The following is a 55867-nucleotide window of genomic DNA, read 5'->3' as shown; positions in this document are numbered from 1 at the left end:
GACCCGATCCTGCCGTCCATCGCCAAGGGCCTGGCGGCGACGCCGAGCCAGGTGTCGCTGCTCTTCACCTCGTACTTCCTGATCACCGCCGTGGCGATGCTCGTCACCGGCTTCGTGTCCAGCCGGATCGGCGGCCGCAGGACGCTGCTGGCCGGCCTCGCGCTCGTGGTCGTCTTCGCCGCCCTCTCCGGCACCTCGTCCTCCGTCGCCGAACTCGTCGGCTTCCGGGCGGGCTGGGGTCTGGGCAACGCGCTCTTCGTATCGACCGCGCTCGCCGTGATCGTCGGTGCGGCGGCCGGCGGCAGCGCCGCGGCGATCCTGCTGTACGAGTCGGCGCTCGGCCTCGGCATGGCCTGCGGACCGCTGCTCGGCGCCCTGCTCGGCGACGCCAGCTGGCGCTACCCGTTCTTCGGCACGGCCGCGCTGATGGCGATCGGCTTCATCTGCATCACGGCGTTCCTGAAGGAACAGCCGAAGCCGGCCAGGAAGACCTCGCTGCTCGACCCGGTCAAGGCGCTCGGCCACGGCGGCCTGGCCTCCGTCGCCACCTCGGCCTTCTTCTACAACTACGCGTTCTTCACGATCCTGGCGTTCACACCGTTCGTGCTGAACATGACGCCGTACAAGTCGGGCGCGGTCTTCTTCGCCTGGGGCCTGCTGCTCGCGGTCTTCTCGGTGCTCGTCGCCCCGCGGCTGCAGAAGCGCTTCGGGTCGCTGAAGGTGCTCGGCGCCTCGCTGGTGCTGCTCGCCGCCGACCTCGTGATCCTGGGATACGGCAACCACACCACCGCCATCGTCTGCACGATCGTCTCCGGCGCCTTCATCGGCATGAACAACACCGTCTACACGGAACTGGCGCTCGGGGTGTCGGACGCGCCGCGCCCGGTGGCGAGCGCGGGCTACAACTTCGTCCGCTGGTTCGCCGCGGCCGCCGCCCCGTACCTCGCCCCGAAGATCGAGGAGTGGAGCAACATCCACATCCCGTTCGTGGTCGCGGCGATCGCGGCCGTGTTCGGTGCGGTCGTCGTCTGGATCCGGCGTGCGGCGCTGACCCACGAGGCGGAGGAGCTGGAGCCGAAGCACGCCACCGAGGACGGTGTCACGGTCTTCGCCAACTGACCGCTGCGCCGACCCCGTTCCGCCCCGCCCGCGGCTCCCCCTCCTGGCCGCCCGGCGGGGCTTCCCGCATGCCCGGCACGACGTACGCCCCAGCTCGCACGACGTACGCCGCAGTCCGCACGGCGTACGCCCCCGTCCCCATGACGTACGTCTCAGTCCAGGGGTACGGAGCCGCGCAGCGGATCACGCAGATCCGTCCCGTGCGACAGCCACCGCTCCTGGAGCTCCTGCGCGCCGCGGACCCGCTTCCACGCGGCCTCGTTGTGCGTCATCGGCAGCAACGGCAGGAACCGCACCGGGTCCCTGGGCCCGGCCGCCTCCCGGCCGCCGCCCCCCGCGGAGCCGCTGTGCGGCGCGGGTCCGTCCAGCTCCAGGTCCTCCACCAGCCCGCCCGGCTCGGCGACCAGTACGGAGCTGAACGGCGCCCCGGGCCACAGCGGCCCGCCCACGTCCAGCGAGGCGCCGGGAGCCACGACCAGGCCCTCGACCTGCGGCGAGGCCGCCAGCACGGCCAGCGGGCGCAGCACCTTGTCGGTGTCGGCGAGGCCGGCGCGCACGGAGAGGATCAGCTCGGCGCGCGGGCCCTTCACCGGGTCCGCGAGAACCGCGGTCGGGTCGGCCATCGGCTGTGCGGACATGCCGAGTGTGGCGTAGCGCACCACGTCGCCGTCGACGAAGCGAAGCACCTCGATGCGGTCCGTCCCGAGGAACGTCACCGCTGCGCGGGCATCCGGTTCACCGAGGGCCGTAAGCAGCCGGGCCTCGACCAGAGCAAGAATTTCTCCCATCCCGCGAGCATAGGACGCGTATGGAACGGGCAAAGTAAAGGATTGGCCCTCAGTCGGCTGATAGTCTTGGCCGCTGGTCGGGGCAGCACGCAGAAGCGTCGCTCTCAGCCCCGACGACACGTCATCCCCCACGGGGGACCGACCGGAGGAGGTGGGGCTGCCATGGATCGAAGTCGACCGTGCAGTACCAACCGCTCTTCCGCATCTCACCTCTCTCGGTGATCTGAAGCCTTCTCGGTCAAGGCCCAAGGCATTGCGCACGACGGAAGAGCACCCCCCTTTGCCTGTCTGTAGCGAACGCCGTCATCGCGCCGCCGCGGTGCCGCCCGCTTTGCGGACGTGAGCGCACGTCCCCATTCCGGGCTGTTCCACGCGCCCGACGACGGCCCTCCGTGAAGGAGCCAGCCATGTCGATGATCCGTGACCTGCGCGCCGCCGTGCGCCCGTCCCTGCGCAAGAGCAACGCCCTGCACAACACCTACGACACCACCCGTGACCCGTCCGCCTCCAGCGCGGTCGTCGACTGCGCGGTCTACCGCGACGGACGGCGCGTGGAGAGCGGCTCCTGCCGCACGCCGCACGAGGCGATGCTCCAGGTACGGGAGGAGGGCGGCTTCGCCTGGATCGGCCTGCACGAGCCGACCGAGGAGGAATTCGCCGGTATCGCCCGGGAGTTCGGCCTCCACCCGCTCGCCGTCGAGGACGCCGTCCACGCCCACCAGCGACCGAAGCTGGAGCGGTACGACGACACCCTGTTCACCGTCTTCAAGACCATCCACTACGTCGAGCACGCCGAACTCACCGCGACCAGCGAGGTCGTCGAGACCGGCGAGGTGATGTGCTTCACCGGCCGGGACTTCGTCATCACCGTGCGGCACGGCGGGCACGGCTCGCTGCGCGCGCTGCGGCACCGGCTGCAGGACGACCCCGAGCTGCTGGCCAAAGGGCCCTCCGCGGTCCTGCACTCCATCGCCGACCATGTGGTCGACGGCTACATCGCGGTGGCGGGCGCCGTCCAGGAAGACATCGACGAGGTGGAGATCGAGGTCTTCTCCACCCCCGCGAAGGGCAGCCCGCGCGGCTCGGACGCGGGCCGGATCTACCAGCTCAAGCGTGAGGTCCTGGAGTTCAAGCGGGCCGTCTCTCCGCTGCTGCGGCCGATGCAGCTGCTGAGCGAGCGGCCGATGCGGCTGATCGACCCCGACATCCAGAAGTACTTCCGTGACGTCGCCGACCACCTGGCGCGGGTGCACGAAGAGGTCATCGGCTTCGACGAACTGCTGAACTCGATCCTCCAGGCCAACCTGGCGCAGGCGACCGTCGCGCAGAACGAGGACATGCGCAAGATCACGTCCTGGGCGGCCATCGTCGCCGTGCCGACGATGATCTGCGGCGTCTACGGCATGAACTTCAAGCACATGCCCGAGCTGGACTGGAAGTACGGCTACCCGATGGTGCTGGGCGCCATCGGGGTGGTCTGCTTCTCCATCCACCGCACACTCAAGCGCAACGGCTGGCTCTAATAGAGTGCGGGCATGACTGCTGCTGCCGCTGACGTGCCGCCGGGCCGGGCTCTCGTCGAGGAGGCCACCAAGAAGTCGGGCCTCGTCTGGGTGCGGGGCGCCGGGCCCGCGCGGGCGCTGTGGCACGTATGGCACGAGGGTGCGGCGCATCTGGTCGGCGACGGCCCCGGTGAGCAGCCGTTCCCGGCCGGTCTCGCCGACGGCTCCACCGCCGAGGTGACCGTGCGCAGCAAGGACAAGGGCGGCCGGCTGATCGCCTGGACGGCCGCCGTGTCGGAGCTCGCGCCGCACTCCGAGGAGTGGGAGGCCGCGGTCGCCGAACTCAAGGGCAAGCGGCTGAACGCACCGGACGCCGAGCAGCTGACGGAGCGGTGGGCGCGCGAGTGCCGGGTGCTGCGGCTGACCCCCGGTGAATTCCGTACGGAGCTGCCGGACGGCTCGCTGGCGGCGGCGCCCCTGCCGACGACCGCGACCACCCGCCGGCCGGTGCCCGCCGGGCTGCCGCGACTGCTGAAGCGGGGCCGCAAGGGCTGACGGAGGCCGGGCCCGTCCGCCCCGATCCGCCGCGCGGGAGCGGGCCGCCGGGCAGCGTCCGGGGCCGCCTCCGGTCTTCGAGCGGCGTCCGGGCCGCGGCTCGCGCGGGCCGCTCTCAGGAGGACGTCTTGGGCAGCTGCTGTCCGTAGTCGACCGTGTCGCCCTTGGCCGGGGCCTCCAGGGGGAAGTCCTTGCCCCAGTCCGACAGGGTCACGATCCCGCCGCCGCCGCCGCGCGCGAAGCGCAGGGGATACGGCGTGCCCTCCAGCGAGACGTCGAGCGTGCCGCCCTCGCCCTTGCCGCCCGTGATCTGCACGGTCCGGGTCGCTCCGACCTTCTCCCGGCCGCCCTTGTTGAGGGTGCCGTGCAGGCTGAGCAAGCCGTCGAGCAGGGTCTTCTTGTCCGTGAAGCCGCGCAGCTGCTTGTACGTGGGGTCGCCCTCGGGCACCTTCACGTACTTGTCCTGGAGCTTGTCCGCGGCCGCCCCGCCCGCGTCGCTCTGTGCGCCGGACTTCTCGTCGTGGCTCCAGAATCCGGAGTCGGCCTTCAGATAGAGCTCGTCACCGATCCGCAGGAGCTCGAAGGTGCTGTTCTTCGAGACGACGGAGCCGGCGCCGCCCTTCTCCTTGAGCCGCATGTTGAGCTTGTACGTGCCGCCCTTGCTGACCAGTGTCCCGGCCAGGCGCACCGCGTCGGCGGATTCCGCGGCGGCCTGCGCCTTCTTCTCGATCTCCGCGGCGGCGAGCTTGCCGACGCCGTTGGTCCCCTGGTCCGGATCCTCGCCCCCGCACGCCGTGAGAGCGGCGGTCAGCCCCGCGCTGAGCACGACGGCGAGGGCGGTCCGGCGGCGACGGATCCGGACGGGCGGGGCGGAAGAGGTCACGGGCGCACTGCCTCTCATCTGCGGGGCGGGGGGTGGCAGACGGCAGCGTACCCGTGCCGTACACACCTTCCGGCAGGGAGCCGTACGGACGGGTCCACCGGGGCGGCCCGGAGCGGTACGGGCTAGCCTGATCCCGTCATAACGGTTAATTAACTGCCAAACGGACCGGACAGCGAAGTCGTACACGGAAGAAGGAGGCGCACCATGGCGGCAGGCGCCCCCCGGGTCTTCGTCTCCCACCTCGCCGGCGTCCCGGTCTTCGATCCCAACGGCGATCAGGTGGGCCGCCTACGCGACCTGGTCGCGATGCTGCGGGTCGGCGGCCGGCCGCCCCGGCTGCTCGGCCTGGTCGTCGAGGTGCTCAGCCGCCGCCGGATCTTCCTCCCGATGACCCGGGTCACGGGGATCGAGTCCGGCCAGGTCATCACCACCGGCGTGGTCAACATGCGGCGCTTCGAACAGCGGCCCACCGAACGCCTGGTGCTCGGCGAGTTCCTCGACCGGCGCGTCCGCCTCGTGGAGACCGGCGAGGAGGTCACCGTCCTCGATGTCGCCATCCAGCAGCTCCCGGCCCGCCGCGACTGGGAGATCGACAAGTACTTCGTACGCAAGGGCAAGGCCGGGGCGCTCCGGCGCAAGGGCGAGGCCCTGACGGTGGAGTGGTCGGCGGTCAGCGGGTTCTCGCTGGAGGAGGACGGGCAGGGCACCGAGTCCCTGGTCGCCACGTTTGAGCAGCTGCGCCCGACCGACGTGGCCAACGCGCTGCACCATCTGTCGCCGAAGCGGCGGGCCGAGGTCGCCGCCGCGCTCGACGACGACCGGCTCGCCGACGTCCTGGAGGAGCTTCCCGAGGACGACCAGGTGGAGATCATCGGCAAACTGGCGGAGGAGCGCGCCGCCGATGTCCTGGAGGCCATGGACCCGGACGACGCGGCCGACCTGCTGTCCGAGCTCCCCGAGGCGGACAAGGAGCGGCTGCTGACCCTGATGCGGCCGGACGAAGCAGCCGACGTGCGGCGCCTCATGGCGTACGAGGAACGGACCGCGGGCGGCCTGATGACCACCGAGCCGATCATTCTGCGGCCGGACGCGACGGTCGCCGACGCGCTCGCGCGGGTCCGGCAGGCCGACCTGTCCCCGGCGCTTGCCGCTCAGGTGTACGTGTGCCGCTCCCCCGACGAGACACCGACCGGCAAGTACCTGGGCACCGTGCACTTCCAGCGGCTGCTGCGCGATCCGCCGTACGCCCTGGTCAGCTCGATCGTCGACAGCGATCTCATCCCCCTCACACCGGACACTCCGTTGCCAGCCGTGACGAGCTATCTGGCCGCGTACAACCTGGTCTCGGCGCCGGTCGTGGACGAGAGCGGGTCGCTGCTCGGCGCGGTGACCGTCGACGACGTGCTCGACCACCTGCTGCCCGAGGACTGGCGGGAGACGGACTTCCACGGCGGCGGGGAGGAGGTCGCCCGTGGCCGGTGAGGACCGCGCGAAGGGGGCGCCGTCGGGTGCCTCGGGCATCGCGCGCCCGCCCCGTTCCCGGCTGGACCAGCCGAAGGCCCCGCGGCGCCGGCTGCTGCCCGATTACGACCCCGAGTCGTTCGGCCGGCTCTCCGAACGGATCGCCCGATTCCTGGGCACCTGGCGCTTCATCGCCTGGATGACGCTGGTCATCATCGTCTGGGTGGTGTGGAACGCCTTCGCGCCCGTGGAGTGGCGGTTCGACGGGTACCCGTTCATCTTCCTGACGCTGATTCTGTCGCTCCAGGCCTCGTACGCGGCCCCGCTGATCCTGCTGGCGCAGAACCGGCAGGCCGACCGCGACCGGGTCGCCTACGAGCAGGACCGCAAGCAGAGCGAGCGCTCCATCGCGGACACCGAGTACCTCACCCGGGAGATCGCGGCCCTGCGGATGGGCCTCGGCGAGGTCGCCACCCGCGACTGGATCCGCTCCGAACTGGAGGACCTCGTGAGGGACCTGGACGAGCGGCGCCTCCTGCACCCGGCCGAGAGCGACGAAGACCACTGACGGGGCTACTCGCGCGTAGCAACCAGCGCGGCACCCCCTCCCGCCGCCCACCACCACCCTTGCCAGGAGCGCCGCGCGCACCCGTACTATCGACAGTATGGCTACGGAAGACGCGGTGCTTGAGGCACTGGCGACAGTGAACGACCCGGAGATCCACCGTCCGATCACCGAGCTCGGCATGGTGAAGTCGGTCGAGATCGACGCTGACGGTGCAGTCGCTGTCACGGTCTTTCTCACCGTCTCCGGCTGCCCGATGCGCGAGACGATCACCAAGAACGTCACCGACGCGGTGGCAGAGGTCGAGGGCGTCACCCGCGTCGACGTGACGCTCGACGTGATGAGCGACGAACAGCGCAAGGAGCTCGCTTCCTCGCTGCGCGGCGGCACGGCGGAACGCGAGGTCCCGTTCGCAAAGCCGGGCTCGCTGACCCGGGTCTACGCGGTCGCGTCCGGCAAGGGCGGCGTCGGCAAGTCGTCGGTCACGGTGAACCTGGCGGCCGCGATGGCGGCCGACGGCCTCAAGGTCGGCGTCGTGGACGCGGACATCTACGGGCACAGCGTGCCCCGGATGCTCGGCGCCGACGGCAAGCCGACCCAGGTCGAGAACATGATCATGCCGCCGTCGGCGCACGGCGTGAAGGTCATCTCCATCGGCATGTTCACCCCGGGCAACGCCCCGGTGGTGTGGCGCGGGCCGATGCTGCACCGGGCGCTCCAGCAGTTCCTCGCCGATGTGTACTGGGGCGACCTGGACGTCCTGCTGCTCGACCTGCCGCCGGGCACCGGTGACATCGCGATCTCGGTGGCACAGCTCGTGCCGAACGCCGAGATCCTGGTCGTCACGACCCCGCAGCAGGCGGCGGCCGAGGTGGCCGAGCGGGCCGGCTCGATCGCCGTGCAGACCCACCAGAAGATCGTCGGTGTCGTCGAGAACATGTCGGGCCTGCCGTGCCCGCACTGCGACGAGATGGTCGATGTGTTCGGCACCGGGGGTGGCCGGAGGGTCGCCGAGGGCCTGACGAGGACCGTCGGCGCGGAGGTGCCGGTGCTCGGCTCCATCCCGATCGACGTACGGCTGCGCGAGGGCGGCGACGAGGGCAAGCCGGTCGTGCTCTCCGACCCCGACTCCCCGGCCGGCAAGGCGCTGCGCACCATCGCGGACAAGCTGGGGGGCCGTCAGCGCGGCCTGTCGGGCATGTCGCTGGGGATCACCCCGCGCAACAAGTTCTGAGGCGGCGGGGGCCGGCCCCGGTTCTCTCGCGGACGGGCCCCCTCGAACGCCGGACGGGCCTGGCAGACCAGGCCCGTCCGGCGTTCGAGGGGCGGCCGGTCACCCTTGCGCCGCTACGCGTACGTCGTGATGTCGCCGACCACCGAGAACCCCAGCCCGTACGCGCTCATCCCCCGCCCGTACGCCCCGATGTGCACCCCGCCGTGTGCCGAACCCGCCAGCACCCAGCCGAACTCGGACTCGCGGTAGTGGAACGGCACGGGGGCGCCGTCCACCGGAAGTGACAGCACCGACCACGCGGAGCCGTCCAGGTCGTCGGCGAGTTCGAACGCCGTCTCCGTCTGCTGGTCCAGCCAGTCGTCGCGCAGCGAATGGTCCAGCTGCGGAGGCCATGTGCAGGCGAGCAGTCCGGACCCGGCCAGCCAGGCCGCGGAGGAGACCGAGGTCGCGTCCAGCACCCCCGTACCGTCACCGCTGCCCCGCACGGGACTGCTGGCCACCGTCACGACGGCGGCGAATCGTTGTTTCTCGGCACCGGCGTCGGTCCGCATCGACGGTTCGTCACCGTGCCCGAGCGAACCGTGCTGCACCGTGCCGTCCGCGGCGGTGCCCACCTGCATCAGCCAACGGGGCCCGGTGAAGGCCTCGTCCAGCGCGTACCAGGGAAACGGAGCTGCCAGATATCCGTCGACAATACGCCGGGCCGCCGGCACCTCCTCCGTGCCGGCTGTGCCCGGCACGCCTTCCGCGCCCACCCGACTGGTCGTCTCCATCTGCGCGGCCCGCCTCCTCGATCCGTTGGGTCCGGAGCGGCCCGCCCCCCACGGGCGTCCTCACAACCGGACAGATGGAGAATAGCCATACCCTCCGGACGACCCGGGATTGACCACCGTCAGGTGGCGTCGGCGTCGAACGGGGGGTGGTCGTCCTTCGCGGGCTGTGCACGCTTCTTGAGCAGGTCCGGAGTACCGCCGGAACCGTTGGCCGCGGTGATCGCCGAGCCGCTCGACACGCCGCCGCGGGAGTCCGCGGACTCCACGGACTCCACGGCCGCGCTCTCCCGTCCGTTCACCGCGTCGGTGACCTCGGCCAGATCCTTGCGGAGGTCGAAGCTCTCGCGGATCTCCTTCAGCCCCAGATCGTCGTTGCCGTCCATGAGCTGCTTGCGGACGAACGTCTTGGGGTTGAGGTCCTCGAACTCGAAGTCCTTGAACTCCGGGCCGAGCTCCGTGCGGATGTCCTCCTTGGCGCTCTCCGAGAACTCACGGACCTTGCGGATGAAGCGCGAGGCGTCCTGGATGACCTTGGGCAGCTTGTCCGGGCCGAAGATCAGCACGCCCAGGATCGCGAGCGTCGCCAGCTCGAGTACGCCTATGTCATTGAACACCCTGTTGCTCCTCGTGTTCTCCGAGACCGTGTCGGTCGAGGTCCGGACCCGGCCCACGGTACCCGCCGAATCTGTCCGCGCGGTAGCGTCCCGCCGCCGTCACGTGCCGGTTGCCGAACCAAGGGTCAAAGAGATGGACAGGTCTTTACCACCTCGGGTCAGGCCGAGGTCCAAACGGTCGCCGGGCCGGTGCGCGCGGATCTTCACGATCAGCTCCTCGCCGCTGTGCACCCGCCGGCCGTCGACCTCGGTGATGACGTCCCCCGGCTTGATCCCGGCCTTGGCCCCGGGCCCGTCGGGTGTCACCGCGGGCTTGCCGGCCGACCCCTTCGCGCCGACCTTGGCGCCGTCCCCCGTGTACTTCATGTCCAATGTGACGCCGATCACCGGGTGAGTGGCCTTTCCGGTGTTGATCAGCTCCTCGGCGACCCGCTTGCCCTGGTTGATCGGGATGGCGAAGCCGAGTCCGATGGAACCGGACTGCCCTCCCTCGGCGCTCGAATCGCTGTCGGCGGCACGGATGGCGCTGTTGATGCCTATGACATGGGCATCGGTGTCGACGAGCGGACCACCGGAATTGCCCGGGTTGATCGGGGCATCGGTCTGCAGCGCGTCGACGTAGCTGACGTCGCTGCCGTCGCCCTTCTCGCCGCCCGCGGTGATCGGCCGGTCCTTGGCGCTGATGATGCCGGAGGTCACGGTGTTGGACAGGTCGAAGGGGGCCCCGATGGCCACCACGGGGTCGCCGACCTGCACGTTGTCGGAGTTGCCCAGCGGCAGCGGCTTGAGGCCGGAGACGCCTCTGACCTTGACCACGGCCAGGTCGTAGCCGCTGTCCTTGCCGACGACCTCGGCGCGCGCGGTCTCGCCGCCGCTGAACGTCACGGTGATCTCGCCACCGGACCCGGCCGGGGCGACGACATGGTTGTTGGTGAGGATGTGACCGGAGTTGTCGAGCACGAAGCCGGTACCGGTGCCGGATTCGGTCGTGCCGCTGACATGGAGGGTGACCACGCTGGGCAGTGCGCTGGCGGCGATTCCCGCGACGCTGTCGGGGGCGCGGCCGCCGCTGTTGTGGCCGGCCTGCGGAAGCTCGACCTGGGTGAGGCCGCCGTTGCGCTCGACGTAGGCGCCGATGCCGCCGCCGATGCCGCCCGCCACCAGGGCGAGCAGTACCGCGCCCACGAGGAGGGAGCCGCGGCGGTTCTTCTTGCGGCCGCCGTCGGCGCCGAGGGGCGGACCCGGGTTGGTCAGCGGCTGCCGGGGCGCGCCCCAGGGGTCGTACTGGAGCCACTGCGTCGGCTGGGCCTGCGGCTGCTCCGGCAGCGGGGGCGGGGGCGGGGGCGTGAAGCCGGGAGCGGCGGGGTGGGTCGGTGCGGCGGGGACGGGCGGTGCCGTGGGGTGGGTCGGTGCCGCGGGGAGGCCCGCGCCGTTCGTTCCGGCGTACTGCGCGGGGACGGGGGTGCCGTGCGCGGGGGTCGGGACCGGCCGCTGCACGGGGGGTGCGGGCGCCCAGGGGCCGGGGCCGCCGTAGGGCGGGGTGCTGTACTCGTCGGGCTGGTGCAGCGGCGCCATGGGCCGCGCGGCCGGTACGGGCGCCACGGGCTCGGGCGCGGGCGGCGACACCGGCTCGGGCGCCGGTGTCCCGGTCGGAGTGCCGGCCGGGTGTACGCCCGCCTCCGTCGCACCCGTCGCGTCCACCGCATCCGCGGCCGTCGCGTCCCTGGTGCCCATGACGGCCGTCGCATCCGCCGTACCGGCCGTGGGCGCCGTGTCCTCGGCGGGGGACGGCTCGTCCGGCGCTGTGCGGGTGGTGCGTCCCGGCTCGGGCCGGCTCCACCATTTCGCCTTCGGCCCGGTGGGCTTCCCGTCTTCCATGTTCTCCCCGCAACTGCCGCAACTGGCCTCTGCACGCCCCCTTGGGGGCGTCCCTCCCGGAACTGCTCCCGGAATTCAACCAGGTTTGCGAATACCTGCGCAGACCCCGGTCAGCGCCGGGAGGAAAGCGGCAGACCGCGATCGGCGGGGGTGGGGAGGGCCGAGGCCGACGGAGGCGTCCAGGACGGCGACACCGAGGGGGCCGGGGGCTGGGGGGCGAGCCGCCCGAGCACCCGCGCGAAGAGCGGGGTGGTACCGGTCGGGCGTATCAGAGGGGGCGCGGACACATTGGTCAGCCCCTGAACGGCGAAGGTGTTCCCCCCGAGCGTTCCGGACGCCAGGGTCCCGGACGCGAGGTTCCCGGAAGAGAAGTCTCCGGAGGAGAGCAGTGCGGGACCGGTGGAAACCACCGCCGGTGTGAAGTCCGGCCGGGGAAGCGGGGCGGCGTCGGCGGTCGAGCGGTCGCCCGCCTCGGTTCCGGACAGCGCGCCCTGGCCGCCACCACTGCGGCGGCTCACCGAGCTGCCGCCCTCGCTGCGGGAAGCGGCATCCAGCGGAGTCACCGTGTTGCCTGCGCCCGCCGCCCGTGCCGGGGCGTTGGGACCCGCGCCCGTGGGCAGGGCACCGCCCAGGGCGATGGCCGCCAGCGACACGGCGCTGGCCGCCGCGAAGGCGAATCTCCGGCCGCGCCACGGCGACCGGTCCGGCTCACGGCCCACCTCATGGATCCGGAAGCCCGAACGGGAGGACGACCCGCCCGGCAGAATCGCGGTCGAGCCGTGCGGAGCCGGGAAGAAGCCGAAGCCTCCCAGGGGTGAATTCCCCGGCGGATCGGTGCGGCTGCCGGACTGCTGGATCACGGGGAAGAACCCGTCCGCGAAGCGCCCGGAGCCGCCGAATGGTCTTTCCTGGCTGTCGTCGTCACCCCCCGGTCCCCCGGGAAGGCCCTGCAACCGGGCGAGGAACCCCTCGGACGGCGAAGGCGGGGCGGACTGCGCGAAGACGCTCTTCAGGCGTCGCTGGGCCGCGGCCTCGGCCTTGCACTTGGCGCAGGTCGCGAGATGGGCGAGGACCCGTTCGCGAGCGTCGTGTTTCAGCTCGCCGTCGACAAGCGCGGCGAGCCGGTCTCCCAGGTGCTGTTCCGCAGGGGTCGGGCCTGTGCCACTCACGCCGTTCCGCCCTCCCCTGCCAGGATCGCGCCCGCCAGCGAGCGCTGCTCGGCACGGGCCTCGGGCGAACGGTGCTTGAGCGCCTTGCGCAGGTGCGAGCGACCGCGGTGGATACGGCTGCGCACGGTGCCGAGCTTCACGCCCAGCGTCGCGGCGATCTCCTCGTACGAGAGGCCCTCGATGTCACAGAGCACGACGGCGGCGCGGAATTCCGGCGCGAGAGTGTCCAGCGCCTGCTGCACGTCCGCGTCGAAATGCGTGTCGTTGAAGGCCTGCTGCGGGGACGGCTCACGGCTCGGCAGCCGCTCGGCGGCGTCGTCGCCGAGGGAGTCGAAGCGGATCCGCTGCTTACGACGGACCATGTCCAGGAACAGGTTGGTCGTGATGCGGTGCAGCCAGCCCTCGAAGGTGCCCGGCGTATAGGTCGACAGCGACCGGAACACACGCACGAAGACCTCTTGGGTGAGGTCCTCCGCATCGTGCTGGTTGCCCGTCAGCCGGTAGGCGAGGCGGTACACACGGCCGCTGTGCGTGCTGACGATCTCTTCCCATGAGGGCGGCGTCCACGCCTGGGAGTCCGCGTCTGAGGCGAAGGTCGCGGTCGGTGCGGAGACGTTGGAAGAACGGTCAGCGAAGTTGGTCACGGATTTCGGCTCACCCGCCGACCTGAGAAAGCGCCGCAGCACTCCTCTCCGATCCACAGGCGCAGCCGCACCTCCCCTATCGGCTCTGGTGGTGTCCAGTGGAGCCCCTACCATAGCCACCTCGCCCGTTAGCTCCGGATAAGCCTTTTTCCTGCTGGGGCCGGGGATCACCCCGGGAACAGCCGGCCCATGGCTTCCGGACCCGATCCGCGGGCCGATTCCATGCGCTTTCCCCTGCCCTTGGATAACGCCCGGTCCCATCTGCGGGTTCCCGGGTGCAGCGGATACAGTCACCGTTGCGCCAACTACGGGGACAGGAGAGGGTCATTACCGCCAACCGGCAGACGAGCTGGGCGTTCGCCGACGCCTTTGTCGCCGAGGACGAAGCATTGCACTGGGCCCGGGACCGGGCCCGGGAGGCAGGGCTCCGCCCGGTGTCGCCAGGTACTGGCGCCGCGCTGCGCTTGCTCGCTGCCACGACGGACGCCAAAGCGGTGGCCGAAATCGGCACCGGGACCGGCGTGTCCGGGCTCTATCTACTGCACGGCATGCGGCCCGACGGAGTGCTGACCACGGTCGACCCCGAGCCCGAGCGCCAGCAGTTCGCCCGGGAGGCGTTCCGGGCCGCGGGGTACGCCGCCAATCGGGCCCGCTTCATTCCCGGCCGCGCCCTGGACGTGCTGCCGCGGCTCGCCGACGGCGGATACGACCTCGTGTTCTGCGACGGCGACCGGCTGGAGAGCCTGGACTGCCTCGCTGAATCGTTGCGCCTGCTGCGGCCGGGCGGTCTGGTCTGCTTCGAGGGCGTCTTCGCGGACGGCCGGACGATCGACTCCGCGGCGCAGCCCGCGGAGGTGCTGCGGCTGCGGGAGCTGCTGCGGGCGGTACGCGAGAGCCAGGAGCTGATGGCGACGCTGCTGCCGGTGGGCGACGGCTTGCTCTGCGCGGTGCGGAGGGGCTGACACCCCCGGGTGCGGGGACGGGGGCAAGGACCTGCCCCGTCCGGCGGTCGCGGATGCCCTCGGCCGCCGGACGGGGCAGGTCCTGCCGCCGCGGCGTCCGAAACACCCGGCCGACTCGGTCCGCGGGCCCGGTTCCGTCGGCGCACCGGTGGCGGACGCGTCGCTGCCCCGGCACGGGTACCGTGCCGGGGCAGCGAAGAAGTGTGGGCGCCTCTGCTCAGCCGACGACCTTCTTGAGGGCATCGCCGAGGGCATCGGCCTCGTCCGGAGTCAGCTCCACGACAAGCCGACCGCCGCCTTCGAGCGGAACGCGCATGACGATGCCCCGCCCCTCCTTTGTCACCTCGAGCGGGCCGTCGCCCGTCCGCGGCTTCATGGCCGCCATGCTCGTTCCCCTTCCTGAAACCAGCTCATCGCAACCGGCGGCCCCATGACAGGCGCTGTGTCACCGGCATCGAACACATTGCTTCCAGGCCATTATCCCGCATCACAGACCCCGATGACCAACATCGGTCTGCATCGCTTGCGCAACGCGCTCTCTCAAAACCACCCAATTCGGCGATCCAGCTGCGATACTCCGCCCTCTTCCCCCCTCCAACGGAGCGCAATTGTTAGACGCAGGTCACATGTTGTCTCCGCCCCGGGTCGGCCATGCTTGCCTGGACAGGCATTGCCCGAGGTGCAGAGGGGACAGCGAAATGGCCGACCAGTTGGCGGACAGCGTGCTCTACGACGTGAGCGACGGGCTCGCAACGATCACGATCAACCGTCCCGACGCGATGAACGCCCTGAACACCGCGGTCAAGGTGGCGCTCCGGGAGGCGCTGGAGTCCGCGGCGGCCGACACCGCCGTACGGGCCGTCCTGCTCACCGCGACCGGGCGTGCCTTCTGCGTCGGCCAGGATCTGAAGGAGCACGTCGGCAAGCTCGACGAGGCCCGTGAGTCCGGTGGCGGCAATGCGCTGAGCACCGTGAAGGAGCACTACAACCCGATCGTGCGGGCCCTCACCGGGATGCCCAAGCCGGTCGTGGCCGGGGTGAACGGGGTCGCGGCCGGCGCCGGTTTCGGGTTCGCGCTGGCCTGCGACTACCGGGTGGTCGCCGACACCGCCTCGTTCAACACGTCCTTCGCCGGAGTCGCCCTGACGGCCGACTCGGGCGTCTCCTGGACGCTGCCCCGTCTGATCGGCCGGAGCCGCGCCGCCGACCTGCTGCTCTTCCCGCGTTCGGTCTCCGCGCAGGACGCCCACGAGCTGGGCATCGTGAACAAGCTGGTGCCCGCAGCCGACCTGGCCGCCGAGGCCGCCGCCGTGGCCCGCGCCCTGGCGTCCGGTCCCACGGTGGCGTACGCCTCGCTCAAGGAGTCCCTGGCCTACGGCGCCGCCCACACGCTGAGCGAGGCGCTGGAGAAGGAGGACGAACTCCAGACGAAGGCGGGCGCGTCCGAGGACCACACGATCGCGGTGCAGGCGTTCCTGGACAAGGAGAGGCCGAAGTACCTCGGGCGGTAGCCGTCCCCCGGGTCTACGCCCCGGTGCCGCGCGCCACGCAGTCGGCCAGATGGTCGTCGACCAGCCCGCAGGCCTGCATCAGGGCGTAGGCCGTCGTCGGTCCGACGAACCGCAGCCCGCGCTTCTTGAGGTCCTTGGCCAGTGCCGCGGACTCCGGGGTGACCGCGGGCACGTCCGCGACGGTGCACGGGGCCGGGCGGCCGGCCGGGTCGGGGGCGTGGGACCAGATCAGCTCGTCCAGCTCGCCGGGGCTCCAGTCGGCCAGCACCTTGGCGTTGGCGAGGGTCGCCTCGATCTTCGCCCGGTTGCGGATGATGCCGACGTCGGCGAGGAGCCGCTCCTTGTCGGCGTCGGTGAACTCCGCCACGGCGGGGATCTTGAACCCGGCGAAGGCGGAGCGGAAGCCCTCGCGGCGGCGCAGGATCGTCAGCCAGGAGAGGCCCGACTGGAACGCCTCCAGGCAGAGCCGTTCGAACAGGGCGTCGTCGCCGTGGACGGGCCTGCCCCATTCGGTGTCGTGGTACGCGAGGTAGTCCTCGGTGGAGAGCCCCCAGGGACAACGCAGTCCGCCGTCCGGGGCCGTTTCCGCGCCGCCGCTCATCGTCGGGGCTCCTCTCCGGGTCGCTGGGTGGGTCGGGGAGGCTGCCCCGGATCCGGCCGGGGTTCGGTCCGGGTCTCCTGAGAGGACGCCTCCCACGGCGCCCTCGGACGGTCCCCGGGCGGCTCCGGGGGCAGCTGCGGCCGGGCCTCCGGCCGCTTGAGGAGATCGGGGCCGCCGACCGCGGTCGCCTGCGCCCCGGCCAGCGCCGACTCCAGCTCCGCGATCCGCGCGTCCCGCTCGGCCAGCTCGGCACCGAGCCGGTCGAGTACCTCGTCGACATCCGTCATGCGGTAGCCGCGCGCGGCCACCGGCAGCCGCAGCTCCTCGACGTCCGCGCGGCCGACCGGACGCGTCTCGGGCAGCGGGTCGGTCAGTTGCTCGGGCGCCACGTCCTGCAGGACGGCACTCTTCCCCCCGCCGACCACCGCGAGGGTGACCGCGGCCACGACCACCACCATCGCCAGCAGCAAGAACCAGAACACGCGCATCTCCCCGGAAGCGGAAACCTGTCCGGCTCCGATCGTGCCATGCGGCACCGACAGTTAGGGTCGCAGGCGACCCACGGGCGATCTACCAGAGGAGAAACACGGGATGCGAAGCGGTGCGCTCAGGCTGGGGCGGCGCGAATTCGGTGCGCACGAGCCGGTGATCATGGCGATCGTGAACCGTACCCCGGACTCCTTCTACGACCAGGGCGCGACGTTCCGGGACGAACCGGCGCTCGCCCGGGTCGAGCAGGCGGTGGCGGACGGCGCGGCGATCGTCGACATCGGCGGGGTGAAGGCGGGCCCGGGTGCCGAGGTGACCGCCGAGGAGGAGGCCCGTCGCACGGTGGGGTTCGTCGCGGAGGTGCGGCGCCGTCACCCGGACGTGGTGATCAGCGTCGACACCTGGCGCCACGACGTCGGCGAGGCGGTCTGCGAGGCCGGCGCTGACGTGCTGAACGACGCGTGGGGCGGCGTCGACCCGAAGCTCGCGGAGGTCGCCGCGCGGTACGGGGCCGGCCTGGTGTGCACGCACGCGGGCGGCGCCGAACCGCGGACCCGGCCGCACCGGATCGCGTACGACGACGTGATGGCGGACATCCTGCGGGTGACGGCCGGACTGGCCGAGCGGGCGGTCGGGCTCGGGGTGCGGCCGGACGGGATCATGATCGACCCCGGTCACGACTTCGGGAAGAACACCCGGCACTCGCTGGAGGCGACGCGCCGGCTGGAGGAGATGACGGAGACCGGGTGGCCGGTGCTCGTATCACTGTCCAACAAGGACTTCGTCGGGGAGACGCTCGACCGGCCGGTGAAGGAACGGGTGATCGGGACGCTGGCGACGACGGCCGTGTCGGCGTGGCTGGGGGCGCGGGTGTACCGGGTGCACGAGGTGGCGGAGACGCGGCAGGTGCTGGACATGGTGGCGTCCATCGCGGGGCACCGGGAGCCGGCGGTCGCGCGGCGCGGGCTGGCGTGAACGATCGGGGCCGTGCCCCGCTCCCCGGCGGCCGGACGGGCCTGATCCTGCCGCCGTTCGCGGCGGGCCGGCCCGTCCGTGCGGACGCCAGGGATTACGGGACAGCCCTCAGTGGCCGACCCGGCCGACCTCCTTCGTGACGAGGTTGACCGCCTCGTCCACGTCGTCGGTGACGTGGAACAGGAGCAGGTCGCCCTCGGACGCCTTGCCCTGTGCCACCACCGTGTCCCGCAGCCAGTCCACGAGCCCGCTCCAGTACGCGGTGCCGAACAGCACGATCGGGAAGCGGGTGACCTTGCCCGTCTGGACGAGGGTGAGGGCCTCGAAGAGCTCGTCCAGGGTGCCGAGGCCGCCCGGCAGGACGACGAAGCCCTGCGCGTACTTCACGAACATCGTCTTGCGGACGAAGAAATAGCGGAAGTTGACGCCGATGTCGACGTGCGGGTTGAGACCGGACTCGAAGGGCAGCTCGATGCCGAGGCCGACCGAGACGCCCTTCGCCTCCCGCGCCCCCTTGTTCGCCGCCTCCATGGCTCCGGGGCCGCCTCCGGTGATCACCGCGAAGCCGGCCTCGACCAGGGCCTTGCCGATCCGTACGCCCGCCTCGTAGTCCGGCCCGCCGACCGGGGTGCGGGCCGAGCCGAAGACGCTGATGGCGCTCGGCAGCTCGGCGAGGGCGCCGAACCCTTCGACGAACTCCGACTGGATGCGCATCACCCGCCACGGGTCGGTGTGCACCCACTCGGAGTCGCCCTCGGTGTCCAGCAGCCGCTGGTCGGTGGTGCCGGGCTGTACCTGGTCCCTGCGGCGCAGTACCGGCCCCTGCCGCTGCTCCTCGGGGACCTGCGCTCCCTCGGGGTTGCCCATGACCTGCTCCCTCCGACGACGATCGATGACCATCACCGATGACCATCCGTGTCAGGTCAGGGTAGATCCACCGAGGTTACGGCGAGGGGAATGCCGTGGGTCAGCTGGTGAGCCAGGAGCGGAGCCGCTCCTCGCAGTGGGTGATCCGGTCGACCACCACGTGCTCGTCCCGCTTGTGCGCGAAGAGCGGGTCGCCGGGTCCGTAGTTCACCGCGGGAATGCCGAGGGAGCCGAAGCGGGAGACGTCGGTCCAGCCGAACTTGGGCCGGGCGGTGCCTCCGACCGCCGCCATGAACGCCTTGGCCGCCGGGTGGGAGAGGCCGGGCATGGCCGCGCCCGAGTGGTCGTCGACGGTGAATTCGACGACGCCGCAGTCCGCGAAGACCTCGTGGACGTGGGCCAGGGCCTCCTCGGCGGTGCGGTCGGGGGCGTACCGGAAGTTGACGACGACGGTGCAGGCATCGGGGATGACGTTGTTGGCGACGCCGCCCTCGATCCGTACCGCGTTCAGGCCCTCGCGGTATTCGAGGCCGTCGATGACCGGGCGGCGCGGTTCGTACGCGGCGAGGCGGGCCAGGACCGGCGCGGCGGCGTGGATGGCGTTGGACCCCATCCAGCCGCGCGCGGAGTGGGCCCGCTCCCCCTCCGTGCGGAGGAAGACCCGCAGCGTGCCCTGGCAGCCGCCCTCGACCTGCGCGTCGGAGCCCTCCAGGAGGACCGCGAAGTCGCCGGTCAGCCATTCGGGGTGGGCGGCGGCGACGTGGCCGAGCCCGTTGAGATGCGCGGCGACCTCTTCGTTGTCGTAGAAGGCGAAGGTGAGGTCGCGGTTGGGCTCGGGCACGGTCGCGGCGATCCTCAGCTGCACGGCGACACCCGACTTCATGTCGGAGGTGCCGCAGCCCCACAGCACGCCGTCGTCGTCGAGCCGGGACGGCACATTGCCGGCGATCGGCACGGTGTCGATGTGTCCGGCGAGTACGACCCGTTCGGCACGGCCCAGGTCCGTCCGCGCGACGACGTTGTTCCCGTGCCGGTCGACGGTCAGGTGCGGCAGGGTGCGCAGCGCCGACTCGATCGCGTCGGCGAGCTCCTTCTCCTGCCCGCTGACCGACGGGAAGTCGACGAGCCGGGCGGTGAGCGCGGGGCCGTCCAGAGTGAGGTCAAGCGTGCTTTCAGGCATGGAACCGACCCTAAGGGAACGGAACAGGACCTGATGGACTGGGCCCTCGGCCCGGTCCTGTACTCCAGTACGGTGGCCCCGTGCCCCGGACCGTCTCCCCCCGCAGAAACACCGGCCGCAGTCGCCTCCGCCGTGCCACGGCCGCCCTCGGCGTCCTCGCCGTGCTGGGCGGCTATCTGACCGTGCAGTACATATCGGGCAACCAGGGCGCCGAAGGGTGCACCGTGGAGTCCGCCGACGGTTCGGCCGGCAAGAGCCGTACGTACTGGCTGACCGCGGAGCAGGCCTCGAACGCCGCGACGATCTCCGCGGTCGGCTCCTCGCGCGGGATGCCGGAGCGCGCGGTGACGATCGCGCTGGCGACGGCGTTGCAGGAGTCGGGGCTGCGCAACATCGATCACGGCGACCGGGACTCGCTGGGGCTGTTCCAGCAGCGCCCCTCGCAGGGCTGGGGCACCGAGAAGCAGATCCTGGACCCGGTCTACTCCGCCGGGGAGTTCTACCGGCACCTGGCCGAGGTCCCCGGCTATTCGCGGCTGCCGCTGACGGTCGCCGCGCAGCGGGTCCAGCGCAGCGGCTTCCCGCAGGCGTACGCGAAGCACGAGCCGGACGCGGCGTTGCTGGCGGCCGCGCTGACCGGCCGTACGCCCGCCGCGCTGACCTGCACACCGCCGCGGGCCACGGCCGCGCAGGCCGACGCGGCGCGGGTGCGGACGCAGCTGGTGCGCGCCTTCGGCAAGGACGTGCTCCCGCCGGAGCAGCTGTCGGCGCGGGCGGACGGGAAGGGCGCGGCCGGTCCGCCGGCGAGGGTCGGGAGCACCGTCTCGGTGCCGGTGCGGGCGGCCCGCCCCGCCGGGGACGACGACCCGTCGCGGCGCGGCTGGGAGCTCGCACACTGGGCGGTCGCACAGTCCGAGACGCTCCGGCTGGACGAGGTCGCGTATGCGGGCCGGGTGTGGAAGGCGGGGTCGGGATGGCGGACGGAGCACGGGGAATCGGGCACCGCCGAGGTCCGCATGCGGCTCGTTCGGTAGCCGCCCCGCACGAAAGCCGCTCCACACCACCTCATGCGGCAGTCGTTCAGTAGTACGGAAGGCCACCCGGAGGCGTGGTCCGCGCCTCTCGGGACATCCTCTCGCACAGCGGTTCCCGTCGCCTGTCCCCCGATCCCCAATTCCCCTGCGCGCGAAGAGAAGTGACGGTTCATCGGACTGTTCGGGAAGGGGTCGTGCGTCCGGGTTCGTCCATGGCGGATTATGTGACGCATTGCCGACTCTTTACCTCGGTGCACCGCAACCTCCCCCGCCCTTACGACGGTTGTCATTGCGTCCGATCAACGGACAGACCGATTCGTCACTTTCCTCATTCCGTCGAAGGAGCATCATGTCCCTCCCCCTGACCCGCCGGATCGCCCGTGCCGCGCTGCTGATCGCCGCGGGTGCGGCCCCCGTGGTCGGTGCGGCCGGAGCCGCAGGTGCCGCGGGGCTCCCGCAGACCCCGGAGCTCGGCGGTCTGACCACCGTCGACGGCGCCGGCCTCGGCAAGACGGTCGACGGCGCGTCGCAGCAGGGCACCAAGGCGGCGGGCGAGACCGGCGGCAAGATCGTCGGGACGACCCTCCCGGCGGCGGGCAAGACCGTCGGCAAGGCCGGTGCCCAGGCCGCCCCCGCCGTGCAGAACGCCGCCGGCGGTGCCGCGGGCAGCGCGGGCGAGGTCCTCGGCAGCGCCGCCGGTGCCGCGACCCAGGGCGGCCTGCCCACCCAGGGGCTGCCCACGAAGGGGCTGCCGATCGGCTGACCCGCACCGGCCACCGGCCGGCACATCACACGCGAGGGGCCTCGGGAGTGCGCACTCCCGAGGCCCCTCGCGTGTGATGTGCCGTCGGCCGTCAGGCCAGTCGCTTGACCGCGGCGGCCACCCGCTCGTCCGTCGCCGTGAACGCCACGCGCACGAAGCGGTCACCGGCGGGCCCGTAGAAATCGCCCGGCGCCACCAGGATGCCGAGTTCCGCCAGGTACGCCACGGTCTCCCAGCAGGGTTCGTCGCGCGTCGCCCACAGGTAGAGGCTCGCCTCGCTGTGCTCGATCCGGAAGCCGTGGGCCTCCAGCGCCGTGCGCAGGGCCGCGCGCCGCTCCGCGTACCGGGTCCGCTGCTCGGCGACGTGCTCGTCGTCACCGAGCGCCGCGACCGCCGCGGCCTGGACCGGGGCGGACGTCATCATGCCGCCGTGCTTGCGGATCAGCAGCAGCTCACCGAGGACGGACGCGTCGCCCGCGATGAAGGCCGCGCGGTATCCGGCCAGGTTGGAGCGCTTGGAGAGCGAGTGGACGGCGACGACGCCCTCGTACGTGCCACCGCAGACGTCCGGGTGCAGCACGGAGACGGGTTCGGCGTCCCAGCCCAGCTCCAGGTAGCACTCGTCGCTGAAGACCAGCACGTCGTGCTCGCGCGCCCAGGCGACGATCCGGATCAGCTCGTCCTTGGACAGGACGCGGCCGGTCGGGTTGGACGGGGAGTTGAGCCAGAGCAGCTTCAGGCCGGCCGGGTCCAGCTCGGTCGGGTCGTCGTAGACGACGGGCTCGGCGCCGCAGAGCCGGGCACCCACCTCGTACGTCGGGTAGGCGAGGCGCGGGTACGCCACCCGGTCGCCCGAGCCGAGACCGAGCTGGGTCGGCAGCCAGGCCACCAGCTCCTTGGAGCCGACGACCGGCAGGATGTTCTCGTGTGCCACGGAGACCGCGCCGAGCCGCCGCTCCACCCAGCCGGTGATCGCGTCCCGCAGCTCGGTGGTCCCCCACACCGTCGGATAGCCGGGGCTGTCCGCCGCGGCGACGAGCGCCCGCTGGATCAGCTCGGGCACCGGGTCGACGGGGGTGCCGACGGACAGGTCCACGATGCCGTCCGGGTGGGCGGCGGCCGTCGACTTGTAGGGCGCGAGCCTGTCCCAGGGGAAGACCGGGAGACGGGAGGAGACTGCGGACACGGATCTCTGCTTTCTCGTACGGGGATGACGAGGCCCGGTCGGGCCGCGAGGGGCACTCGCCTCGACGAGGTCCTCGGGCTCACGGGCTCTGCTCGGTCACGGGCCGTCCGGCGGCACAAACGCCTCGGTCCCGCACGGGGACGAGCCGTACGGGACCGGGGCGGCGCACGTGCCGGCGCCGACTACTGGTTCTGCGGCGGCAGAGCGGCGATGAACGAGTGGTCGCGTTCGATCAGGCCCAGCTTGGAGGCACCACCGGGCGACCCGAGGTCGTCGAAGAACTCGACGTTCGCCTTGTAGTAGTCCTTCCACTCCTCCGGGGTGTCGTCCTCGTAGAAGATCGCCTCGACCGGGCACACCGGCTCACAGGCTCCGCAGTCGACGCATTCGTCCGGGTGGATGTACAAGGACCGCTGGCCCTCGTAGATGCAGTCGACGGGGCACTCTTCGATGCAGGCCTTGTCCTTCACGTCGACACAAGGCTGCGCGATGACGTAGGTCACGCTGTCGTTCCTCCTCGGTAGGGCGTTGGCTCTCGCGCGGGAGCGCGGCGTCGTCGATGCCCACACCTAGTATCTCCGTTCCCGGGCACGAACCGAACAGGAGGGGCGGAGAGAGCTGTGGAATTCACCGTCGGCGGACAACTCGAAGTCCGAATTACACCGGCTGACGTGGGCAAACGGGTATCAGTCCGGCGCATGTCGGAGCGTGGGTCGCAAGGGGCGAAATTCACCGACACGGTCGGTGTTCTCACATCGTGGGATCACGGTGTGCTGTCGATCACAGCGAAGAGCGGTGATTCCGTCCGCATCACGGAATCGACGCTGGTGGCGGGCAAGGTCGTGCCCGCAGCCCCGGCCCGGCGGCGCGGCCCCTCGGCCTCCTTCGACGAGCTCGCGCCCGTCTGCGCCCGCGCCTGGCCGCCCGAGGAGAGCGAGCCGCTGGGCGACTGGCGGCTGCGCGCCGCCCGGGGCTTCACCCGGCGCGCCAACTCCGTGCTGCCGCTCGGCGATCCGGGCATGCCGCTCGACGAGGCGCTCGGACACGTCGGGCGGTGGTACGCGGAGCGGGACCTGCCCGCGTACGTCCAGACCGCGACCGGCGCCGAGGGCACCCAGGAGCTGCTCTGTGCCGAGCTGGAGGAGCGCGGCTGGCGGCGCGAGGTGACGGCCGAGGTACGGATCGCCGCACTGGCGCCGATCGGGGATCTCGACGCCGAGGTGTCCCGGGTGCGGCTGAGCCGGGACCTCGACGAGGCGTGGCTCTCCCGCTACCAGCGCTTCGGGACTCCGGGGCCGCACGTCCTGAAGGTGCTGCGCGGCGGCCCGTCCGTGTGGTTCGCCACCGTGCCCGGCGAGGCCGGGGGCGCGGCGCCCGCCGCGATCGGGCGGTGTGTGGTGGACGGGCGCTGGGCCGGTTTCATGGCAGTCGAGGTGGACCCCGCGCAGCGGCGCCGGGGTCTCGCCTCCGGCGTGATGGCCGCGCTCGCCCGCAAGGCCCTGGACGAGGGCGCCTCGGCGGCGTGGCTCCAGGTGGAGACGGACAACGCCGGGGCGCGGGCGCTGTACGAGGGCATGGGGTTCACGGTCCATCACCGGTACCACCACTTCCGGTCGGCGTGACGGGGCGGGGCGGGCGAACGTGATGAGTCCTCACCGGCCTGACGGGCCCGGACGCCCCGGGCGTGACGAGTGGTGCCGGCAGTTCGCCGAGGAGGCGCGCGCCGAGCGGCCGGACCTCGCGCTGCTCTGCCTGCTGCTGGGCGCGGTGGCCGACCCGGCGCTGGGCACGGACGGGATCGACGCGGCGCAGATCGAACTGGACGAGCTGGCGGGCCGGCTTCCGTACGGGGTGCGGGGCGGCCGGGCCTGGGCCTCGGCGCTGGCCGGGCTGCTCGGCGAGCGGTGCGGCTTCGCGGGCTCGTCGGCGGACTACCAGCGGCTGGAGTCGTCGCTGCTGCACGAGGTGCTGCGGCGGCGGCGCGGGCTGCCGATCCTGCTGTCCGTGGTGTGGATCGAGGTGGCGCGGCGGGCCGGCGCGCCGGTGTACGGGGTGGCACTGCCCGGCCATTTCGTCGTCGGGTTCGGCGATCCGGCCGAGCGGGTGCTGGCCGACCCGTTCGACGGCGGTCGCCCGATGACCGGGCAGGACGCGGAGCTGCTGGTGGCGGGGGCGACCGGGGAGCCGCTGGAGGAGTCGATGCTGGTGCCCGCGCGGCCGCTGGAGATCATGCTGCGGATCCTGAACAACATCAGGGCGTGGGCGGCGGCCCGTCCGGAGCGGACGGATGTGGCGCTGTGGGCGGTGGACCTCTCCCTGCTGCTGCCCTCGCACCCGGCACGGCTGCGGTACGAGCGGGCGCAGTTGCTCGTGCAGAGCGGGCAGTTTCTGCGCGGGGCGGCGGAGATGGAGGCGTACGCGGATGTGGTCGACGGGGTCGAGCCCGAAGCGGCGGAAGCGATCCGGCGGAGGGCGCGGGCGGCGCGGGCGCTGCTGAACTAGGGCGCGGGATGCGTGGCCTCCCCCTCGCCCCGCCCTCCCGCCCCGTCACCCCCGCTCCGTCACCGCCGCTCCGTCACCGCCGCTCCGTCACCGCCGCTCCGTCACCGCCGCTCCGTCACCGCCGCTCCGTCACCGCCGCTCCGTCACCGCCGTTCCGTCACCGCTGCCGCCAGTACCTCGGGGGCCGGACCCTCGTGGACGATGCCCAGGCGTTGTGTCGCCCGGGTCAGGGCCACGTACAGGTCGTTCAGGCCCCGCGCCGAACGGCCGAGGACGGCCGCGGGGTCGGCCAGCAGTACCGCGTCGAACTCCAGCCCCTTGGCCTGTCGCACGCCGAGGACCACGACCCGGTTCTCCAGGTCGGGCTCCTCCCCGTACGCCGCCCCCGGCACCGCTCGGGCGACCGCGGCTCCCAGTTCGTCCCGCCGCGCGTCGGGGACGATCACGGCGAGCCGGCCCTCGTCGAGCGCCGCCGCCTCCTTCGCGGCCAGGTCGGCGAGGGTGCGGGCGGTGTCGTCGGTGCGCAGCCGCCAGGGGGCGACACCCGTCTCCCGTACGGAGCGCGGCGGTTCGAGCCCGGGGCCGAGCGCGGCGAGCACATCCGTGGTGGACGCCATGATCTCGGCGGGGGTGCGGTAGTTGACGGTGAGCGACGACTGCCGCCACCGGTCGCCGACGTGCGGGGTGAGCGCGGACGCCCACGAGGAGGCCCCGGCGGCGTCGCCGGTCTGGGCGACGTCGCCGACCAGGGTCATGGAACGGGTCGGGCAGCGCCGCATCAGCAGCCGCCAGGCCATCTGGGAGAGTTCCTGCGCCTCGTCGACGATGATGTGCCCGAAGACCCAGCTCCGGTCGGCGAAGGCCCGTTCGGCGACCGTACGGGAGGTGCGTTCCTCGTGGCGGCCGGCGAGGGTCCGCGCGTCGACCAGTCCGGCGAGGCCGCCCTCCTCCCCGTCCTCCCCGTCGCCCGCCGCGAGGTCCAGGACCCCCTGCGCGTACGCGACGCCCTCGGCCCGCTCGCGCGCGGCGGCCGCCTCGGCGGCACGGTCGTCCCGACCGAGCAGTTCGGCGGCCTCGTCCAGCAGCGGCACGTCGGCGGCGCTCCAGCCGGCGGCGCCGTCCGGTGCGCGGTACAGCAACTCCCTTTCCCTGTCGGTGAGTCCGGGCGCGGCGGCGGCCAGGCGCGCGCGCTGCCCGTACAGGTCGGTGAGGAGCTGCTGCGGGGTGAGGGGCGGCCACAGGGCGTCGAGCGCGGCCCGTACGTCGGCGTCCGCGGCGAGCAGGCGCCGGGCGTCGTCGATGTCCTGCGCCTCCGTACGTTCGCGCGCGGTGGCCGAGTCGTCGTCGCCGAGCAGCCCCGGCAGGGCGTCCAGATCGGCGCGTACGGCACGGTCGAGAGCGGCCTCGGCGAGCACCTCGGCGATGTCCGCCTCCAGCCGGTCGGTGAGGTCGCGGGTGGCTGCCACGGACCGCCGGGCGAGCGCGTCCACGATCTCGCGCCGGAAGACAGGCGCGGCCAGGTTGTGCGGCAGCCGGGTGGCGCGGGCGGTGTCGGCGGCGCGTACGCACTCCTCGTGGTCGAGGCGGACGACGTCCCCGTCGAACTCGACCGCGAGCCCGCACCCCGGCGCTGCCTCGGCAGGGCCGCTTCCCGCCGCGGCCGCCCCCGCCTCCCGGCCCGGGGCGGCCCCGTACCCGGGCGCCGTCGGCACCTGCCGGTCGCGCACCGCCGCGGCGATGACGCCCGCCATCTCCGTGCGCCCCTTGAGCTCGGCGGTCTCCGGTTCCTCGGCGCGGCCCGCGCGGACTCCCGGGTACAGCTCTCCGACGGTGGACAGCAGCACGCTGTTCTCGCCGAGGCCGGGCAGCACCTGGCCGATGTATCCGACGAAGGTGGGGTTGGGGCCGACGACCAGGACGCCGCGGGAGGCCAACTGCTGGTGGGTGTAGAGCAGATACGCGGCCCGGTGCAGGGCGACAGCGGTCTTGCCGGTGCCGGGCCCGCCCTGGACCACGAGAACGCCGCGGTGGTCGGAGCGGATGATCGCGTCCTGCTCGGCCTGGAGAGTGGCGACGATGTCGTGCATACGGCCGGTGCGGCCGGTGTCGAGGGAGGCGAGCAGGGCCGCCTCGCCGGTCAGCTCGCTGTCCGGGACGCCGTCCCGGTCGAGCACTTCGTCGTCGAGCCGGACGACCCGCCGGCCCCGGGTGGTGAGGTGGCGGCGTCTGCGCACCCCGTGCGGGGCCGCGGGCGTGGCGACGTAGAACGCGCGGGCTGCCGGGGCGCGCCAGTCGAGCAGCAGCGGGTCGTCGTCGGCGGACTCGGCGGGCAGCCCGATCCGGCCGATGTAGTGCTGCTCCCCGTCGCGCAGGTCGAGCCGCCCGAAGCAGAGCCCGTTCTCGGCGGCGTCGTACCGCGCGAGCTGTCCGGCGTACCGGGCGGCGGCCGCCTCCCGCTCCAGCCGCCCCTGCCGGGTGCCGCCGGTTTCCCGCAGCGCACCGGCCAGCTGATGCCCGGCGTGCTCGCGAAGGGCCTCCACGCGGGCGTGAAGCAGGTCGAGATGGTTCTGTTCGTGGTCGATCTCAGCTCTGGACAAGGGTGTACCGACTCCCTGCGGGCGGTGGCGGGCGGCAGGGAGTCAGGGTGCCTTACATCGGGGCAGAACGGGAGCCGTGCAGGTCCGGGCATGTGTGTACGGGCGGGGGACGGGCCCGGGAGTCCTGAATCAGTGCGTTTCTCCTCGTCCGGCGGTCCTGCGCACCGTGTGCAGCAGGTACTCCTTGCGGTTGAGCGGATCGCGGTCGGTGCGCGGCCGGTCCGGGGGCGTGCCCACGACCGCGTGAGAGGAGTCGAAGCAGGATTCCAGGACCCCTTCGCCGCGCGTGAGGGCCGGGAGCCGCTGTTGCAGTGCGTGGACCCGGGCCGCCGGAATCTCGCCCTCCAGCACACATGCGCTGCCGTGCGGGACCGGTGTCCCGGGGACGGCACGCAGCTGCGCGAGTACCGGCAGCAGCGGGCCGAGCAGGTCCGCGGGGAGCTCCGGGCGGAAGCGGTGCATCGGCTCGTACACCGTGGTCCCGGCCTGTTTCAGCGCGCTCATCAGGACCAGGGGGGTCAGGTTGCGGAAGTCTCCCGCCGTGCTCGACATGCTCTTGTCGAAGACCGCATGGGAATGGCTCTGCCGCGGCCAGTAGCCGGAATGCGTCAGAGTGACGGTGCAATCGGTCACCTGCAAACCGTGGATTCCCTGCCGCAGGGTCTCCCCGACGGTCTCCTCCACCGCTCTCATCAGCAAGAAGGGCATCGATCCGAGTTCCACCTCCAGCCGGTATTCGATACCGCTGCCGAACGGGGCGGGATCGACCCGGAGGCCGACGGTCGCCAGAAAGGGATTGGGGTCCTGGTCGATCACCTCGTACGCGGCCCCGCTGCGGTTCGGCCGTTCCAGGCAGATCGTCGTGGTCTCGCGGAAGGTGACGTCGATTCCGAATTCATCGGCGAGCGTCGCCTGGATGACCTCCTTCTGCACCTCGCCGTAGAGCGAGACGGACACTTCTTTCCGGATGTCGTCCTGGCGCAGATTGATCAGGGGGTCCTGCTCGGCAAGTCGGGCGAGCACGAAATGCAGCTCACCCCTGCTCGCCGGAGCGCAGGGGACCACGACCGATTCCAGCGTCGGCGGCGCGAACGCCGCGTTCCCGTTCCAGTGCCAGGGAATCGGTCCGGGTATTCCCGTCGTCGACGCTGCCGATCTCGTCAATGACTCCGGCGGCGTGGAGCAGCCGCTCGGTCAGGCTCGTCTTACCGGCGTCGACATGCGCCAGAATTCCCAGATTCAGCGTGTGCACGAAACTCCATGCCTTCGAGAGCGGTGGCAATTTCCGTCTGAATGAACATGAGAGTTCCGCACATGGCCTTCTCCTCGGTCGGTCGAGTGCTGCGAGGCAGTACAACAGGCGGGCACTCGCGCGACAACCGAATTACCGGCGCCCGGGATTACCGACGTCCGGGATTACCGGCGTCCGGGCGGGCGCGGCACGACGGCGGTGCAAATGACGGCGGGGTGCATATGACACTCTTTTCTGTCGTTGCGTCGTCGAGTCGTCACGTCGGGTCGAGCGCCCCGCCGAGCAGGAGGAAGAGAGAAAGTGACCAGTCAGAAGGAGCGCATGCTCGCCGGGGAGCCCTACATCGCCGACGATCCCGAACTGGCCGCCGACGCGCTGCGCGCGGCCGTGCTGAGCGAGCGGTTCAACGCGACGTCGGCCGCCGACCCGGACGGCCGGCGCGCCGTGCTCACCGAGCTGCTGGGCAAGCTGGGCGACGCGGTGGAGGTCCGGCCTCCGCTGCGGGTGGACTACGGCTCGCAGATCACGATCGGAGCAGGCACCTTCATCAACTTCGGCGCCGTCCTCCTCGACGTCGCGCCGATCACCATCGGGGCCGACGTGCAGATCGGCCCGAACGTCCAGCTCCTCACCCCGACCCACCCGGTCGAACCCGAGCCCCGCCGGGCGAAGTGGGAGGCCGCGCGGCCCATCACCATCGGCGACAACGTCTGGCTCGGTGGCGGCGTCATCGTCTGCCCCGGTGTGACGATCGGTGAGAACACGGTGGTCGGCGCAGGTGCGGTCGTCACGAAGGACCTGCCGGCCGGTGTGGTCGCGGTCGGCAACCCGGCCCGCGTCGTCCGGGAGATCTGAGCCGGCCGGAGCAGCCGGAGGAGCAGAGCGGCCGGCGTTCCGCCCCGGACACCGGGCCTCCTGACGACGGGACGACCGGGTGACGGGGTGGGGGGGACGAACCTCCTGACGACGGGGCGGCCGGGCGACCGGGCGACCGGGCGACCGGGCGACCGGGCGACCGGGCGACCGATCCTGGGGCGGCGATCACACCGGGAAAGCCGAGGACAAGCAGCACGGCTTCGGCGCGTCACCGGATCGCGTACGCCGTTGCGCGGATTCCACGGGGAGCCGCCGCACACGGTCCCATGGGCGCCGGGGCGCGCCCCCCGCACCAAAAGCATCTCCGTTCTCGCCTCAACTCACATGATTTACACCGGTGTTCATGCCGACCCAGGCCGATCGCGGGCCTCGTGGCCACCCCCGCCGCCGGGCGGAGATCTCGGCAAACGAGTGGATCACCGCCGCCCAAACCTCGCAGGGCACCGCATGCAATCCAACGGGTGATTATCGGCTTTTCGCCACCCGAAGGGCCCACCGCGTAGCTCCAATGCGGCGCTCCCCGATGGCGCGGGTCCGCATTCCGGCTGACGGTGGATCACGTCGCCACTGCTCCACATTGAGTCGACAGCCCGTCACTCTTCGCAGTCGCGGCGGAAGGAATGTGTTCAGATGCGCTCTGCCCGCACACTGTTCGCTTCGGCCGCTGTCACAGCGGTCCTCGCCATCACCGGCCCCTCCGCCTACGCCATGGTCACGGCGGCGGACTCGGGCCACAACAACGGCTCGTCGTCCTCGCGCGGCGACGAGAATGGAAGGGACGACAACGGCGACCGCGGCGGAGACCGCGGCGGTCGGGACGAAGGCGGCGACCGCGGCGATGACCGCGGCGGCCGGGAGGAGGGCGGCGACCGCGGCGGCGACGAGGGTGGTCGCGGCGGAGACGAAGGCGGTCGCGGCGGCGACGAGGGCCGGCCTCGCGGCGGCGTCCACGCCGGTGGCGGCTTCATGGCCCGGGTCGTCAAGGGTGACGAGGGCGGACGCGGCGGAGACGAAGGCGGACGCGGCGGAGACGAAGGCGGACGCGGGGGTGACGAAGGCGGACGCGGCGGCGACGAAGGCGGACGCGGCGGCGACGAAGGCGGACGCGGCGGAGACGAAGGCGGACGCGGCGGAGACCGCGGCGGCCGTGACGAGGGCCAGCCTCGCGGCGGCGTCCACGCCGGTGGCGGCTTCATGGCCCGGGTCGTCAAGGGTGACGAGGGCGGACGCGGCGGCGACGAGGGTGGTCGCGGCGGTGACGAGGGCGGCCGCGGCGGAGACGAAGGCGGACGCGGCGGCGACTACGGCGACGACGAGGGTGGTCGTGGTGGCGACGAGGGCGGTCGCGGTGGACGCGGCGGCGACGAGGGCGGTCGTGGCGAGGACACGCCGCGCGGCGGGGTGCACGCCGGTGGCGGCGGGATGGCGATGACCGGTAGCAGCCTGGCCGCCGGTTCGGCGCTGCTGCTCGGTGGTGTCGGCGTCGGCGCGTACAAGCTGCGCCGCCGTCAGTCGTCGGGGGGCGCGATCGCCTGACCGGGCCCAGCCCTCAGCCGGTCGTCACGTTGTCGCGGCCGCCGCCCCCGGGGCGGCGGCCGCGGCACCTTCGTTTCCCCACCGGTCCGCACCGGTCGAGCCCCAGCACACTTCGCTCCTCCCAGCACCGCGCAAGTGAAAGGCACGTTCCCATGGCCGCCCCGCAGTCGCCCGGCTCCACCTCCACCCGGACTGCCCCCGGATCCACACTAGGCCGCGCCTTGACGTGGCCCGCCGTGACAGCCGGGCTCGGCATGCTCCTCATCTACAACTCCTTCGGCACCTCGGCCGACGGCAAGCCGCCGACCCCGCCCGCCGCCGCGGTCGCACCCGCCGTACCCGAGGTCCTCGGCTCCCATGCCGCGCCCCGCCCCGTCGCCCCGTCGGGACGGCCCGCCGGCCCCGCGCTGCTGCGTTCCGTCCCGACGCGGCTGCAGATTCCGTCCCTCGGCGTCAACGCCCCGTTCACCGGCCTCGCCCTCGGCGCCGGCGGCCGGCTGAACCCGCCGCCCGCCAACGACCCGAACCTGGTGGGCTGGTTCAAGGACGGCGTCACCCCCGGCGAGCGCGGTGCCTCGATCGTCGCGGGCCACGTCGACACCCTGACGGGTCCGGCCGTGTTCCTCCAGCTTCAGTTCCTCAAGCCGGGTGCCACGGTCGACATCACCCGTGCCGACGGCTCGGTCGCCACGTTCAAGGTCGACTCCGTCGAGACGTTCAGCAAGGCGAAGTTCCCGGACAAGCGCGTCTACTCCGACACCGCGTCCGCGCAACTCCGCCTGATCACCTGCGGCGGCCCGTACAACAAGACCGCCAAGGACTACGAGGACAACGTGGTGGCCTTCGCCCACCTCGACTCCTCGAAGAACGGCTGACGGCCGACCGGTGGACGACGCCGCGATACGACCGCCCGCCGGGCCGGAAGCCGTACGGGGCGGCGCGGCCCCGAGCCCGTGCCGGCTTCCGTCCCGGCCCCGCACCGCGCGCGTACCGCCGCTGCTCCTCACTCCGGTGGGAGACGCGCAGGCGTCACAGCCAGCCCTTCTCGCGGGCGATGCGGACGGCCTCCGCGCGGTTGCGGACCGCCAGCTTCTGGATCGCCGTCGAGAGGTAGTTGCGGACCGTGCCCTGGGAGAGGTGGAGCGCGGCCGCCACCTCCGCGTTGGTGGAGCCGTCCGCCGCGGTGCGCAGCACATCGCGTTCGCGGTCGGTGAGCGGGTTCGCCCCGTCGGCGAGTGCGGCCGCCGCGAGGGTGGGGTCGATGACCCGCTCCCCGGCGAGCACCTTCCGTACCGCCGACGCAAGTTGGGAGGCCGGGGCGTCCTTCACCAGGAAGGCGTCGGCGCCGGACTCCATGGCCCGGCGCAGATAACCGGGGCGGCCGAAGGTGGTGACGACGACGATCTTCACGGCCGGGAGTTCGCGCCGCAGGACCGCCGCCGCCTCGATGCCCGTCATGCCCGGCATCTCGATGTCGAGGAGCGCCACGTCGATGCGGTGTTCGCGGACCGCGGCCAGCACCTCGTCCCCGCGGGCGACCTGGGCCACCACTTCGATGTCGGGTTCCAGACCGAGGAGTGCCGCGAGGGCCTCGCGCACCATGGACTGGTCCTCGGCGAGGAGGAGTCTGATCATGCTCATTCCGTGGATCCTAGGCCGGAACCGAGCGGGACACTCAAGGTCAGCGTGAAGCCTTTACCGGATCCGGAAGCAGAACCGGAACGGGATGTGCCGGACCGGGTGGTCAGCGTGCCGTCGACCGTGGCCAGGCGTTCGGCGATCCCGGTGAGGCCGTTGCCCGGTTCCGTACCCGCGGCTCCGACGCCGTCGTCCGCGACGGTGAGTTCGAGGACCCTGCCGTCGAGGGTCTGGCGCGGGGCGAGGGCGACCGCGCAGTGCCGGGCACTGCTGTGGCGCACCACATTGGTGACGGCTTCGCGCAGCGCCCAGGCGAGCACCTCCTCCGGCTTCTCGGGGAGGTCGTCGGGGGCCTCGGCCGAGACGTCGGCGGTGATGCCCGCGGCGGCGAGTGCGGTACGGGCTCCGGCCAGTTCGCCGGGGAGGGTCGGCCGGCGATAGCCGGTGACGGCGCTGCGTACGTCGACCAGGGCCTGGCGGCTGACCTGTTCGATGTCGGCGACCTGCGCGGCCGCCTGCTCCGGGTGGTCGGGAAGCATCCGCCCGGCCAGTTCGCTCTTGAGCGTGATGAGCGAGAGCGAGTGGCCGAGCAGATCGTGCAGATCGCGGGCGAGCCTCAGCCGCTCCTCGTTGGCGGCGAGCTGGGCGACGGTCGCGCGGGCCTCGCGGAGCTGGATCGTCGTGCGGATCATCTGCCGTACGCCGGTCATCGCGAACCCGCCGAGCAGCGCGGGGAAGACCAGGGCGGTGATGACCTCGCGGGAGTGCCCGTCGACGAGGCCGACGAGCACCAGGACGGCGGTGACCACGGGGATCAGCCAGCGGGCGGTGCGCAGCGGCAGCGTGGCGCCGACGGAGACCGCCACGTACACGAAGAGGACCAGCCACGCGGTGCCGAGCGTCAGGGAGAGGGTGACGGCGAGGGCGCCGAGGAAGGCGAGGGCGGACTGGACGACGCGCCGGTCGAGGGCCTTCACCGTGTGGCGGAAGACCAGCACCAGATAGGCGCCGACGAAGACCACCAGGCCGAGTACGCCCAGCGCGGTGCCCCACGGCGTGTGGCCGCCATGGGCCAGGTCCGTGACCGGTGCGCCCATGAACGCGAGCCAGATGCCGATCCAGAGCAGCTTGATCCAGACCTGTCGGCGGCCCGTGGGCGGGCGCCCGGTGCCCACGTACTCCTCCTCGTCGTTCACGCCTTCAGGGTGTCCTTCCGGTAGAGCCAGGCCGCGCCACCCGCGAAGATCAGGAAGTAGGCACAGAGGATGGCGACGTCCTTGGCGTGCGGCGACCCGCCCATTTCGATCGCCTGGCCGAGAGCAGCGTACGCGTGTGTGGGCAGCCATTCGGAAATGTTCTGGAGCCACTGCGGGAAGGTCGCGCTGGGCATCCACAGACCGCCGAGGATGGAGAGCCCGAAGTAGATGATCATCGTGATCGGGCGGACCGCGTCACCGCTGGCGAGGTAGCCGATGGCGACCCCGAGCGCGGCGAAGACCAGCGAACCGGCCCAGATGACTCCGGCCAGCGCGAACCACTGCCAGGTCTCCAGCCGCACGTGCTTGACGGCGGCGGCGACCAGGAACACGACCACGATGCAGGGCAGGGTGACCATCGCCGCGCTGGCGATCTTCGCCAGGACGTAGCCGCGGCTGGGCAGTGCGGTGAGCCGCAGCTGGCGGACCCAGCCCTTCTCGCGCTCCTTGGCGATGCGTTCGCTGTTGCCCATGAGGACGGCGGTCAGCGCGCCGAAGGAGGCCATCGAGACCATGAAGAAGGCCTGGAGGGTGAGGTCGCTGTTCGGGACCTTGTCCGTGGTGTTCTGGGTGCTGGAGATCAGCAGGTAGATCACCGACGGGTAGAGGACCGAGAAGAACATGAACTTCTTGTTCCGCAGGGTGCGGGTCACTTCGAGCCTGATCAGGGCCCACGAGAAGAAATTCAGCATGCGGTCCTGGCCTCCTCGGCCTCGGTGATGACGACGAAGGCCTGCTCCAGGCCGAGTCCCGCGACTTCGAGTTCGCGCGGGTAGAGGCCGAGCCCGTAGACCCCGTGGACGGTCGCGTCGGCGTTGTGCGACTGGATGCGGACCCGGTTGCCGGTGATGTCGAGCGTGGCGAGGAACGGCAGCCCGCGCAGCGCCGCTTCGTCGACCGGGCCCTCCAGCTCGAAGGAGATCCGGCGGGCCCCGGCCTTCGCCTTGATCTCGGCGGCGGTGCCGTCGGCCAGCAGCCGGCCCTTGTGGAGGACGAGGACGCGGTCGGCGATCACGTCGGCCTCTTCGAGGTAGTGGGTGGCGAACAGGACGGTGCGGCCCTGATCGGCCTGCTCGCGCATGGTGGCCCAGAATGCCTGGCGGGCGGTGACGTCCATGCCGGTGGTCGGTTCGTCGAGGACGATCAGGTCGTTGGCCCCGGCGGTGGCGAGCGCGAACCGTACGCGCTGCTCCTGGCCGCCGGACAGCTTGTTGACCATGCGGTCGGCGATCCGCGCGACACCGGCCCGGGACAGCACCTCGCCCACGGGGTGGGGCCTGGGGTGCAGATCGCAGGCGAGGCCGACCAGTTCCCCGACGGTGACGTCCTCCATCAGGCCGCCGGTCTGGAGCATCGCGCCGACGCGGCCGGCGGCGATGGCGCCCTGCGGGGTGGTGCCGAAGATCTGGACCGAACCGGAGTCCGCGGTGCGCAGGCCGAGCAGCAGATCCAGGGTGGAGGACTTTCCGGCGCCGTTGGGGCCGAGGAGCGCCACGGTCTCGCCGGGGTGCAGGTCGAGGGTGAGGCCGTCGACGGCGCGAACCGCTCCGTACGCCTTGCTGACCTGGTCGAAGCGGACCGCGGCGGTCTTCGCTCCGGTGGTCTCGCGAGCTGTCGTTGTCATGCGTCCAGCGTGGCGGAGCGAGGGGTGCGCCCGGCAGGGCCGCGCGTCGCGGAAACGGGATGACAGATGTCATGCGGAGGACGTGACGCCGGTGCGGTGCGGGCGCCCGAAGCCCTGTCGCTGGGCCTGCCGCGGGGTCTGCCGCAGGGTCTGTCGCTCGGCCTGTCGCACGGTTCTGTGGCGCCCCTGCCGCCGGTCCCTGCCGCCGGTCCCTGCCGCCCGGCCCCTGCCGCACGTCCCCTGCCGCACGGCCCTCCGGAGGTGCGCGCCCGCCGCACACGGCGCCGCCCCCGGCCGGGGGTCCGGCCGGGGGCGGGTGCACGGTGCGGTTCGCCGTGGCGGGCGGCTATCAGTTGCCGTCGAGCGGGATCCTGACGGTCCGCTCGGCGGTGGTCTTGCCCTTCAGCGCCGTCTGCATGGCGGCCGCCACGTCGTCCGCGCCGAGCTGGTGCTTCTTGCCGTCGCCCTTGGTGATCATGACACCGTCGAAGACACCGTCGCAGAGGGCGTCGATGGCCTTCTTGTCGTAGTGCTCGACCAGCCTGCCCTTGATCGGCACCATCGTGAGGATCTTCGGCAGCGACCGGTCCGGACCGAACGGGATCTGCTTGGGACCGGCCTGGATCACGATCAGCCCGGACATCGCGGGCTTCGCGAACTCCTTCATCGCCCGGTCCAGTTCGGCCTGGTCGATGGTGGGTTCGCGGGTGGTGACAGGCAGTTGGACGGTCTCCGACCGGCCGGTCTGCACCTGCGCCCGGTACGCGTCGCGCACCGAGATCATCGACTGGTTGACGTCCAGCGCCTTGCCCGATCTGCCGGGTACCGCGACGGCCTTGCCCGGCTCGAAGCGGATCGTGCCGTCGCCGGCCGAGCCGGAGACGCCCGCCAGATCCGTCAGCGCGACACCGAGCTTCTCCTCGTCGACCGGGATCACCGGGTCGACGACGCGCTTGCCACCGAAGAGGGAGCCGATGACGGAGAGCGGGTTGTAGTCGCTGCCCGCAGCCGAGCGCACGGTCTCCTGGCTGTCCAGGCCGAGCCCCGCCTTGTCCGGTGCGAGCTCGGTCTTCTTGCCGTTCACGGACAGCTGGAGGGGTGCCTCGGCGCGCTTGCCGAGGGCGGCGTCCAGCTTCGCGACGCCCTCCTCCTTCGTGCCTCCGCCGATGTCGACGCCGAGGACCGTGGTGCCCTTGGGTACGTCGGCGTGGTTGATCAGCAGCCCGGCGCCGTACGCGACACCGAGCAGGGCGACGGCACCGGCGCAGAGGAGGACCAGCTTGGAGCGGCCCTTCTTCTTCGGGGCCGGAGCCGCCGGGGCGGGGCGGGCGGCGGGAGTGGCCGACGAGGCGGCGGGACCGCCGGGTCCGGTCGGGCCGGTGCCCATCGCGTCGTCCGCGACACGGGGCGTCGGGCCGGGACCTCCGCCACCGGGCCCGCCCGCGAACGGGGACGGCGAGCGGCGCTCCGGCGGGACGACCGGGATGCCGCTGGTCAGCGTGTCACCGGAGACATTGCCGCCGGGACCGGCGGAGGCCGGGGCCGGGAACTGGGGCGTCAGCACCGCCGTGTCGTCGGACATCCGCGGGGGCGCGCCACCGGGGGCACCGGGTCCCTGCGGACCCGCCGGACCGCCGGAGCCCAGACCACCCGGGCTGCCCGCCGGACCGCCCGTCCCGTCGAGGTCCGGGGTCAGGGACGAGGTGCCGGTGACCGGGCCCGCGGTGGGTCCGGCGGGGCCCGGCGTACGCACTCCGAGGTTCGGCGTGGGGCGCGCACCGCCGGAGGCGGGCCCCGTGGACGCACGGGGGCCGTAGTCGTCGAGAGCGCTGCCGGGGCGCGGCACGTCCTGGTCGGCGGCGCGCTGCGGACCGTCCGAGAAGTACGGCAGGTCGGCGCGGGGCGGGGTGGGTGCGGCGTCCTGGGAGCCGTCGGCGCCACCCGGCGCGCCGCCGCCGACGACCGAGGTGTTCGCGGGGGCCTTGCGCGGGGCGAACCAGTCGCTGCCGCTCTTCTCCCTGGCCGGCTTCTCGGCAGCCGGTTCCGCGGTCGCCGAACCGGCTCTCGCCTCGGCGGCCGGTGCGGCGTCGGGCGCGTCCGACGCACCGCCCGGCGCGGGCGCGCCGGGGCGCGGGATGCTGCTGGTGCGCTCGGACTCGCTGGTGTCGGCGTCGCTCATCGGCGTACGCATGACGACCGGCGGGATGGGGCGCGAGCCCGGAATGTTGATCCGGATGCGCGTCGTCAGCGTCGTCTCGGTCCTCGGTTCTTCGGACCGAGGCGGATCCGCAGGCTCCGAGGCCCCCTCCGGGGCGTCCTGCGAAGGGTGCAGCGACGGATACTGGCGGGATCCGTACGGCGGCGTCCCCGAGGGGTACGCGGCTCCCCCGCGCCCCTGGGGCCCGGAGGACGAACTGTCAGTTTCACGACTCAAAGCAGGTTCTCCCGATTGGCTCCGCCGCCCGTACTTCCCCCCATGCCGCAGGCCAGGGGACGGCTCGGCGCGCGAACCACCATACTGGCCGCCGCCGACAGACACCCCGCGACCGGGGGAAACGACTGCGCGACCACCGGACGGGCAAAGGGCATTACGGGATCGGACGTGGCACTTTACTTGCCAGGCCGACCGCTGTCGGTGCCCGGCCGGGGCGACCGCGACATGGTGGCACAGATCACAGCGACGGCCATCCCGCCCAGCATGAAGAGGGTGAGGCCCAGTTCATCGCCGAAGACATAGTCGCCCTCCGGCCGCCCGCCGAGCAGCACAACGATCGAAATCAGCCAGCCCGCGGCCGGCGCCAGGGCGCCGAGCTGGGTGCCGAAGACACAGCGCCCTCCGTAGAACAGTCCGGCGCACGCGGCCAGCGCGAGCAGCAATCCGGCGGGGAACCAGGCGGCTTGGACCAGCGCCCCGGCGATCCCGACCAGCGCACCCAGGACGGCGAGACCCACGTAGACGGCGATCCGGCCGGGGTCGAGGGGCGCGGCGAGGCCGGTGCCCGGGACGCCCCCGGAGGGCGTTCCGGTGCGCGGTGCGCGCTGCTTGCCGTCGCTCATCGCTCCGCTCCCGGCGTGTCCGCTCCCGGTACGTCGGCTCCTGGCACCCCGGCGAACAGGTCGTCCTCGCGGGCCCCTTGGGGCGCCCCTGGGACACCGCGCGCCAACTCGTAGTACTCGGTGGTGAAGACGGGCTGGCCGAGGTCGTTGGAGAGGGCGAAGAAGGGGCCGTTCACGGTGATCTGGGTGGCGTGGGCCCGCATCGCGGCGCTCTTGGCGGCCCCGTGGGCCGAGCAGTCGATCCGCGTGGTGATCCTCGTGTCGTCGACCACGCCCGGTACGTCGTCGATGGTGGCGATCCCCGGGAAGGCGTCCGGCGCCGTCTCCCGCAGGCGCGCGAAGCCCTCTTCGGCGACCGGGCGCGGCAACCGGTTCCAGTAGATCTTGGCGATGGTGTGCGGGGCGTCCGGTCCGGGGCGGTACGCGGGGTCGGCGGCGAGCTCGGCGGCGCGCATCGCGACGCGGTGCGCCTGGATGTGGTCGGGGTGTCCGTAGCCGCCGTCGGGGTCGTACGTGACGAGGACCTGCGGGCGCACCGAGCGAATCACCTCTACGAGGTACCTGGCGGCGTCGTCCACGTCCGCGTCCCAGAAGGCGCCGGGGCGGTGGTTCTGCTCCGCGCCCATCATTCCGGAGTCGCGGAAGCGGCCGGGGCCGCCGAGGAGGCGGTGGTCGGCGACCCCGAGTTCCTTCATCGCCGCGGCGAGTTCACCACGGCGGTGCGGGCCCAGGGCGTCCTCCCGGTCCGCCGCGAGATGGGCGAGGGCGGGCGGAACGATCTCGCCCTCCTCGCCGAGCGTGCAGGTCACCAGGGTCACCTGGGCACCCTCTGCCGCATACCTGGCCATGGTGGCGCCGTTGTTGATCGACTCGTCGTCGGGGTGCGCGTGCACCAGAAGCAGACGCCGGGCGGGATGGTCCGTCATGGGGACCACCCTACGAGCCGAGCGCCTCGGGAACCGACCGTGCCCGCGGACCGGCCGGCGACGAGCCGGGTCTCAGAACTTGAGGCTTCCGATCATGCCTGCCACGTTCGTGGTCAGGTTCGAGATGCTGGGCGCAATGGACGAGCTGGCGAGATAGAAACCGAGCAGCGCGCAGACCACCGCATGTCCGCCCTTCAGTCCGGATTTCCGGATCAGCAGGAAGACGACGATCGCCAGCAGCACCACCGCCGAAATCGAGAGTGCCACGGCGGTTCACCTCCATCAGTACGGTCGGGTCGGGCAGCACACATGGAGCCAGCAGGTTCATACCCACCGAGCGCTACGGATCATAACTATCCGTCGCCCCGCATTGATCGGGGCACAGCAGCACGAGGGGCGCACGACCGGGCGGTCGGGGACTAGGTTCGGGCCCATGACTTCGCAGAAGATCTCATTTCCCCGCCAGCACGCCAAGACCATGCGGTTCACCCTCGGCGCTCCCCGTGCGTTCACCGTGTCACCCGACGGTGAGCGGGTGATCTTCCTGCGGTCGGACTCGGGCACGGACCGGTCGGGCCGGTTGTGGGTGCTGGACCTGCCGGAGGGCGGCACCCCGAAGGAGCGGGTCGTCGCCGATCCCGGGGCCCTGCTGGGCGGTTCGGCGGAGCGGTTGTCGGCCCAGGAGCGGGCCCGGCGCGAGCGCAGCCGCGAGGGCTCCTCGGGGATCGTCGGCTACGCGGTCGACGCGGCGGCCGAGTTGGCCGCTTTCGCGCTCTCCGGGAAGGTGTACGTCGCGGAGCTGCGGGCGGGTACGGCGCGGGCGCTGCCGGTGCCCGGCCCGGTGATCGACCCGCGGCCGTCGCCGGACGGGCGCCACATCGCGTACGTGTCCAAGGGCGCGCTGCGCGTCGTGGGCGCCGAGGGCGACGGGGACCGGGCGCTCGCGGAGCCGGAGGGGGAAGGCGTCTCGTACGGCCTCGCGGAGTTCATCGCGGCCGAGGAGATGCAGCGCTCACGGGGCTTCTGGTGGTCGCCGGACTCGGACCGGCTGCTGGTCGCCCGGGTCGACGACGGCCCCGTGCGGCGGTGGTGGATCGCGGATCCCGCGCACCCGGACCGCCGGCCGGCCGAGGTGGCCTACCCGGCGGCGGGGACGCCCAATGCCGAGGTGCGGCTCTTCGTGGCGGGGCTGGACGGCACCCGTACGGAAGTTGTCTGGGACCGGGCTCGCCATCCGTACCTGGTGCAGGTGCACTGGTCGTCGGCCGGGGCTCCGCTGCTCCTCGTACAGGCCCGTGACCAGCAGAGCCAGCTCTTCCTCGCGGTGGACACGGAGACCGGTGCGACGCAGACGGTGCATGTGGACGAGGACCCGGTCTGGCTGGAAATCTTCCCCGGTGTGCCCGCCTGGGCGCCGGACGGGCGGCTCGTGCGGATCGCCGACGAGGGCGGGGCGCGGGTGCTCGCGGTCGGCGACCGGCTGCTGACCGGGGCGCAGTTGCAGCTCCAGGCGGTCCTGGACATCGGTGAGTCGGATGTCCTGGTGGCGGCGTCGGCGGGTGAGGAGGCCGCGGATCCGGAGATCGGCGAGACCCATGTGTACCGGGTCAACGAACTGGGCGTCGAGCGGGTCTCCGAAGGGGCGGGAGTGCATTCGGCCGTCCGTTCGGGCGGGGTGACAGTGCTGGTCTCGCACTCCCCGGAGCGGCCGGGTGCCCGCACCGAGGTGTTCCGGGACGGCAAGCGGATCGCCACCGTCGCGAGCTTCGCGCAGGAGCCGGTGCTGTCGGCGCGGGTCCGCCTCACCGAAGGGGGCGCACGGCGAATTCCGTGCGCCGTGCTGCTCCCCGACGGGTACCAGGAGTCGGACGGCCCTCTTCCGGTGCTCATGGATCCGTACGGCGGGCCGCACGGACGCCGGGTGGTCGCCGCCCACAATCCGCATCTGACGTCGCAGTGGTTCGCCGATCAGGGCTTCGCGGTGGTCGTCGCGGACGGCCGCGGCACGCCGGGGCGTTCACCGGGCTGGGAGAAGGCCGTCAAGGACAATCTCGTCCTCGGCGTGGACGACCAGATCGAGGCGCTGCACGCCCTGGCCGGGCGCTTCCCGCTGGACCTCGGCAAGGTGGCGATCCGCGGCTGGTCGTTCGGCGGATACCTGGCGGCGCTGGCCGTGCTGCGGCGGCCGGATGTCTTCCACGCGGCGGTGGTGGGCGCGCCGGTGACCGACCAGCGGCTGTACGACACCCACTACACCGAGCGCTACCTCGGCGACCCGGCCGAGCGGCCGGAGGTGTACGCGCGCAACTCGGTGCTGACGGACGAGGGTCTCTCCGGGGCCGCGGACCAGGTCCGGCCGATGATGATCATCCATGGTCTGGCGGACGACAACGTGGTGGTCGCGCACTCGCTCAGGCTGTCGTCGGCGCTGCTCTCGGCGGGGCGCCCGCACGAGGTGCTGCCGCTCAGCGGGGTGACGCACATGACGCCGCAGGAGCAGGTGGCGGAGAACCTGCTGCTGCTCCAGGTGGACTTCCTGAAGCGGTCGTTGGAACTGCCGCGGTGACCTGTCCGGGGTGACCGGCGGTCTCGTCCGGCCGCGCCCGTCACCAGCCCGGAGGCGGCTGGGACGGGGGCGGCGGGCCGAAGACGCCGGGCCGCGGACCGCCGTACCCCTGCCCGTAGCCCTGGTGGTGCGGGGCGGGGGTGCCGGTGCCGACGGTGCCCCGCCGGGCCAGCACGATGAGCACCGCCGCACCGGCGATCACTTCGAAGAGCCAGGTCAGTACCGTGAGTTGCTCCTCGACCAGCAGATCGCCGAAGTGGCCGAGGAACTCGTAGTGCACAGCGCGGGCCACTCCCAGCGCCCCGTCGGACAGCAGCCCACCGGCCGCGATCAGGCCGAACGGCCGCGCGTGCACGGCGCGGCCGAGCGCACTCGTCGCCGCGTACAGGCAGAGCAGCGCGAGGACCGCGCCGCTCCAGCCGGGCGGCGGGTCGATCAGTCCCTGGAACACCCGGTCCCCGCCCAGGTACCAGTCGGGGTAGATCTCGGGGAACCGCACGGCCTGGCGGATCTCCCAGGCGGTCACGACCGCTCCCGCGGCGCCCAGCAGCAGGAAGGCCGTCACCCCGGCGCCCTGGCCCGGACGGGTCGGGGCGGCCTCGGAGCTGTCGCGCGCCGGCCGGCGGCCGGCCCCCGCGACGATGATCAGCGCGATCCCCGCCGCGAGGGCCGCGAAGGCGCAGACCAGGGCGCGGGTGCGGAGGTCGTCGGAGTACCCGGCCTCCATCCGGGGCTCACCGATGTTCCAGAGTCCGGGAAGCCGCACGACGAGGGTCACTACTCCGGTGGCGACCAGCGCGGTTGCGGCCACCGAGGACCGCAGGGCAGCGACGGCGGCGACGAGGTACGCCACGAGCAGCATCACGTCGTCGGCCGAGGTGGCGGGCAGCGCGGCCGGGCGCCTCTCGTAGGAGAAGGCCCAGTACCGCCACAACTGGCCGGGGTCGTCGACCGCCCTGACGTCCCGTACGAGCCAGCCCGCGACGATCACCGCGAGCAGGGCGCAGAGAACGGCACCGGTGACCCTTGCTCCGCGCGTGAGTATCACGCGAGCGATGTTCCCCCCGTCCCCGCCCACCGGACAAGAGGGCCGCCCGGAAGGTGCGCGAACGGGCAACCGGCCGGGGGGACTTGACGGCCCCCCGGCCGGTTCACGGCACCCGCACGGCCGTACGGCGGCCATGGTGGCGCGTTCGTGTGTCGGAGGTGGGACGGCCGGGTTTCCCACGCGTTGCCGTATCCGCGGTCAGCGGACCCGGCTGCTCCCCGAGGGCGGCGGCCCGTCCTCCCGCTCCACGGCGTCCGAGGGGCCCGCCCCGCGGCCGTCCTGCGCCTCCCGCACCGCCTCCTCCCCCGGCGTCTCCAGCAGCCCCTCCGGCGGCACCACCTGCTTCTCCTCCGCGAAATGGCAGGCCGAGTCGTGACCGGCCGGTGTGTCCGCCAGCCGGAAGACCGCCGGGACCGCCAGCAGCGGCACCTCCAGTTCGCACCGCTTCTGCGCCTTCCAGCAGCGGGTGCGGAAACGGCAGCCCGAGGGCGGGTTGGCGGGTGAGGGGACGTCGCCGTGCAGGATGATCCGCTCCCGGTGCTCGCGGGCCGTCGGGTCCGGCACGGGGACGGCGGACAGCAGGGCCTGGGTGTACGGGTGCGTGGGGTGGTCGTAGATCTGCTCGTCCGTGCCGATCTCGACGATCCGCCCCAGGTACATCACGCCGACCCGGTCGGAGATGTGCCGGACGATCGACAGGTCGTGCGCGATGAAGACGTAGCTCAGCGCGAACTCCGCCTGGAGCCGGTCCAGCAGGTTGACGACCTGGGCCTGCACGGAGACGTCGAGGGCGGAGACGGGTTCGTCGGCGACGATGATCTCGGGGTTGAGCGCGAGGCCGCGGGCGATGCCGATGCGCTGGCGCTGGCCGCCGGAGAACTGGTGCGGATAGCGGTTGATGTACTCCGGGTTGAGCCCGACGACGTCCAGCAGGTCCTGGACCCTGCGCCGCCGGTCGCCCTTCGGGGCCACCTCGGAGTGGATCTCGTACGGCTCCCCGATGATGTCGCCAACCGTCATCCGGGGGTTGAGAGAGGTGTACGGGTCCTGGAACACCATCTGGATGTTGCGGCGCACGGCCTTCAGGGCGCGCCCCGACAGCTTGGTGATGTCCTCGCCCTTGTACCTGATCGCCCCGGCCGTCGGCTGTTCCAGGTGCACCAGCATCCGGGCCACGGTCGACTTGCCGCACCCCGACTCCCCCACGATGCCGAGCGTCTCGCCCGCCGCCAGGTCGAAGGAGACCCCGTCGACCGCCTTGACGGCGCCGATCTGCTTCTTGATCAGGACGCCCTGGGTCAGCGGATAGTGCTTGACCAGGTCGCGGACCTCCAGGATGGGTTCGCCGCCCGCGCGGGTGCTCCCCGGTTCAGCGTGCATCGAGCGCCTCCTTCCAGAAGTAGCAGGCGCTCTCGCGGTGTTCGGCCACCTCGAACAGCGGCGGCACCTCGCCCCGGCAGACCTCCTGGGCCAGCGGGCATCTCGGGTGGAAGGCGCAGCCGGGCGGGATGTGCAGCAGATTGGGCGGGAGGCCCTTGATCGCGTACAGCTCCTGGCCCTTCTGGTCCAGGCGCGGGATCGACCGGAGCAGGCCCTTGGTGTACGGGTGGGCGGGTGCCCGGTAGATCTCGTGGACGGGGGCGGTCTCGACGATCCGGCCCGCGTACATCACGGCGATGTGGTCGGCGACGTCCGCGACCACGCCGAGGTCGTGGGTGATCAGGATCAGGCCCATGTTCAGTTCGCGCTGGAGCTCGGCGAGCAGGTCCATGACCTGGGCCTGGACGGTCACGTCGAGCGCCGTGGTGGGTTCGTCGGCGATGATCAGCGAGGGTTCCAGCGCCATCGCCATGGCGATCATGATGCGCTGGCGCATACCGCCGGAGAACTGGTGCGGGTAGTTCCCGACGCGCTCCCTCGCGGCCGGGATGCGGACCCGGTCCATCAGTTCGACGGCCTTCCGCTTGGCGTCCTTGTGGGACATCCCGCGGTGGACGACGAACATCTCGCCGAGCTGCTCCCCCACGCTGAGCACGGGGTTGAGGGAGGAGAGCGCGTCCTGGAAGATCATGGCCATCTCCTGGCCGCGGATCTTCCGGCGCTCGTCCTTCCGCATCTTCAGCAGGTCGCGGCCCTTGAAGAGGATCTCGCCGCCGCCGATCCTTCCCGGGGGCATGTCGAGAATCCCCATGATCGCCTGCGCGGTGACCGACTTCCCGGAGCCGGACTCGCCGAGGACGGCCAGCGTCTCGCCCTCGGCCACCGAGTAGTCGACCCCGTTGACGGCTCTGGCCACCCCGTCGCGGGTGTGGAACTCCACGTGCAGATCGCGCACTTCGAGCAACATGGCAGCGGGCTCCTCAGCGCAGCTTGGGGTCGAGGGCGTCGCGCACCGCGTCGCCGAGCATGATGAACGCGAGCACGGTGACCGCCAGCGCTCCGGCGGGCCAGAGCAGCATGTGCGGGGCGTTGCGGACGTACTGGGAGGCGGCGGAGATGTCGATGCCCCAGGAGACGGCCGGCGGTTTCAGGCCGACGCCGAGGAACGAGAGGGTCGCCTCCAGCGAGATGTACGTACCGAGTGCGATGGTCGCGACGACGATCACCGGCGCGACGGCGTTCGGGGTGATGTGGCGCAGCATCATCCGGGCGTTGGAGGCGCCCAGCGCGCGGGCCGCCTGTACGTAGTCGTTCTGTTTGGCGGTGATCACGGAGCCCCGGGCGATGCGGGCGATCTGCGGCCAGCCCAGCAGCACGATGAAGCCGATCACCGGCCAGACGGTGGCGCTGGTGACCACGGAGAGGAAGACCAGGCCGCCGAGGACCACCGGGATGCCGAAGAAGACATCGGTGAGGCGGGAGAGGACCGAGTCCCACCAGCCGCCGAAGAAGCCTGCCAGGCCTCCGAGGAGGCCGCCGAGCAGGGTGACGCCCAGCGTGGCGCAGACGCCGACGGTGACCGAGTTCCTGGCCCCGTAGACGGTACGGGTGTAGACGTCGCAGCCCTGTCCGTCGAAGCCGAAGGGGTGACCGGGCTGCGAGCCCTGCTGCGCCTTGCCCAGGTCGCAGTTGAGGGGGTCCTGGTCGGCGATCAGCGACGGCCAGACCGAGATGACCACGAGGAAGAGGATGACCAGCGCGGAGATGATGAAGACCGGGTTGCGGCGCAGGTCCCGCCAGGCGTCGGACCACAGGCTGCGCGGCTTCTCGGCGGGGCCGGTGCCCTCGGGGCCGCCCGGCGTCCTTTCGAGGGTCGTGCCCTCCTCCAGGGCCAGGTCCATCACGCCGCCCGCTCCGGCTGGTGAGATCGCCTCGTCCGGTGTCTGCTCAGGCATAGCGGATCCTCGGGTCGAGTACGGCGTACAGCAGGTCGACGATCAGGTTCGCCACCAGGAAGACGAGGACCAGAACGGTGACGAACCCGACGACGGTCTGGGAGTTCTGGCGCAGGATGCCCTGGTAGAGCTGGTAGCCGACGCCATGGATGTTGAAGATCCGCTCGGTGACGATCGCCCCGCCCATCAGGGCGCCCACGTCCGTACCGATGAAGGTGACGACGGGGATCAGTGAGTTGCGCAGCAGGTGCCGGACGACGACGCGCCGACCGGGCAGGCCCTTGGCGACGGCGGTACGGACGTAGTCGGCGCGGGCGTTCTCGGCGATCGAGGTCCGGGTGAGCCGGGTGACGTACGCCAGCGAGACCGAGGCCAGGACCAGTCCCGGGACGAGGAGCTCGTTGAAGGGCGCCTCCGGTGAGACGGAGGGCTTGATGACGCCCCACTCCACGCCGAGGAGGAGCTGGAGCAGCAGACCGGTGACGAAGGTCGGGATGGAGATGACGACCAGGGTGAGGATGAGCACGGTGGTGTCGACGGGGCGGCCGCGGCGCAGGCCGGTGACGACGCCGAGGCTGATGCCGATGACGATCTCGAAGACGATCGCGACGACGGTGAGCCGGATGGTCACGGGAAAGGCGGCGCCCATCAGCTCGGTGACCTTCTGGCCGTTGAACGCGGTGCCGAAGTCGCCGGTGAAGACGTTGCCCATGTAGGTCGCGTACTGCTGCCAGACGGGCTTGTCGAGGCCGAATTCCGACCGGAGTCGGGCTGCGGTCGCCGGGTCGCACTGGCGTTCGCCGCAGAGGCCTGCGATGGGGTCGCCCATCACGTTGACCATGAGGAAGATCAGCAGCGTGGCGCCGAAGAAGACCGGGATCATCTGCAGCAGCCGCCGGATCACGTAGCGTCCCATGAAGGTCTCCGGGGGTCGCGGGGGTCAAAGACTCGGGACTGGGGAGTGACGCGTCGAGGGACGCGGAAGCCGGGTGGCCGGTGCGTCCGTTCCCGGCACCGGCCCCCGGCTTCAACGGGTCACTTGACCTTGATCTGCTCGTACACCGGGACGCTGAACTGGTTGAGCGCCACGTCGGAGATCCGGTCCGAGTACCCGGCGCTGCCGTTCTGGTACCAGAGCGGAATGACGGGCATCTGCTCGACCAGGACCCTCTCCGCGTCCTGGAAGGTCGAGACGGCCTTGGCCTTGTCGGACTCCGCGTTGGCCTTGTCGACCAGGCCGTCGAACTTCTTGCTGCTCCACTTGCCGTCGTTGGAGGAGGCGTCGGTGTAGTACACCGGCTGCAGGAAGTTCTGGATCAGCGGGTAGTCCATCTGCCAGCCGGCCCGCCAGGCGCCGTTCAGCCTCTGCTGGGAGACCTGGCTGCGGAAGTCGGCGAAGGTGCCGACCGGGCCGCCGACGCACGCCTTGTTGTTGCCCATCACCTTGTTGATGCTGTTGCAGACGGCGTCGACCCACTCCTTGTGGGAGCCGGTGTCCGCGTTGTACGAGATCTTGAGCTGCCCGCCGGGGATGCCACCGCCCTCCTGGATCAGCTTCTTGGCGTTCGCCGCGTCGTACTCGCAGGGCGCGCCGCACAGCCCCTCCTTGAAGCCGCCCTTCGCACCGAGGACCGGGGACGTCCAGTCGGAGGCGGGGGTGCGGGTCTCCTGGAAGATCTGACGGGTGATCTGCTCGCGGTTGATCGCCATCGACAGCCCCTGGCGGACCTTGATGCCGCCGGGGGTGTTCCACTTCTTGTCGTAGAAGGGGAAGGCGAGGGTCTGGATGATGCCGGCCGGGGTGTTGATGTACCGGTCGCCCAGGTCCGCCTTGACGTTCTTCAACTGTGAGGCGGGCACGTCGTCGACGAGGTCGAGGTTGCCGGCCGTCAGATCGGTGTAGGCGGTGTTGTTGTCGGTGTAGACCTTGAGGTCGATGCCGCCGTTCTGCGCCTTGTCGGCCCCGGGGTACTGGTCCCACCTGCGCAGGTTCATCGACGAGCCCTTGGTGTACGTGTCGATGGTGTACGGGCCGTTGCCGATCGGCTTGGACACCCAGGCGGCGTGGTTGGTGAAGAAGGCCCTGGGCAGCGGCGCGAAGGCCGGGTAGCCGAGGGTGTCGGGCCACAGGGAGAACTTCTGCGTCAGCTTGACCGTGAAGGTCCGGTCGTTGACGAGCTTGAGCCCGGAGAGCGTGGTCGCGCGGGCATTGCCGGATTCGGGGTGAACTTTGTTGTATCCGTCGATGTATCCGAAGAAATACGCGTTCTTCTGATTGTTCTTCAGCAGGGCGCCGTAGTTCCAGGCGTCCACGAACGACTTCGCGGTGATTTTCTCGCCATTGCTGAAGGTCCAGCCGTCCTTCACGGTGACGGTGAAGTTCTGGTTGTCCTTGGTGTCGATTTTCTCGGCGAGCATGTTCATGGCCGCGCCGGTCTTCGGGTCGTACCTCTTGAGCCCCCGGAAGATCATGTCGAGGACCTTGCCGCCCTGCACCTCGTTGGTGTTCGCGGGCTCCAGCGGGTTCTGCGGGTCACCCCAGGAGGAACTCACCATTCCGTCGGCGCCACCGCCACCACCGCCGCCGCCCCCGCCGCCGCAGGCCGTCGCCGCCAGGGCGACGGCCACCGCGCATGCGGCCCATTTGGCCTGTGTGGCTCCGCGCATGGAGTGCCTCCTCTTGGTCTTCGTCACACGTAGAGCCAAATATCACCGCAAAACGACTCCAATGCACCCTATCTGCGGCCGTACGTGTGTATGTGTCATCAAGTCATTCGGGTGTGCCGCATAACGAAAAGGACACACCCATGACCGGACACCCCGCCAGGTTCGCCCCGATTACCCCGTTCCGTAAAACACCTGTCCACCTGTAGGACATCTGTGTCTTGTCAAGTTCGGGTCAAGAACCTAAAGACCAGGTGAGGACTTCCACAGCTGATTGACCGTTGTCAACGCGATTGATTGGGTCCGTTCCAACCCCTCAGCTCCTCCTGTCCGGAGGATGCCGCTTTCCGTACGGGGACAGGAGCTCGATGACCACGCCATCCCCGGCCCCCATCACTTCGGTGGACACGACCGCCACCGACGTCGTTGAGGAGTCCCGGCAGCCCGCAGGCCCCGACAAGGGCGCCGATGCACGGAGTCCAGGCCAGCTGGCCTGGCGGCGCTTCAAGCGCGACAGGACGGGCGTGCTCTCCGCCTACATCGTCGTGTTCTTCTTCGTGATCGCGGTGGCCGCGCCGCTGATCGCGAAGCTGTACGGCAAGAATCCGTACGAGCAGTACGGCCAGGAGATACCCGGGCTGCTCAACGGATTCGCGTATCCGGTCAAGCCCAACGGCGGTATCAGCGGCGACTTCTGGTTCGGCGTCGAGCCCCAACTGGGCCGGGATGTCTTCACGTTCCTGCTGTACGGCATCCGCACCTCGCTCCTGATAGCGGCGGCGGCCACCATTCTCGTCACGCTCATCGGTGTGGTCATCGGTGTCACCGCCGGATATCTGGGCGGCAAGACGGACTACCTCATCGGCCGGGTCATCGACATTCTGCTGTCGTTCCCGTCGACGCTCTTCTTCATCGCCTTCATGCCGGTCGTGTACGGGCTGTTCGTGTCGCCGGACGACGAGATCCCCACCTCCCTGCGGGCCACGTGTCTGATCATCGCGCTCACCGCCTTCGGCTGGGCCTCGATGGCCCGCCTGCTGCGCGGTCAGGTACTGGCCCTGCGCGAGCGGGAGTTCGTCGAGGCCGCGAAGGTGACCGGCGCCTCCCCCGCCCGGATCATCTTCAAGGAACTGCTTCCGAACCTCTGGACGCCGATCCTGATCCAGGCGACCCTCGCCCTGCCCGCCTTCGTGACGGCCGAAGCGGGTCTGGCCTTCCTCGGCGTCGGAATCATCGACCCGACCCCCGACTGGGGCGTGATGATCCAGCGCGGAGCGTCCTTCTACACGGACGACATCACCTTCATGCTCTTCCCGGGCATCTCGATGATCATCTTCGTGCTCGCCTTCAATCTGCTCGGCGACTCAGTACGCGACGCGCTCGACCCGAAGTCGAAGCGCTGAGCCTCCGCTCCACCCGGCCCGGCCGCTGATGTCCGGCCTGCCGTACCTGCTTCGTCCACCGACCACAAGGACCGATACGCATGTCTTTCTCCCGCAGAAACTTCCTGATCGCCACCGGCGTGGCGGCCGCGAGCTCCACTGTCCTGAGCGCATGCAGCAGCGGTGACGCGGGCGGCGGCGGCAAGGGGGGCGACAAGGGTACGCAGAAGGTCACCGGCAACAAGGGCGCCGAGATCCTGGTCGGCACCAAGACCGACTCCACCGGCCCCGCCCCCGAGGTCCCGGGCGCGGTCAAGGGCGGCACGCTCTACACGATGGACCAGATCGACTGCGACCACCTGGACCCGGCGCAGATCTGGTCGAGCTACGAGAACCTCATCACCCCGCTGTTCATGCGTGGCCTGGTCGGCTACAAGGTGGCCAACAACGGCACCACCACGCTCGTGGGCGACCTCGCCACCGACGCCGGCACCACGAAGGACGGCGGCAAGACCTGGTCGTTCACCCTGAAGGACGGCGTGAAGTGGGAGGACGGCGCCGACATCACGATGGAGGACGTCCGCCACACCTTCGAGCGGCTCTTCGCCAAGTTCGTGACGTTCGGCCCGCGTTACCCGCAGGAGTGGCTGGTCGGCGGCGAGAAGTACAAGGGCCCCTACGAGGGCAAGCACCTGGACTCCATCGAGATCGACGGCAAGACCGTCACCTTCCATCTCAAGGAGGCCCGCGGCGACTTCAACTTCACCCTGGGCATGCGGGCCTTCTCCCTGGTGCCGAAGAAGCACGACACCAAGGAGGACTACGACAAGAAGCCGTTCTCCTGCGGCCCGTACAAGATCGACGCCCGCCAGATCGGCAAGTCCATGTCGCTGTCGCGCAACCCGCACTGGGACGCCAAGACGGACCCGATCCGCAACGCCTACCCGGACGCGTTCCAGCTGCGGTTCGGCTTCCAGTCGCTGGCCTCCACGGACCGCTACATCGCGGACCAGGGCAACGACCAGCACACGCTGTCGATGTTCAACGAGGTCGCGGCCGAGCGCATCCAGAAGGTCCTCGGTGACCCGGCGCTGAAGAAGCGCGTCCTGAACCACCTCGACGCGGCGACGTACTACTACGCGATCAACACCACGCGCATCACGGACGTGAAGGTCCGTCAGGCCCTCAACTACGCCTGGCCCGCGCAGCAGACCCAGCTGATCCGCGGCGGTGCCTCGTCCTCCGAGATCGCCACCACCGTCATCAGCCCGCTCACCCCGGGCCACGTCGACTTCGACCTCTACGGCAAGAAGGCCAAGCCGGCCGGCGACCCGGTCAAGGCCAAGGAGCTGCTGAAGGACGCGGGCAAGGAGGGCCAGAAGATCGTCATCGCCTTCCAGCAGTCCGACAACGCCGTCAAGCAGGCCGTCGCCATCAAGAGCGCGCTCACCAAGGCGGGCTTCGACGTGGTGACCAAGCAGGTCGACAAGACCTCCTTCTACAGCCAGATCGGCCTGGTCAACAACCACTTCGACATGTTCGCGGCCGGCTGGTCCGCCGACTGGCCCGGCGGCTACACCGCCCTTCAGCCCACCTTCGACGGCCGTGTGATCGCCGACGGCGCCTCCAACTGGCCGCAGTTGAACGACGCGGGCGTCAACAAGGCCATCGACGCCGCCGCCAAGATCACCGACCCGGAGGAGGCCAACAAGGCCTGGGGCGCGATCGACCGGCAGATCATGGAATTGGCGGCGTGCGTTCCGGACTACTGGCCGATCCGCAACTGGTTCTACGGCTCCAAGGTCGGCGGCGTGGCCTTCGACTCGGGCAACAGCGGCATCGCGATCACCAAGCTCTACGCCAAGGCGTGACGCGGTCGGGGAAGGGCGGCCCACCGGCCGCCCTTCCCCGGTCCCGGTCACTCCCCCGTCCACCACCCCCCGGCGACGGCGCCTCACCCGGAAAGTCACGACCCCATGCTTCGATTTCTTCTCCGCCGCGTGACCGGCGCTATCGTCATTCTGTTGGTCATCAGCGCCATCACCTTCTACCTCTTCTACGCGATACCCCGTGACCCCGCTCGGATGGCCTGCGGCAAGGTCTGCACGCCCGAGCTCCTCGGGCAGATCAAGCAGAACCTCGGGATCGCCGACCCTATGCCCGTCCAGTACTGGCACTGGCTCTCCGGCATCTTCGTCGGGCGCGACTACGGGAACTACGGCCACTGCCCGGCGCCCTGCCTCGGCTACTCGTTCACCAACCGCCAGCCGGTGTTCGGCACGATCATGGACCGGCTGCCGCTGACCCTGTCGCTCTCGGCGGGCGCGGCCTTCTTCTTCGTGATCTTCGGTGTCGGCACGGGCATGCTCGCCGCCGTCAAGCAGGGCAAGGCGCTCGACAAGATCGCCAGCTCGCTCTCGCTGCTGGGCTCCTCGCTGCAGATCTACTTCGTCGGCTACATCGCGATGTTCCTGCTGGTGCAGCAGATGGGCCTGCTCGAACAGCCCTCGTACACGCCCATCACCGAGAACCCCGCCAAGTGGGCCGGCGGGCTGCTGCTGCCCTGGCTGGTGCTGTCGATCATCTTCACCGCCAACTACACCCGTATGACCCGCTCCCAGCTCGTCGAACAGCTCAGCGAGGACTACGTCCGCACGGCGCGCGCCAAGGGGCTGTCCCGCCGCTCGGTCTTCTTCCGCTTCGCCTGGCGCGGGGCGATGGGACCGATCGTCACGATCTTCGGCATCGACCTGGGCACACTGATCGGTGGCGCCATCATCACCGAGATGACCTTCAGCCTCCAGGGCCTGGGCCAGCTCTCCGTGCATTCCGTCGACACCAGCGACCTGCCCATGCTGCTCGGGGTCACCATCGTCGCGGCGGGCGCGATCGTCTTCGCCAACATCGTCGTGGACGCCGTCTACGGCCTCATCGACCCGCGGATCCGGCTCGCCTGACCCCGCTCCCCGTTCCGGCCCACCCCCTTCTCCCGCAACATCCTCCTGGAGCGTCCCCGTGACGAGCACCGATCAGCAGCCCCTCCTCTCCGTCAGGGATCTACACGTTCACTTCTCGACCGAGGACGGCGTCGTCAAGGCCGTCGACGGCCTGTCCTTCGACGTGGAGAAGGGCAGGACCCTCGGCATCGTCGGCGAGTCCGGTTCCGGCAAGTCCGTCACCAACCTGACGATCCTCGGACTGCACCACCCCGACCACACCGAGATCGACGGCGAGATCCTGCTCGACGGGCAGGACCTGCTCGCCGCCTCGGAGCGGGAGCTGGAGCGGTTGCGCGGCAACAAGATGGCCATGATCTTCCAGGACGCGCTGGCCTCCCTGTCGCCGTACCACACGATCGGCCGGCAGATCGGCGAGGCGTACCGCAAGCACACCGGGGCCTCCAAGCGGGAGGCCAGGGCGCGGGCCGTGGAGATGCTCACCAAGGTGGGCATCCCGCAGCCCGACCTGCGGGTGGACGACTATCCGCACCAGTTCTCCGGCGGTATGCGCCAGCGCGCCATGATCGCCATGGCGCTGGTCTGCGACCCGGAACTGCTGATCGCCGACGAGCCGACCACCGCGCTGGACGTCACCGTGCAGGCCCAGATCATGGATCTGCTCAAGGAGCTCCAGCAGGAGACCGGTACCGCGATCGTCTTCATCACCCACGACCTCGGTGTCATCGCCGACATCGCGGACGAGGTGCTGGTGATGTACGGCGGCCGGTGCGTGGAGCGCGGCACCAAGAAGGAGGTGCTGCGGGCGCCGCAACACCCTTACACCTGGGGCCTGCTGGGGTCCATGCCGAGCCTCGACGGCCCGGTCGACGTACCCCTGTCGCCGATCCCCGGCACCCCGCCGAGCCTCCTCAACCCGCCGACCGGCTGCCGCTTCCACCCGCGGTGCTCGTTCACCGAGCAGGTCGGCGGCAAGCGCTGCGCGACCGGTCAGCCGCCGCTGGAGCTGGCCGACGGCCGCGGGGCCGCCTGCCACCTCACTCCGGAGCAGCGCGTCCAATTCTTCGCCGACTTCGCCGGCACCCGGCCCAACTGACGTACAAGAGACGGGACTTCCCCACTATGAGCAGCACAGATCCCCTCCTGGACGTCTCCGGACTCACCAAGCACTTCCCGATCAAGGCCGGCTTCCCGATCCGGCGCACAGTGGGCGCGGTGCAGGCCGTCGACGGGCTGGACTTCACCGTGGGCGAGGGCGAGAGTCTGGGCCTGGTCGGCGAGTCCGGCTGCGGCAAGTCGACGACGGGCCGGCTGATCACCCGGCTCCTGGAGCCGACGGCCGGCACGATCTCCTACCGCGGGCAGGACATCACCCACGCCTCGCGCAAGCAGCTGGCGCCGGTCCGCTCCGAGATCCAGATGATCTTCCAGGACCCGTACGCCTCGCTGAACCCGCGGCAGACGGTCGGCAAGATCGTCGCCGGGCCGATGGAGATCAACGGCATCGAGCCGGCGGGCGGCCGCGAGGCACGCGTACGGGAGCTGCTGGAGATCGTCGGGCTCAACCCGGAGCACTACAACCGCTTCCCGCACGAGTTCTCCGGCGGTCAGCGCCAGCGCATCGGGGTGGCCCGCGCGCTGGCCCTGGAGCCGAAACTGATCGTCGCCGACGAGCCGGTCTCGGCCCTGGACGTGTCGATCCAGGCCCAGGTGGTGAACCTGCTGCAGAAGCTGCGCCAGGAGCTGGGCATCGCGTTCCTCTTCATCGCGCACGACCTGGCCGTGGTGCGCCACTTCTCCCAGCGCGTCGCCGTCATGTACCTCGGCCGGATCGTGGAGATCGCCGACCGGGACGACCTGTACGGCAACCCCCGGCACCCGTACACCAGGGCGCTGCT

51 protein-coding genes and 2 pseudogenes (2 of these 53 running past the window's edge) are annotated in these 55867 nt (G+C 71.2%); 21 read left to right on the top strand and 32 right to left on the bottom strand.

Annotation, left to right across the window (positions count from 1 at the left end; genetic code table 11):
- Window positions 1-1119: the 3' portion of an MFS transporter gene (locus ACFVT1_RS11480; RefSeq protein ID WP_389794311.1), read on the top strand. 114 nt of this gene lie to the left of the window's left edge; only the last 1119 of its 1233 coding nucleotides appear in the window; the start codon falls outside the window, past its left edge; it ends in the stop codon at window positions 1117-1119.
- A gap of 152 nt (window positions 1120-1271) precedes the next feature.
- On the opposite strand, the gene ACFVT1_RS11475 is transcribed toward ACFVT1_RS11480, so the two are convergent.
- Window positions 1272-1907, bottom strand: coding sequence for a suppressor of fused domain protein (locus tag ACFVT1_RS11475; protein WP_389794310.1), 636 nt, complete (start codon window positions 1905-1907; stop codon window positions 1272-1274).
- 407 nt (window positions 1908-2314) lie between these two features.
- Between ACFVT1_RS11475 and ACFVT1_RS11470 the strand changes: the two genes are divergently transcribed.
- Window positions 2315-3430, top strand: a complete 1116-nt coding sequence (locus ACFVT1_RS11470; protein ID WP_389794309.1) for a magnesium and cobalt transport protein CorA — start codon at window positions 2315-2317, stop codon at window positions 3428-3430.
- Window positions 3431-3442: 12 nt separating this feature from the next.
- Entirely contained in the window at window positions 3443-3964 is a 522-nt protein-coding gene (locus ACFVT1_RS11465) for a hypothetical protein (RefSeq protein ID WP_389794307.1), read from the top strand.
- Between the two features lie 115 nt (window positions 3965-4079).
- Here the strand turns inward: ACFVT1_RS11465 and ACFVT1_RS11460 are convergent, their stop codons facing one another.
- On the bottom strand, window positions 4080-4847 hold the full coding sequence (locus ACFVT1_RS11460; RefSeq protein WP_389794306.1) for a hypothetical protein: 768 nt from the start codon (window positions 4845-4847) through the stop codon (window positions 4080-4082).
- 204 nt (window positions 4848-5051) lie between these two features.
- On the opposite strand from ACFVT1_RS11460, the gene ACFVT1_RS11455 reads away from it, so the two are divergent.
- The 3 genes from ACFVT1_RS11455 to ACFVT1_RS11445 all read left to right on the top strand — a co-directional run bounded on the left by ACFVT1_RS11455 (window position 5052) and on the right by ACFVT1_RS11445 (window position 8107).
- A complete protein-coding gene (locus tag ACFVT1_RS11455) occupies window positions 5052-6329 on the top strand; it encodes a magnesium transporter MgtE N-terminal domain-containing protein (protein ID WP_389794305.1) in 1278 nt (425 codons plus the stop codon).
- Window positions 6319-6876, top strand: coding sequence for a DUF1003 domain-containing protein (locus ACFVT1_RS11450; protein WP_389794304.1), 558 nt, complete (start codon window positions 6319-6321; stop codon window positions 6874-6876). The genes ACFVT1_RS11455 and ACFVT1_RS11450 overlap by 11 nt, the downstream gene beginning before the upstream one ends.
- A 97-nt stretch (window positions 6877-6973) precedes the next feature.
- Entirely contained in the window at window positions 6974-8107 is a 1134-nt protein-coding gene (locus ACFVT1_RS11445) for an Mrp/NBP35 family ATP-binding protein (protein WP_389794303.1), read from the top strand.
- 113 nt (window positions 8108-8220) lie between these two features.
- On the opposite strand, the gene ACFVT1_RS11440 is transcribed toward ACFVT1_RS11445, so the two are convergent.
- From ACFVT1_RS11440 to sigE, 5 genes are all read right to left on the bottom strand, one after another.
- Window positions 8221-8880, bottom strand: coding sequence for a hypothetical protein (locus tag ACFVT1_RS11440; protein WP_389794302.1), 660 nt, complete (start codon window positions 8878-8880; stop codon window positions 8221-8223).
- 119 nt (window positions 8881-8999) lie between these two features.
- Window positions 9000-9494: a sec-independent translocase gene (locus tag ACFVT1_RS11435; RefSeq protein ID WP_389794301.1), complete on the bottom strand. Its 495-nt coding sequence runs from the start codon at window positions 9492-9494 to the stop codon at window positions 9000-9002.
- A gap of 99 nt (window positions 9495-9593) precedes the next feature.
- Window positions 9594-11372 carry a S1C family serine protease gene (locus ACFVT1_RS11430; protein WP_389794300.1) on the bottom strand — a complete coding sequence of 593 codons (1779 nt, stop codon included), beginning with the start codon at window positions 11370-11372 and terminating at the stop codon, window positions 9594-9596.
- Between the two features lie 110 nt (window positions 11373-11482).
- Entirely contained in the window at window positions 11483-12541 is a 1059-nt protein-coding gene (locus ACFVT1_RS11425; protein WP_389794299.1) for a zf-HC2 domain-containing protein, read from the bottom strand.
- The gene (gene sigE, locus ACFVT1_RS11420) at window positions 12538-13299 is read right to left on the bottom strand and encodes an RNA polymerase sigma factor SigE (protein WP_389794298.1); all 762 of its coding nucleotides are present in this window, start codon (window positions 13297-13299) and stop codon (window positions 12538-12540) included. The genes ACFVT1_RS11425 and sigE overlap by 4 nt, the downstream gene beginning before the upstream one ends.
- Window positions 13300-13481: 182 nt before the next feature.
- Here sigE and ACFVT1_RS11415 point away from each other — a divergent pair, with 182 nt between their 5' ends.
- Entirely contained in the window at window positions 13482-14147 is a 666-nt protein-coding gene (locus ACFVT1_RS11415; RefSeq protein ID WP_389794297.1) for an O-methyltransferase, read from the top strand.
- Window positions 14148-14364: 217 nt separating this feature from the next.
- On the opposite strand, the gene ACFVT1_RS11410 is transcribed toward ACFVT1_RS11415, so the two are convergent.
- Window positions 14365-14532, bottom strand: a complete 168-nt coding sequence (locus ACFVT1_RS11410) for a DUF3117 domain-containing protein (protein WP_003966491.1) — start codon at window positions 14530-14532, stop codon at window positions 14365-14367.
- Window positions 14533-14845: 313 nt separating this feature from the next.
- On the opposite strand from ACFVT1_RS11410, the gene ACFVT1_RS11405 reads away from it, so the two are divergent.
- Window positions 14846-15658: an enoyl-CoA hydratase/isomerase family protein gene (locus ACFVT1_RS11405; RefSeq protein ID WP_389794296.1), complete on the top strand. Its 813-nt coding sequence runs from the start codon at window positions 14846-14848 to the stop codon at window positions 15656-15658.
- Between the two features lie 13 nt (window positions 15659-15671).
- On the opposite strand, the gene ACFVT1_RS11400 is transcribed toward ACFVT1_RS11405, so the two are convergent.
- Window positions 15672-16259: a DNA-3-methyladenine glycosylase I gene (locus ACFVT1_RS11400; RefSeq protein WP_389794295.1), complete on the bottom strand. Its 588-nt coding sequence runs from the start codon at window positions 16257-16259 to the stop codon at window positions 15672-15674.
- Entirely contained in the window at window positions 16256-16741 is a 486-nt protein-coding gene (locus tag ACFVT1_RS11395) for a DivIVA domain-containing protein (RefSeq protein WP_389794294.1), read from the bottom strand. The genes ACFVT1_RS11400 and ACFVT1_RS11395 overlap by 4 nt, the downstream gene beginning before the upstream one ends.
- A 109-nt stretch (window positions 16742-16850) precedes the next feature.
- Here ACFVT1_RS11395 and folP point away from each other — a divergent pair, with 109 nt between their 5' ends.
- Window positions 16851-17723, top strand: a complete 873-nt coding sequence (gene folP / locus ACFVT1_RS11390; RefSeq protein ID WP_389794293.1) for a dihydropteroate synthase — start codon at window positions 16851-16853, stop codon at window positions 17721-17723.
- A 108-nt stretch (window positions 17724-17831) separates the two neighbouring features.
- On the opposite strand, the gene ACFVT1_RS11385 is transcribed toward folP, so the two are convergent.
- Both ACFVT1_RS11385 and dapE read right to left on the bottom strand, forming a co-directional pair.
- Window positions 17832-18590, bottom strand: coding sequence for a TIGR00730 family Rossman fold protein (locus ACFVT1_RS11385; protein ID WP_389794292.1), 759 nt, complete (start codon window positions 18588-18590; stop codon window positions 17832-17834).
- Between the two features lie 100 nt (window positions 18591-18690).
- Window positions 18691-19770, bottom strand: a complete 1080-nt coding sequence (dapE, locus tag ACFVT1_RS11380) for a succinyl-diaminopimelate desuccinylase (RefSeq protein ID WP_389794291.1) — start codon at window positions 19768-19770, stop codon at window positions 18691-18693.
- A gap of 80 nt (window positions 19771-19850) precedes the next feature.
- Between dapE and ACFVT1_RS11375 the strand changes: the two genes are divergently transcribed.
- On the top strand, window positions 19851-20804 hold the full coding sequence (locus ACFVT1_RS11375) for a hypothetical protein (RefSeq protein ID WP_389794290.1): 954 nt from the start codon (window positions 19851-19853) through the stop codon (window positions 20802-20804).
- 349 nt (window positions 20805-21153) lie between these two features.
- Complete coding sequence (locus ACFVT1_RS11370) at window positions 21154-21567, top strand: ATP-binding protein (protein ID WP_389794289.1); 414 nt, start codon at window positions 21154-21156, stop codon at window positions 21565-21567.
- Window positions 21568-21658: 91 nt separating this feature from the next.
- Here ACFVT1_RS11370 and dapC read toward each other — a convergent pair whose 3' ends face one another.
- On the bottom strand, window positions 21659-22753 hold the full coding sequence (gene dapC, locus ACFVT1_RS11365) for a succinyldiaminopimelate transaminase (protein WP_389794288.1): 1095 nt from the start codon (window positions 22751-22753) through the stop codon (window positions 21659-21661).
- A gap of 182 nt (window positions 22754-22935) precedes the next feature.
- Window positions 22936-23256: a ferredoxin gene (fdxA, locus tag ACFVT1_RS11360; RefSeq protein WP_362200440.1), complete on the bottom strand. Its 321-nt coding sequence runs from the start codon at window positions 23254-23256 to the stop codon at window positions 22936-22938.
- Between the two features lie 117 nt (window positions 23257-23373).
- Here fdxA and ACFVT1_RS11355 point away from each other — a divergent pair, with 117 nt between their 5' ends.
- Window positions 23374-24375 (top strand): GNAT family N-acetyltransferase, encoded by a 1002-nt coding sequence (locus ACFVT1_RS11355; RefSeq protein ID WP_389794287.1) that lies wholly within the window; start codon window positions 23374-23376, stop codon window positions 24373-24375.
- 22 nt (window positions 24376-24397) lie between these two features.
- Window positions 24398-25255 carry a tetratricopeptide repeat protein gene (locus tag ACFVT1_RS11350; protein ID WP_389794286.1) on the top strand — a complete coding sequence of 286 codons (858 nt, stop codon included), beginning with the start codon at window positions 24398-24400 and terminating at the stop codon, window positions 25253-25255.
- 143 nt (window positions 25256-25398) lie between these two features.
- Here the strand turns inward: ACFVT1_RS11350 and ACFVT1_RS11345 are convergent, their stop codons facing one another.
- The 3 genes and pseudogenes from ACFVT1_RS11345 to ACFVT1_RS11335 form a co-directional block, all read right to left on the bottom strand.
- A complete protein-coding gene (locus tag ACFVT1_RS11345; RefSeq protein WP_389794284.1) occupies window positions 25399-27852 on the bottom strand; it encodes a HelD family protein in 2454 nt (817 codons plus the stop codon).
- Window positions 27853-27981: 129 nt separating this feature from the next.
- Window positions 27982-28944, bottom strand: a pseudogene (locus ACFVT1_RS11340) (GTP-binding protein); the annotation flags it as partial.
- Window positions 28943-29104: pseudogene (locus ACFVT1_RS11335) on the bottom strand (GTP-binding protein); the annotation flags it as partial. The pseudogenes ACFVT1_RS11335 and ACFVT1_RS11340, both read right to left, overlap by 2 nt.
- Window positions 29105-29425: 321 nt before the next feature.
- Here ACFVT1_RS11335 and ACFVT1_RS11330 point away from each other — a divergent pair.
- Window positions 29426-29959, top strand: coding sequence for a sugar O-acetyltransferase (locus tag ACFVT1_RS11330; RefSeq protein WP_389794592.1), 534 nt, complete (start codon window positions 29426-29428; stop codon window positions 29957-29959).
- Between the two features lie 486 nt (window positions 29960-30445).
- Here ACFVT1_RS11330 and ACFVT1_RS11325 read toward each other — a convergent pair whose 3' ends face one another.
- A complete protein-coding gene (locus tag ACFVT1_RS11325) occupies window positions 30446-31387 on the bottom strand; it encodes a hypothetical protein (protein WP_389794283.1) in 942 nt (313 codons plus the stop codon).
- A 281-nt stretch (window positions 31388-31668) separates the two neighbouring features.
- Here ACFVT1_RS11325 and ACFVT1_RS11320 point away from each other — a divergent pair, with 281 nt between their 5' ends.
- Window positions 31669-32391 carry a class F sortase gene (locus ACFVT1_RS11320; protein WP_389794282.1) on the top strand — a complete coding sequence of 241 codons (723 nt, stop codon included), beginning with the start codon at window positions 31669-31671 and terminating at the stop codon, window positions 32389-32391.
- A 154-nt stretch (window positions 32392-32545) separates the two neighbouring features.
- Here ACFVT1_RS11320 and ACFVT1_RS11315 read toward each other — a convergent pair whose 3' ends face one another.
- The 8 genes from ACFVT1_RS11315 to ACFVT1_RS11280 all read right to left on the bottom strand — a co-directional run bounded on the left by ACFVT1_RS11315 (window position 32546) and on the right by ACFVT1_RS11280 (window position 40284).
- Window positions 32546-33157, bottom strand: a complete 612-nt coding sequence (locus ACFVT1_RS11315) for a response regulator transcription factor (protein WP_389794281.1) — start codon at window positions 33155-33157, stop codon at window positions 32546-32548.
- A complete protein-coding gene (locus ACFVT1_RS11310) occupies window positions 33154-34350 on the bottom strand; it encodes a sensor histidine kinase (protein ID WP_389794279.1) in 1197 nt (398 codons plus the stop codon). Before ACFVT1_RS11310 ends, ACFVT1_RS11315 begins: the two co-directional genes overlap by 4 nt.
- On the bottom strand, window positions 34347-35102 hold the full coding sequence (locus ACFVT1_RS11305; RefSeq protein ID WP_389794278.1) for an ABC transporter permease: 756 nt from the start codon (window positions 35100-35102) through the stop codon (window positions 34347-34349). The genes ACFVT1_RS11310 and ACFVT1_RS11305 overlap by 4 nt, the downstream gene beginning before the upstream one ends.
- On the bottom strand, window positions 35096-36034 hold the full coding sequence (locus tag ACFVT1_RS11300; RefSeq protein WP_389794277.1) for an ABC transporter ATP-binding protein: 939 nt from the start codon (window positions 36032-36034) through the stop codon (window positions 35096-35098). Before ACFVT1_RS11300 ends, ACFVT1_RS11305 begins: the two co-directional genes overlap by 7 nt.
- A 349-nt stretch (window positions 36035-36383) precedes the next feature.
- Window positions 36384-38213, bottom strand: coding sequence for a hypothetical protein (locus ACFVT1_RS11295; protein WP_389794276.1), 1830 nt, complete (start codon window positions 38211-38213; stop codon window positions 36384-36386).
- A 431-nt stretch (window positions 38214-38644) separates the two neighbouring features.
- Complete coding sequence (locus tag ACFVT1_RS11290) at window positions 38645-39091, bottom strand: DUF6113 family protein (RefSeq protein WP_389794275.1); 447 nt, start codon at window positions 39089-39091, stop codon at window positions 38645-38647.
- A complete protein-coding gene (mshB, locus tag ACFVT1_RS11285) occupies window positions 39088-40017 on the bottom strand; it encodes an N-acetyl-1-D-myo-inositol-2-amino-2-deoxy-alpha-D-glucopyranoside deacetylase (protein WP_389794274.1) in 930 nt (309 codons plus the stop codon). Before mshB ends, ACFVT1_RS11290 begins: the two co-directional genes overlap by 4 nt.
- Before the next feature lie 72 nt (window positions 40018-40089).
- Window positions 40090-40284 carry a hypothetical protein gene (locus ACFVT1_RS11280; protein ID WP_093896879.1) on the bottom strand — a complete coding sequence of 65 codons (195 nt, stop codon included), beginning with the start codon at window positions 40282-40284 and terminating at the stop codon, window positions 40090-40092.
- 166 nt (window positions 40285-40450) lie between these two features.
- Between ACFVT1_RS11280 and ACFVT1_RS11275 the strand changes: the two genes are divergently transcribed.
- Window positions 40451-42583, top strand: coding sequence for a prolyl oligopeptidase family serine peptidase (locus ACFVT1_RS11275; RefSeq protein ID WP_389794273.1), 2133 nt, complete (start codon window positions 40451-40453; stop codon window positions 42581-42583).
- Between the two features lie 40 nt (window positions 42584-42623).
- On the opposite strand, the gene ACFVT1_RS11270 is transcribed toward ACFVT1_RS11275, so the two are convergent.
- The 6 genes from ACFVT1_RS11270 to ACFVT1_RS11245 all read right to left on the bottom strand — a co-directional run bounded on the left by ACFVT1_RS11270 (window position 42624) and on the right by ACFVT1_RS11245 (window position 49633).
- Window positions 42624-43631 carry a hypothetical protein gene (locus ACFVT1_RS11270; protein WP_389794272.1) on the bottom strand — a complete coding sequence of 336 codons (1008 nt, stop codon included), beginning with the start codon at window positions 43629-43631 and terminating at the stop codon, window positions 42624-42626.
- A 198-nt stretch (window positions 43632-43829) separates the two neighbouring features.
- Entirely contained in the window at window positions 43830-45011 is a 1182-nt protein-coding gene (locus ACFVT1_RS11265) for an ABC transporter ATP-binding protein (RefSeq protein ID WP_389794271.1), read from the bottom strand.
- Window positions 45001-45978 carry an ABC transporter ATP-binding protein gene (locus ACFVT1_RS11260; protein ID WP_389794270.1) on the bottom strand — a complete coding sequence of 326 codons (978 nt, stop codon included), beginning with the start codon at window positions 45976-45978 and terminating at the stop codon, window positions 45001-45003. Before ACFVT1_RS11260 ends, ACFVT1_RS11265 begins: the two co-directional genes overlap by 11 nt.
- 13 nt (window positions 45979-45991) lie before the next feature.
- Complete coding sequence (locus ACFVT1_RS11255; protein ID WP_389794269.1) at window positions 45992-46966, bottom strand: ABC transporter permease; 975 nt, start codon at window positions 46964-46966, stop codon at window positions 45992-45994.
- On the bottom strand, window positions 46959-47882 hold the full coding sequence (locus ACFVT1_RS11250; RefSeq protein ID WP_389794268.1) for an ABC transporter permease: 924 nt from the start codon (window positions 47880-47882) through the stop codon (window positions 46959-46961). The genes ACFVT1_RS11255 and ACFVT1_RS11250 overlap by 8 nt, the downstream gene beginning before the upstream one ends.
- A 119-nt stretch (window positions 47883-48001) precedes the next feature.
- Window positions 48002-49633: an ABC transporter substrate-binding protein gene (locus tag ACFVT1_RS11245; protein WP_389794267.1), complete on the bottom strand. Its 1632-nt coding sequence runs from the start codon at window positions 49631-49633 to the stop codon at window positions 48002-48004.
- Window positions 49634-49998: 365 nt separating this feature from the next.
- Here ACFVT1_RS11245 and ACFVT1_RS11240 point away from each other — a divergent pair, with 365 nt between their 5' ends.
- The 5 genes from ACFVT1_RS11240 to ACFVT1_RS11220 form a co-directional block, all read left to right on the top strand.
- Window positions 49999-51033, top strand: coding sequence for an ABC transporter permease (locus ACFVT1_RS11240; RefSeq protein ID WP_389794266.1), 1035 nt, complete (start codon window positions 49999-50001; stop codon window positions 51031-51033).
- A gap of 80 nt (window positions 51034-51113) precedes the next feature.
- Window positions 51114-52883: an ABC transporter substrate-binding protein gene (locus tag ACFVT1_RS11235; protein WP_389794265.1), complete on the top strand. Its 1770-nt coding sequence runs from the start codon at window positions 51114-51116 to the stop codon at window positions 52881-52883.
- A 105-nt stretch (window positions 52884-52988) separates the two neighbouring features.
- A complete protein-coding gene (locus tag ACFVT1_RS11230) occupies window positions 52989-53969 on the top strand; it encodes an ABC transporter permease (protein WP_389794264.1) in 981 nt (326 codons plus the stop codon).
- Window positions 53970-54027: 58 nt separating this feature from the next.
- On the top strand, window positions 54028-55065 hold the full coding sequence (locus ACFVT1_RS11225) for an ABC transporter ATP-binding protein (protein ID WP_389794263.1): 1038 nt from the start codon (window positions 54028-54030) through the stop codon (window positions 55063-55065).
- A gap of 26 nt (window positions 55066-55091) precedes the next feature.
- Window positions 55092-55867, top strand: partial view of an ABC transporter ATP-binding protein gene (locus ACFVT1_RS11220; protein WP_389794262.1) — the 5' portion only. It continues 310 nt past the right edge of the window; only the first 776 of its 1086 coding nucleotides appear in the window; the start codon lies at window positions 55092-55094; its stop codon lies off the right edge, out of view.

The organism is Streptomyces sp. NPDC057963 (genome assembly GCF_042887155.1).
Taxonomy (GTDB): Bacteria; Actinomycetota; Actinomycetes; order Streptomycetales; family Streptomycetaceae; genus Streptomyces.
The sequence above is the reverse complement of the archived record's forward strand: the minus strand, read 5'-3'. Positions and strand labels throughout refer to the sequence as shown.

Excerpts from the sequence above, each read along its gene's own strand:
- ACFVT1_RS11475 (WP_389794310.1), bottom strand. The coding sequence starts at position 1,907 with ATGGGAGAAATTCTTGCTCTGGTCGAGGCCCGGCTGCTTACGGCCCTC.
- ACFVT1_RS11470 (WP_389794309.1), top strand. The coding sequence starts at position 2,315 with ATGTCGATGATCCGTGACCTGCGCGCCGCCGTGCGCCCGTCCCTGCGC.
- ACFVT1_RS11465 (WP_389794307.1), top strand. The coding sequence starts at position 3,443 with ATGACTGCTGCTGCCGCTGACGTGCCGCCGGGCCGGGCTCTCGTCGAG.
- ACFVT1_RS11455 (WP_389794305.1), top strand. The coding sequence starts at position 5,052 with ATGGCGGCAGGCGCCCCCCGGGTCTTCGTCTCCCACCTCGCCGGCGTC.
- ACFVT1_RS11445 (WP_389794303.1), top strand. The coding sequence starts at position 6,974 with ATGGCTACGGAAGACGCGGTGCTTGAGGCACTGGCGACAGTGAACGAC.
- ACFVT1_RS11440 (WP_389794302.1), bottom strand. The coding sequence starts at position 8,880 with ATGGAGACGACCAGTCGGGTGGGCGCGGAAGGCGTGCCGGGCACAGCC.
- ACFVT1_RS11430 (WP_389794300.1), bottom strand. The coding sequence starts at position 11,372 with ATGGAAGACGGGAAGCCCACCGGGCCGAAGGCGAAATGGTGGAGCCGG.
- sigE (WP_389794298.1), bottom strand. The coding sequence starts at position 13,299 with ATGGTAGGGGCTCCACTGGACACCACCAGAGCCGATAGGGGAGGTGCG.
- ACFVT1_RS11410 (WP_003966491.1), bottom strand. The coding sequence starts at position 14,532 with ATGGCGGCCATGAAGCCGCGGACGGGCGACGGCCCGCTCGAGGTGACA.
- ACFVT1_RS11405 (WP_389794296.1), top strand. The coding sequence starts at position 14,846 with ATGGCCGACCAGTTGGCGGACAGCGTGCTCTACGACGTGAGCGACGGG.
- ACFVT1_RS11400 (WP_389794295.1), bottom strand. The coding sequence starts at position 16,259 with ATGAGCGGCGGCGCGGAAACGGCCCCGGACGGCGGACTGCGTTGTCCC.
- folP (WP_389794293.1), top strand. The coding sequence starts at position 16,851 with ATGCGAAGCGGTGCGCTCAGGCTGGGGCGGCGCGAATTCGGTGCGCAC.
- ACFVT1_RS11385 (WP_389794292.1), bottom strand. The coding sequence starts at position 18,590 with ATGGGCAACCCCGAGGGAGCGCAGGTCCCCGAGGAGCAGCGGCAGGGG.
- dapE (WP_389794291.1), bottom strand. The coding sequence starts at position 19,770 with ATGCCTGAAAGCACGCTTGACCTCACTCTGGACGGCCCCGCGCTCACC.
- ACFVT1_RS11370 (WP_389794289.1), top strand. The coding sequence starts at position 21,154 with ATGTCCCTCCCCCTGACCCGCCGGATCGCCCGTGCCGCGCTGCTGATC.
- ACFVT1_RS11350 (WP_389794286.1), top strand. The coding sequence starts at position 24,398 with ATGAGTCCTCACCGGCCTGACGGGCCCGGACGCCCCGGGCGTGACGAG.
- ACFVT1_RS11330 (WP_389794592.1), top strand. The coding sequence starts at position 29,426 with ATGCTCGCCGGGGAGCCCTACATCGCCGACGATCCCGAACTGGCCGCC.
- ACFVT1_RS11320 (WP_389794282.1), top strand. The coding sequence starts at position 31,669 with ATGGCCGCCCCGCAGTCGCCCGGCTCCACCTCCACCCGGACTGCCCCC.
- ACFVT1_RS11315 (WP_389794281.1), bottom strand. The coding sequence starts at position 33,157 with ATGAGCATGATCAGACTCCTCCTCGCCGAGGACCAGTCCATGGTGCGC.
- ACFVT1_RS11305 (WP_389794278.1), bottom strand. The coding sequence starts at position 35,102 with ATGCTGAATTTCTTCTCGTGGGCCCTGATCAGGCTCGAAGTGACCCGC.
- ACFVT1_RS11300 (WP_389794277.1), bottom strand. The coding sequence starts at position 36,034 with ATGACAACGACAGCTCGCGAGACCACCGGAGCGAAGACCGCCGCGGTC.
- ACFVT1_RS11295 (WP_389794276.1), bottom strand. The coding sequence starts at position 38,213 with ATGAGCGACGCCGACACCAGCGAGTCCGAGCGCACCAGCAGCATCCCG.
- ACFVT1_RS11290 (WP_389794275.1), bottom strand. The coding sequence starts at position 39,091 with ATGAGCGACGGCAAGCAGCGCGCACCGCGCACCGGAACGCCCTCCGGG.
- mshB (WP_389794274.1), bottom strand. The coding sequence starts at position 40,017 with ATGACGGACCATCCCGCCCGGCGTCTGCTTCTGGTGCACGCGCACCCC.
- ACFVT1_RS11275 (WP_389794273.1), top strand. The coding sequence starts at position 40,451 with ATGACTTCGCAGAAGATCTCATTTCCCCGCCAGCACGCCAAGACCATG.
- ACFVT1_RS11265 (WP_389794271.1), bottom strand. The coding sequence starts at position 45,011 with ATGCACGCTGAACCGGGGAGCACCCGCGCGGGCGGCGAACCCATCCTG.
- ACFVT1_RS11260 (WP_389794270.1), bottom strand. The coding sequence starts at position 45,978 with ATGTTGCTCGAAGTGCGCGATCTGCACGTGGAGTTCCACACCCGCGAC.
- ACFVT1_RS11255 (WP_389794269.1), bottom strand. The coding sequence starts at position 46,966 with ATGCCTGAGCAGACACCGGACGAGGCGATCTCACCAGCCGGAGCGGGC.
- ACFVT1_RS11250 (WP_389794268.1), bottom strand. The coding sequence starts at position 47,882 with ATGGGACGCTACGTGATCCGGCGGCTGCTGCAGATGATCCCGGTCTTC.
- ACFVT1_RS11245 (WP_389794267.1), bottom strand. The coding sequence starts at position 49,633 with ATGCGCGGAGCCACACAGGCCAAATGGGCCGCATGCGCGGTGGCCGTC.
- ACFVT1_RS11240 (WP_389794266.1), top strand. The coding sequence starts at position 49,999 with ATGACCACGCCATCCCCGGCCCCCATCACTTCGGTGGACACGACCGCC.
- ACFVT1_RS11235 (WP_389794265.1), top strand. The coding sequence starts at position 51,114 with ATGTCTTTCTCCCGCAGAAACTTCCTGATCGCCACCGGCGTGGCGGCC.
- ACFVT1_RS11230 (WP_389794264.1), top strand. The coding sequence starts at position 52,989 with ATGCTTCGATTTCTTCTCCGCCGCGTGACCGGCGCTATCGTCATTCTG.